51 protein-coding genes, 1 tRNA gene and 2 pseudogenes are annotated in these 50179 nt (G+C 46.3%); 33 read left to right on the top strand and 21 right to left on the bottom strand.

Annotated features, from left to right (window positions below; all coding sequences use genetic code 11):
• Positions 1-252: 252 nt before the first annotated feature.
• From RIC07_RS36090 to RIC07_RS36080, 3 genes are all read right to left on the bottom strand, one after another.
• A complete protein-coding gene (locus RIC07_RS36090; protein ID WP_446398705.1) occupies positions 253-978 on the bottom strand; it encodes a response regulator in 726 nt (241 codons plus the stop codon).
• 251 nt (positions 979-1229) lie between these two features.
• The gene (locus RIC07_RS36085; protein WP_446398704.1) at positions 1230-1574 is read right to left on the bottom strand and encodes a type II toxin-antitoxin system PemK/MazF family toxin; all 345 of its coding nucleotides are present in this window, start codon (positions 1572-1574) and stop codon (positions 1230-1232) included.
• Positions 1568-1810 carry an AbrB/MazE/SpoVT family DNA-binding domain-containing protein gene (locus RIC07_RS36080; RefSeq protein WP_446398703.1) on the bottom strand — a complete coding sequence of 81 codons (243 nt, stop codon included), beginning with the start codon at positions 1808-1810 and terminating at the stop codon, positions 1568-1570. The genes RIC07_RS36085 and RIC07_RS36080 overlap by 7 nt, the downstream gene beginning before the upstream one ends.
• 195 nt (positions 1811-2005) lie before the next feature.
• Here RIC07_RS36080 and RIC07_RS36075 point away from each other — a divergent pair, with 195 nt between their 5' ends.
• Both RIC07_RS36075 and RIC07_RS36070 read left to right on the top strand, forming a co-directional pair.
• A complete protein-coding gene (locus tag RIC07_RS36075; protein WP_446398702.1) occupies positions 2006-2629 on the top strand; it encodes a J domain-containing protein in 624 nt (207 codons plus the stop codon).
• A gap of 8 nt (positions 2630-2637) precedes the next feature.
• The gene (locus RIC07_RS36070) at positions 2638-2910 is read left to right on the top strand and encodes a DUF3143 domain-containing protein (RefSeq protein ID WP_446381359.1); all 273 of its coding nucleotides are present in this window, start codon (positions 2638-2640) and stop codon (positions 2908-2910) included.
• A gap of 95 nt (positions 2911-3005) precedes the next feature.
• Here the strand turns inward: RIC07_RS36070 and RIC07_RS36065 are convergent, their stop codons facing one another.
• From RIC07_RS36065 to lysA, 3 genes are all read right to left on the bottom strand, one after another.
• Positions 3006-3746 carry an isoprenyl transferase gene (locus RIC07_RS36065; protein ID WP_446398701.1) on the bottom strand — a complete coding sequence of 247 codons (741 nt, stop codon included), beginning with the start codon at positions 3744-3746 and terminating at the stop codon, positions 3006-3008.
• A gap of 19 nt (positions 3747-3765) precedes the next feature.
• The gene (gene cdaA / locus RIC07_RS36060; protein ID WP_446398700.1) at positions 3766-4689 is read right to left on the bottom strand and encodes a diadenylate cyclase CdaA; all 924 of its coding nucleotides are present in this window, start codon (positions 4687-4689) and stop codon (positions 3766-3768) included.
• Positions 4690-4869: 180 nt separating this feature from the next.
• Positions 4870-6285 (bottom strand): diaminopimelate decarboxylase, encoded by a 1416-nt coding sequence (lysA, locus tag RIC07_RS36055; protein WP_446398699.1) that lies wholly within the window; start codon positions 6283-6285, stop codon positions 4870-4872.
• Between the two features lie 77 nt (positions 6286-6362).
• Between lysA and rimI the strand changes: the two genes are divergently transcribed.
• From rimI to RIC07_RS36040, 3 genes are all read left to right on the top strand, one after another.
• Positions 6363-6998, top strand: a complete 636-nt coding sequence (gene rimI / locus RIC07_RS36050; RefSeq protein WP_446398698.1) for a ribosomal protein S18-alanine N-acetyltransferase — start codon at positions 6363-6365, stop codon at positions 6996-6998.
• Between the two features lie 287 nt (positions 6999-7285).
• Positions 7286-9760 (top strand): ATP-dependent Clp protease ATP-binding subunit, encoded by a 2475-nt coding sequence (locus RIC07_RS36045; protein ID WP_446381330.1) that lies wholly within the window; start codon positions 7286-7288, stop codon positions 9758-9760.
• Between the two features lie 300 nt (positions 9761-10060).
• A complete protein-coding gene (locus RIC07_RS36040) occupies positions 10061-10459 on the top strand; it encodes an ExbD/TolR family protein (RefSeq protein ID WP_446398697.1) in 399 nt (132 codons plus the stop codon).
• A gap of 411 nt (positions 10460-10870) precedes the next feature.
• Here the strand turns inward: RIC07_RS36040 and RIC07_RS36035 are convergent, their stop codons facing one another.
• A complete protein-coding gene (locus RIC07_RS36035; RefSeq protein WP_446398696.1) occupies positions 10871-11428 on the bottom strand; it encodes a CIS tube protein in 558 nt (185 codons plus the stop codon).
• A gap of 399 nt (positions 11429-11827) precedes the next feature.
• Here RIC07_RS36035 and RIC07_RS36030 point away from each other — a divergent pair, with 399 nt between their 5' ends.
• The 11 genes from RIC07_RS36030 (at position 11828) to RIC07_RS35980 (ending at position 20035) form a co-directional block, all read left to right on the top strand.
• Positions 11828-12214: a hypothetical protein gene (locus RIC07_RS36030; RefSeq protein ID WP_446398695.1), complete on the top strand. Its 387-nt coding sequence runs from the start codon at positions 11828-11830 to the stop codon at positions 12212-12214.
• Between the two features lie 29 nt (positions 12215-12243).
• Complete coding sequence (locus RIC07_RS36025) at positions 12244-13965, top strand: phage tail sheath family protein (protein WP_446398694.1); 1722 nt, start codon at positions 12244-12246, stop codon at positions 13963-13965.
• 441 nt (positions 13966-14406) lie between these two features.
• Complete coding sequence (locus RIC07_RS36020; protein WP_446398693.1) at positions 14407-14901, top strand: phage tail protein; 495 nt, start codon at positions 14407-14409, stop codon at positions 14899-14901.
• Positions 14902-14969: 68 nt separating this feature from the next.
• Positions 14970-15458, top strand: coding sequence for a phage tail protein (locus RIC07_RS36015; RefSeq protein WP_446398692.1), 489 nt, complete (start codon positions 14970-14972; stop codon positions 15456-15458).
• A gap of 127 nt (positions 15459-15585) precedes the next feature.
• The gene (locus RIC07_RS36010) at positions 15586-16080 is read left to right on the top strand and encodes a phage tail protein (protein ID WP_446398691.1); all 495 of its coding nucleotides are present in this window, start codon (positions 15586-15588) and stop codon (positions 16078-16080) included.
• The gene (locus tag RIC07_RS36005; RefSeq protein ID WP_446398690.1) at positions 16077-16430 is read left to right on the top strand and encodes a hypothetical protein; all 354 of its coding nucleotides are present in this window, start codon (positions 16077-16079) and stop codon (positions 16428-16430) included. Before RIC07_RS36010 ends, RIC07_RS36005 begins: the two co-directional genes overlap by 4 nt.
• A 187-nt stretch (positions 16431-16617) precedes the next feature.
• A complete protein-coding gene (locus RIC07_RS36000; protein ID WP_446398689.1) occupies positions 16618-16941 on the top strand; it encodes a hypothetical protein in 324 nt (107 codons plus the stop codon).
• A gap of 8 nt (positions 16942-16949) precedes the next feature.
• On the top strand, positions 16950-17084 hold the full coding sequence (locus RIC07_RS35995) for a DUF6760 family protein (RefSeq protein ID WP_446398688.1): 135 nt from the start codon (positions 16950-16952) through the stop codon (positions 17082-17084).
• Positions 17085-17355: 271 nt separating this feature from the next.
• Complete coding sequence (locus RIC07_RS35990) at positions 17356-18336, top strand: fused MFS/spermidine synthase (RefSeq protein WP_446398687.1); 981 nt, start codon at positions 17356-17358, stop codon at positions 18334-18336.
• A 47-nt stretch (positions 18337-18383) separates the two neighbouring features.
• Positions 18384-19727 (top strand): DUF4255 domain-containing protein, encoded by a 1344-nt coding sequence (locus RIC07_RS35985; RefSeq protein ID WP_446398686.1) that lies wholly within the window; start codon positions 18384-18386, stop codon positions 19725-19727.
• A gap of 86 nt (positions 19728-19813) precedes the next feature.
• Entirely contained in the window at positions 19814-20035 is a 222-nt protein-coding gene (locus RIC07_RS35980; protein ID WP_446398685.1) for a hypothetical protein, read from the top strand.
• A 447-nt stretch (positions 20036-20482) separates the two neighbouring features.
• Here the strand turns inward: RIC07_RS35980 and minE are convergent, their stop codons facing one another.
• From minE to minC, 3 genes are all read right to left on the bottom strand, one after another.
• Positions 20483-20776, bottom strand: coding sequence for a cell division topological specificity factor MinE (gene minE / locus RIC07_RS35975; protein ID WP_446343216.1), 294 nt, complete (start codon positions 20774-20776; stop codon positions 20483-20485).
• A gap of 83 nt (positions 20777-20859) precedes the next feature.
• Complete coding sequence (minD, locus tag RIC07_RS35970; protein WP_044208809.1) at positions 20860-21657, bottom strand: septum site-determining protein MinD; 798 nt, start codon at positions 21655-21657, stop codon at positions 20860-20862.
• The gene (minC, locus tag RIC07_RS35965; RefSeq protein ID WP_446377360.1) at positions 21654-22439 is read right to left on the bottom strand and encodes a septum site-determining protein MinC; all 786 of its coding nucleotides are present in this window, start codon (positions 22437-22439) and stop codon (positions 21654-21656) included. Before minC ends, minD begins: the two co-directional genes overlap by 4 nt.
• Before the next feature lie 1097 nt (positions 22440-23536).
• Here minC and sds point away from each other — a divergent pair.
• The gene (sds, locus tag RIC07_RS35960; protein WP_446398684.1) at positions 23537-24508 is read left to right on the top strand and encodes a solanesyl diphosphate synthase; all 972 of its coding nucleotides are present in this window, start codon (positions 23537-23539) and stop codon (positions 24506-24508) included.
• Between the two features lie 157 nt (positions 24509-24665).
• Here sds and cysE read toward each other — a convergent pair whose 3' ends face one another.
• Together cysE and RIC07_RS35950 are read right to left on the bottom strand one after the other, a co-directional pair.
• Positions 24666-25424 carry a serine O-acetyltransferase gene (gene cysE, locus RIC07_RS35955; protein ID WP_446398683.1) on the bottom strand — a complete coding sequence of 253 codons (759 nt, stop codon included), beginning with the start codon at positions 25422-25424 and terminating at the stop codon, positions 24666-24668.
• A gap of 56 nt (positions 25425-25480) precedes the next feature.
• On the bottom strand, positions 25481-25951 hold the full coding sequence (locus RIC07_RS35950) for a hypothetical protein (RefSeq protein WP_446398682.1): 471 nt from the start codon (positions 25949-25951) through the stop codon (positions 25481-25483).
• 80 nt (positions 25952-26031) lie between these two features.
• Here RIC07_RS35950 and RIC07_RS35945 point away from each other — a divergent pair, with 80 nt between their 5' ends.
• The 3 genes from RIC07_RS35945 to RIC07_RS35935 all read left to right on the top strand — a co-directional run bounded on the left by RIC07_RS35945 (position 26032) and on the right by RIC07_RS35935 (position 27305).
• Complete coding sequence (locus tag RIC07_RS35945; protein WP_446377366.1) at positions 26032-26277, top strand: hypothetical protein; 246 nt, start codon at positions 26032-26034, stop codon at positions 26275-26277.
• A 120-nt stretch (positions 26278-26397) separates the two neighbouring features.
• Entirely contained in the window at positions 26398-26616 is a 219-nt protein-coding gene (locus RIC07_RS35940) for a hypothetical protein (RefSeq protein WP_446373445.1), read from the top strand.
• Between the two features lie 398 nt (positions 26617-27014).
• The gene (locus RIC07_RS35935) at positions 27015-27305 is read left to right on the top strand and encodes an RNA recognition motif domain-containing protein (protein ID WP_446377368.1); all 291 of its coding nucleotides are present in this window, start codon (positions 27015-27017) and stop codon (positions 27303-27305) included.
• A gap of 136 nt (positions 27306-27441) precedes the next feature.
• Here RIC07_RS35935 and RIC07_RS35930 read toward each other — a convergent pair whose 3' ends face one another.
• Both RIC07_RS35930 and moaC read right to left on the bottom strand, forming a co-directional pair.
• Positions 27442-28524, bottom strand: a complete 1083-nt coding sequence (locus RIC07_RS35930; RefSeq protein ID WP_446398681.1) for an ATP-dependent 6-phosphofructokinase — start codon at positions 28522-28524, stop codon at positions 27442-27444.
• 569 nt (positions 28525-29093) lie between these two features.
• Positions 29094-29594 carry a cyclic pyranopterin monophosphate synthase MoaC gene (moaC, locus tag RIC07_RS35925; protein WP_446377372.1) on the bottom strand — a complete coding sequence of 167 codons (501 nt, stop codon included), beginning with the start codon at positions 29592-29594 and terminating at the stop codon, positions 29094-29096.
• A gap of 52 nt (positions 29595-29646) precedes the next feature.
• Here moaC and RIC07_RS35920 point away from each other — a divergent pair.
• Positions 29647-29720, top strand: a tRNA-Arg gene (locus RIC07_RS35920).
• Between the two features lie 161 nt (positions 29721-29881).
• Here the strand turns inward: RIC07_RS35920 and RIC07_RS35915 are convergent.
• The 3 genes from RIC07_RS35915 to dnaA all read right to left on the bottom strand — a co-directional run bounded on the left by RIC07_RS35915 (position 29882) and on the right by dnaA (position 35620).
• Complete coding sequence (locus tag RIC07_RS35915; protein WP_446398680.1) at positions 29882-31717, bottom strand: CHASE2 domain-containing protein; 1836 nt, start codon at positions 31715-31717, stop codon at positions 29882-29884.
• Between the two features lie 898 nt (positions 31718-32615).
• Positions 32616-33827 (bottom strand): DNA polymerase III subunit beta, encoded by a 1212-nt coding sequence (gene dnaN, locus RIC07_RS35910; RefSeq protein WP_446398679.1) that lies wholly within the window; start codon positions 33825-33827, stop codon positions 32616-32618.
• A 413-nt stretch (positions 33828-34240) separates the two neighbouring features.
• Positions 34241-35620 (bottom strand): chromosomal replication initiator protein DnaA, encoded by a 1380-nt coding sequence (dnaA, locus tag RIC07_RS35905; protein WP_446398707.1) that lies wholly within the window; start codon positions 35618-35620, stop codon positions 34241-34243.
• A 157-nt stretch (positions 35621-35777) separates the two neighbouring features.
• Between dnaA and def the strand changes: the two genes are divergently transcribed.
• From def to RIC07_RS35880, 5 genes are all read left to right on the top strand, one after another.
• Positions 35778-36305 (top strand): peptide deformylase, encoded by a 528-nt coding sequence (gene def / locus RIC07_RS35900; RefSeq protein ID WP_446343236.1) that lies wholly within the window; start codon positions 35778-35780, stop codon positions 36303-36305.
• Between the two features lie 145 nt (positions 36306-36450).
• Entirely contained in the window at positions 36451-36843 is a 393-nt protein-coding gene (locus RIC07_RS35895) for a hypothetical protein (RefSeq protein WP_446398678.1), read from the top strand.
• Between the two features lie 54 nt (positions 36844-36897).
• Complete coding sequence (locus RIC07_RS35890; RefSeq protein ID WP_446398677.1) at positions 36898-37263, top strand: HNH endonuclease; 366 nt, start codon at positions 36898-36900, stop codon at positions 37261-37263.
• A gap of 106 nt (positions 37264-37369) precedes the next feature.
• Positions 37370-38764 (top strand): TldD/PmbA family protein, encoded by a 1395-nt coding sequence (locus tag RIC07_RS35885; RefSeq protein ID WP_446398676.1) that lies wholly within the window; start codon positions 37370-37372, stop codon positions 38762-38764.
• 127 nt (positions 38765-38891) lie between these two features.
• On the top strand, positions 38892-39686 hold the full coding sequence (locus RIC07_RS35880) for a helix-turn-helix domain-containing protein (RefSeq protein ID WP_446398675.1): 795 nt from the start codon (positions 38892-38894) through the stop codon (positions 39684-39686).
• A 142-nt stretch (positions 39687-39828) separates the two neighbouring features.
• Here the strand turns inward: RIC07_RS35880 and coaE are convergent, their stop codons facing one another.
• Positions 39829-40419, bottom strand: a complete 591-nt coding sequence (coaE, locus tag RIC07_RS35875) for a dephospho-CoA kinase (protein ID WP_446398706.1) — start codon at positions 40417-40419, stop codon at positions 39829-39831.
• Between the two features lie 66 nt (positions 40420-40485).
• Between coaE and RIC07_RS35870 the strand changes: the two genes are divergently transcribed.
• From RIC07_RS35870 to RIC07_RS35850, 5 genes and pseudogenes are all read left to right on the top strand, one after another.
• Positions 40486-41859, top strand: coding sequence for an aldehyde dehydrogenase (locus tag RIC07_RS35870; protein WP_446398674.1), 1374 nt, complete (start codon positions 40486-40488; stop codon positions 41857-41859).
• 227 nt (positions 41860-42086) lie between these two features.
• On the top strand, positions 42087-43664 hold the full coding sequence (locus tag RIC07_RS35865) for a CSLREA domain-containing protein (protein ID WP_446398673.1): 1578 nt from the start codon (positions 42087-42089) through the stop codon (positions 43662-43664).
• Between the two features lie 92 nt (positions 43665-43756).
• Positions 43757-44446 (top strand): hypothetical protein, encoded by a 690-nt coding sequence (locus RIC07_RS35860; RefSeq protein WP_446398672.1) that lies wholly within the window; start codon positions 43757-43759, stop codon positions 44444-44446.
• Positions 44412-44579: pseudogene (locus tag RIC07_RS35855) on the top strand (RNA-dependent DNA polymerase); the annotation flags it as partial. The gene RIC07_RS35860 and the pseudogene RIC07_RS35855, both read left to right, overlap by 35 nt.
• Before the next feature lie 140 nt (positions 44580-44719).
• Positions 44720-45802 (top strand): class I fructose-bisphosphate aldolase, encoded by a 1083-nt coding sequence (locus tag RIC07_RS35850; RefSeq protein ID WP_446398671.1) that lies wholly within the window; start codon positions 44720-44722, stop codon positions 45800-45802.
• 103 nt (positions 45803-45905) lie between these two features.
• Here RIC07_RS35850 and RIC07_RS35845 read toward each other — a convergent pair.
• Positions 45906-46133 (bottom strand): annotated as a pseudogene (locus RIC07_RS35845) (Uma2 family endonuclease); the annotation flags it as partial.
• Between the two features lie 77 nt (positions 46134-46210).
• Between RIC07_RS35845 and RIC07_RS35840 the strand changes: the two are divergent.
• Positions 46211-47653, top strand: a complete 1443-nt coding sequence (locus RIC07_RS35840) for an ion transporter (protein ID WP_446398670.1) — start codon at positions 46211-46213, stop codon at positions 47651-47653.
• Between the two features lie 34 nt (positions 47654-47687).
• Here RIC07_RS35840 and RIC07_RS35835 read toward each other — a convergent pair whose 3' ends face one another.
• Both RIC07_RS35835 and RIC07_RS35830 read right to left on the bottom strand, forming a co-directional pair.
• Positions 47688-48812, bottom strand: coding sequence for an ABC transporter ATP-binding protein (locus tag RIC07_RS35835; RefSeq protein ID WP_446398669.1), 1125 nt, complete (start codon positions 48810-48812; stop codon positions 47688-47690).
• A gap of 142 nt (positions 48813-48954) precedes the next feature.
• Complete coding sequence (locus tag RIC07_RS35830) at positions 48955-49224, bottom strand: Asr1405/Asl0597 family protein (RefSeq protein WP_446398668.1); 270 nt, start codon at positions 49222-49224, stop codon at positions 48955-48957.
• Between the two features lie 319 nt (positions 49225-49543).
• Here RIC07_RS35830 and RIC07_RS35825 point away from each other — a divergent pair.
• A partial coding sequence (locus RIC07_RS35825; protein ID WP_446398667.1) for an RNA-guided endonuclease InsQ/TnpB family protein occupies positions 49544-50179 on the top strand: 636 nt, incomplete at its 3' end.

Below are 50179 nucleotides of genomic sequence, written 5' to 3'. Positions count from 1 at the left end.
ACAGGGAACAGGGAACAGGGAACAGGGAACAGGGAACAGGGAACAGGGAACAGGGAACAGGGAACAGGGAACAGGGAACAGGGAACAGGGAACAGGGAACAGGGAACAGGGAACAGGGAACAGGGAACAGGGAACAACTTTAATTATCCCCACCTACTTGTTTTTTTTACGTTCCCTGTTCGTAGTAAGCACTTTAGTGCTTATTAATAAAGTAAAGTATTAAGGCACTAAAGTGCCTACTACAAACAACGACTAACTCAACTCCCAATCTAGGCAAAATTCTCCCGGACGCCCCCAGGGATAGACGGCACAGTTAATCCCATCACTGCCATGATAATACTGACAAACCTTACAGGGTTGAGACTGTTCTAATTTTTCCCGTAAACTACTCCACTTTTCCTCAACCATTAAGCGGTAATGATTGGCTCGTAGGTGATAAGGTTCAATTGTTAACGCCTTTTCAAAAGCTGTCAACGCCTTTTCATAGAGTTTAATAATTTGGGAACCATACTCAGTCCAAGGTTGGACACGGCATTCATAAAGTTGAATAATCTTGAAAATAAGAATACCATAATCTGTCCAGGTATCAGCCGAAGCCATTTGCGGTTCTTTTTTTGTATCCAGTAACACTCGTTTCAGGGTATCTAGCAATTCTCTCGGTTGCCAAGGTTTACCGACATAAGCCTCAGCGTGTTTAATACCGTAGGAAAGGGCTAAACGCTGTCCTTTTCCAGTTAAAAGAACCACGGGAATATTTTGGGTGTGGGGATTTGCCTTGATTAGGCGACAAACTCTGTAGCCATCAATCCGGGGAATCAACAGATCCAATAGCACTAAATCGGGAGAATTGCTCTGAATTTTTTGGAGTGCTTCTACACCATCACGGGCTTGAATGACATTCCACCCACTCCACGTTAACTGCTGAGAAACGCATTCCCGCTGGCTGAGAGAATCTTCGACAACTAAAACAGTATTCATTGAGAACAACCTGCTGACTGGAGGGAAGCTTTCGTGCGACTAGCGCAGATTAGATTAAGTGTACCCATTTCTTCCAGGTTTCTTATCACCCCTGATAGAATTGCCGTTTCAGCAGGCGATCGCACGATTTTATGGTATACTTTTCATCACAGACAAAACATCATGATTTGTAGGGGCGGGTTTTACCGTTACCTGTTACCAAAAACCCCTCAATTCAATAAACCCGCCCTGACCACAACCATTAACTTATGTTAGGTTACAAGTGTCTCTAATCTCGCTAGAATCTCATCCATTAACTCAGAGGGCGCTTTTTCCAGAAAAACCGCTTTTCTCGCGCTACAGTCAACGGCTCTAATCTGATCGACTAATACAACGCCATAAGTCTGCATCTGAGCGGGCAGTTCCACTTCAAAGGGCCATCCCTTTTTCCGGCTCGTAATCGGACAAGCCAGCACAATCTTAGACATTCGGTTATAGGTTAATGGTGAAATGATAATGGCTGGACGATAGCCTGCCTGCTCACTCCCAGTACGGGGATTCAGTTCCAATTGGATGATATCACCACGTTTTGGGACGCGCCCATCGATCTTTACCAACGTTCTTCTCCCATCGGCTCCCCCCAATCCACCGAATCATGCTGCATATCCGGGGTTACATCTTTCATCAGTTTATCAAGGGTATACCTGGGTTTTGCCGGAGACAGAATGATCTTATTTCCCTCAGTTGAAATGGTAACTAAGTCTCCTTGTTTTAATCCCATCTGCTGAATCAGGGTTTGCGGGAGCCTGAGTCCAAGAGAGTTACCCCACAGGCTGATTTTTTGGGTGATCATAATTGAGAATTACAATCCGATGTTTATACATTGAGTATACTACTGCTCTTTGGTCTACCGGAGGGCATTACCAATCCCAATCTGTTCCATCTTCCAGACGTTCCACCGGAGGAGTCTATACATCGCTACCCTCTCTGCTCACCAACCGAGAGCGATCGCGTAAAATGTTAAAGACCGTTTGTTATACCAGCTAGGATGGCTCAAGACTGGGTAAAACAGAAGACTAGGACAAGTAAAGAGCTACAATCCATAACCTATTATGGGATTCTGGGGGTACACCCTAGCGCATCTGCTCTAGATATCCGTCGTGCCTATCGGGAACTGAGTAAACGTTACCATCCCGATACTACCGACTTACCAAAGGAAACGGCAAAGACGAAGTTCCAACAGCTTAATGAAGCCTACGCGACTCTGAGTAGTCCAGAACGGCGAATCCTGTATGATCAAACTATTCGCTATTCTCGTGTCAACGTCATTCAACCTCCACCCGGATTGAACCGTCCCGTTGTGCGATCGCGCGTTGATCATTCATCCTCGGCTTACCTTGACCCCACAGACCGTCCTCTCTCCGCTGGCGAGTTATTTGCCCTATTTATTTTGGGGATAACTTTCGTGGGATGCTTAGTACTGGCAATTGTGATTGGCTTAACCCGAGGAGACAATGCCTTTCAAGTGTCTGGGATATCTCTATCGAGTCGAGTCACCACGCCACCCCTAACTCAACTACAGCGAATCCCTCGATATCCCCCTTCTAACCAACTTTTCTCCCCATCTAATCCACCGTCAATCCCTGTTGTTGTTCCATCCCTCAATCTATGAAAACTTCTATGGTACTTCCTTCATCTGACACTCCCCTCTATAACCATCCCCTTCCTGAAATCGAAAATTGGCTCCGTTCTCAAGGATGTCAACAAGATAGCAACGAACTCAATTGCTGGCGCGTGGAACGACCAAATTGGCAAGCCGAACTCTGTCTGGAAGTTGAGGAATTAGCCGTGCGTTACATTAATGCGGCGGAAGGGCAACGGGACATTATGCGTTCTTTCAAGTATTCCCTCAGTCGCGAAGACGTAGAAGCAGCGGTTTTCTCTGGTCCTTAAAATTCTCAATTCTCAGAGTTAATTTTTGAATGATTAACTGACAATTCAGACGCGCCATTGCACGCCCGTAACAGTCAAAACTCAAAACTTAAATCTCAAACCTTACCAAATCGCCGATCTCGTTTCTGATAAGCAATTAAAGCTTGATGAAACGCTTCGCGGTCAAAATCGGGCCAAAAAGCGTCGGTAATATAAAATTCAGCATAAGCCATTTGCCAGAGGAGAAAATTGGACAAACGCATCTCTCCACTGGTGCGGATTAGCAAATCAGGATCACCGATATTGGCAGTATAAAGATGGCGAGAAAACAGTGCTTCGTCAATATCCTCCGGTTGAAGCTGACCGTGTTGAACCTGAGTCGCAATTGTCCGACAAGCGTGTAAAATCTCTTCCCGTCCACCGTAATTAGTCGCCACGGTAAATTGAATCCCGGTATTATTTTGCGTTTGGATCATCGACCGTTCGATTTGATTTTGCAGGGATTGGGGTAGCGCGGTTAAATTACCCACAAACTGAATGCGTACATTCTCCTCCATCATCTCTTTGAGTTCTCGAATTAACACCCGCTCAAACAGCGTCATCAAAAACTCAACTTCTTCGATAGGACGTCCCCAATTTTCGGTAGAAAAGGCATAAGCAGTCAGGGCTTGAATACCCCAATCATCACAACAGCGCAACAACTGTTTTAATGTGTCTACGCCTCGGCGATGACCCATAATCCGAGGAATACCTCGGCGTTTTGCCCAACGACCATTGCCATCCATAATCACCGCTACATGTTTGGGTAGGCGTTCCTGGTCGAGATCGCTTGGTAATTCTTTTAGTATCGTTTGCATAATAGTTGTATAATAATAGTCATTTCTTTTTTCGAGAAGTCGATGACGGCAGACGCAGCAAACGCGAAATGAGTAGCCGTCCCTGAGACTTAACTTGGCGACCTAAACTGCGTAAACCGGGGGCAACTGCCTCACGGTCAACAGCCGTTGAAAATCGAGCCTCTAACAGTTCTTTGAGTTTACTACTGGTTAAGGGTCGGTTTAGTCCGCCGCGTTCTGCCAATGAGATAGAACCCGTTTCTTCGGATACAACAATACAAAGGCAATTTTCGACTCGCTCAGTAATTCCCATAGCGGCTCGATGGCGTGTGCCAAGTTGTCGTGAAGCCGTTCGCTCTGACAGGGGTAAAATCACACCCGCTGCGGCGACGCGAGATCCCCGAATTAATACTGCCCCATCATGGAGTAACGTCGTCGTCTGGAAGATGGTTTGCAGCAGTTCTTTAGACAGTTCAGCATTTAACTGTACCCCTGGTACAGAAAAATCTCGCTCGTCAATGGTGCCATTGGTCTCCATAATTATCAATGCGCCAATCCGATTTTGGGATAATTCTTTAACCGCATCGACAATTTCATCTGTAACGCTATCTGCTTTAGGGATAGGGCGGCGTTGGGATTGAAACAACTGCCGAATTTCTCCCCGCCCGACTTGTTCGAGAAAACGGCGAAATTCTGACTGAAAGATTACAGCCATCGCCACAGCCGAACCAACCACCAATTTTTCTAACACAAAACTCAACAGGGTCAATCCTAGTCGATTACTGACCGCTGCCGCTAGCATCAAGACGATTAGCCCCCGAACCATCCACAAGGTACGACGCTCCCCGATAATGAGGAGAACCATATAGGTGAGGGCTAGAACCAATCCGACATCAACGCTGTCCAGCAATAAGGATTGAACCCAGCCAGAGTCAGGAAAAGAACCCGACGACGACGCAGGCATTGAACTTAATTAAACGTTTAGCAACTGAGAGCTTGACTCTGGCTTGATTGTAACGAGATTAGGCGGGGAGTTGTCATTTGTCATTCGTCCTTTGTCATTCGTCCTTGGTTATTTGCTCCCCCAGCTTCCCCCGCTCCCCCCGCTCCCAGACGCGCCATGGCGCGTCTCTACATTGCTCCTTCATCCCAAATTCTGGGATACAAGTCGTTTCGGTAAATGATCAAACTGGATCAAGTCTTGATAGGTTTCTCGCTGCACAATTAATTCAGCTTTTCCATCCTTAACTAACACCGCTGCAGGTCGAGGTACACGATTATAGTTAGACGCCATGCTGTAATTGTATGCCCCAGTTCCCATAATCACGAGCAGATCCCCAGGTTGGGTTTCGGGTAATTGGGCATCTTTGAGTAAAATATCCCCGGATTCGCAATGTTTACCCGCAATCGTGACGGTTTCAGTTATCGGTGCTGACATACGATTGGCAACGACTGGACGATAGACTGATTGATAAGTAATCGGACGTGGATTATCAGACATTCCCCCATCAACCGCCAGATAGGTTCGCGTTTGCGGGATCTCCTTACGGCTGCCGATGGTATACGCCGTCACACAAGCGGGTCCAATAATCGATCGCCCGGGTTCGGATAATAACCTCGGTAAGGGTAACTGCTGCTGGTTACAAGCATTAACCACGGCTTCACAAACCCCCTTAACCCAGGCATCAATCGTGGGGGGATCATCGTCTTCGGTATAGCGAATTCCCAAACCGCCGCCGACATTCAGTTCTTGAATGGATAGATTGAACTGAGCGGCTTTCTGGAGATAATCGACCAAAACCGCTCCCAAGTCTTTGTGGGGTTGACGCTCAAAAATCTGTGACCCAATGTGAGCGTGTAACCCAATACAGTCGAGAATAGGGTTTTGACTAATGAAGGCAAAAACGTTATCTAGAGTGTGGGGATCAAAACCAAACTTGCTATCCAGGTGTCCTGTGCGGATGTAGTCATGGGTGTGACACTCGATCCCTGGAGTGATCCGAATCATGATCCGCACCTGGGTATCCGGAGAGGTTTTTTGTGCCAAATCTGCCAGAGTTTCTAACTCCAACTGATTATCCACAACAATCGTGCAATGGCTTTCAATCGCAAGCTGGAGTTCAGCGATAGACTTGTTATTGCCGTGGAAATACAGCTTATCGGCTTGTACCCCAGCTTCTAATGCCGTGTAGAGTTCGCCTCCGGATACGACATCAACACCCAAACCTTCCGATGCCGCGATCGCACAAATCGCTAAACAATTCCAGGCTTTTGAAGCATACAGCACTAGGGTATCACCGGGATAATAACGGGCAAAGGCATCCCGATACTGGCGGCAAGCCGTTCTTACCGTGACCTCATCTAGAATATAAAGGGGAGAGCCAAATTCCTCGATTAAACCCTTGACATCACAACCGCCAATTTCTAGACAGTCTTGGCTGTTAACGGTGGCGGTAAGCGGCAACAGTTCCTGATTGGGAGAACGACTATCGGGATGAGAGTTCGCTGAAAGATATCGCTGTCCAGAGTTTTGCACCTGAGTCGAATCAGTCAATAGCATAATGTCGTTATCATCCTTGAGATGGATATGGGCAGGTACACCAAAAGCGTCCGTTATTTAGTGTACAATTGACTGCTGTGAGTGTCTTAGAGATAAAGCCGCTAACCACAGCACAACTCAATGCGGCTGTGGATCTGGATCAAATATGTTTTGGTGGGCTGTGGACGCGATCGGGCTACGAACGCGAGTTAAATAGCCCGAATAGTCAATTACTGGTTTTAGAAGCACACAACAGCTTGGAGCAGCGCCCATGGGGTTGCCATTCAGCCGTTGTTATGCCAAACAATTCCCTGGGGGAAGATTTACCCACGCATCCCCCTTTACCGAATGGCTTAGTGGGTTTAGGTTGTTACTGGTCAATTCTGGAGGAAGCGCATATTACGATTTTGGCGGTGCATCCAAACTACCAACATCAGGGACTGGGGCAATTTTTACTGTATGCCTTACTCAATGACGCTAAACAACGTCAGTTGGAGTGGGCAACCTTAGAGGTTAAACCCTCAAATCACGCCGCCTTGTCTCTCTACCAAAAGTTTGATTTTATTCCAGCCGGACGACGCCGAGGATATTACCAAGATACGGGTGAAGATGCCCTAATTCTGTGGCGAAAGGGGTTACAACAGCCGGAATTTGAGCAAATCCTGCAAGAGCGCTATAAGCAAATCGTCTCCCGCTTAACCCGTCAGGGTTGGCAACTATTTAGTTATCTGTGATTTGTGATTTGTGATTTGTCATTCGTCATTTGTCATTGGTACAGTCGGGGCGGGTTTATTTACATCTGGGTGCAACCAAAAAGATAGTAGTGAAACCCGCCCCTACATAATCTTCGCCAGTTTCCCCAGCTTCCCCAGCTCCCCCAGCTCCCCCAGCTTCCCCAGCTCCCCCAGCTCCCCCATCTCCCCCAAAAAAATAGACGGGTTGTTGTATAGGAGACAGCCTGAGAAGTCTCCTATGCTAGAATCAGCGTACACGGGCACGCAACAGGTGATGGAAATACGCCATGTTTGAACGCTTTACAGAAAAAGCCATTAAGGTGATCATGCTAGCCCAGGAAGAGGCACGTCGCCTGGGGCATAACTTTGTCGGCACGGAGCAAATCCTTCTGGGTTTGATCGGGGAGGGAACTGGCGTCGCCGCCAAAGTTCTCAAGTCGATGGGTGTCAATCTTAAAGATGCCCGGATTGAAGTTGAGAAAATCATTGGTAGAGGTTCCGGCTTTGTCGCTGTGGAAATTCCCTTTACCCCTAGGGCAAAACGAGTCTTAGAATTATCACTCGAAGAAGCCCGCCAACTGGGTCATAACTATATCGGAACTGAGCATTTACTGCTGGGTTTGATCCGGGAAGGCGAAGGGGTGGCGGCACGAGTTTTGGAAAATTTGGGTGTAGACCTGACCAAGGTGAGAACTCAAGTCATCCGGATGCTGGGCGAGACGGCAGAAGTCACCAGTGGCGCATCTTCGGGTCGCACGAAAACACCAACCTTAGATGAATTTGGTAGCAATCTTACCCAAATGGCGGGTGAAGGTAAACTTGATCCGGTAGTGGGACGCGCTAAGGAAATTGAGCGCGTTATCCAAATTTTGGGACGCCGCACCAAAAATAACCCTGTATTGATTGGGGAACCTGGGGTGGGAAAAACCGCGATCGCAGAAGGATTGGCGCAGCGAATTGCTAATAACGATATCCCAGATATCTTAGAAGAAAAGCGCGTCGTTACCTTGGACATCGGGCTACTGGTGGCGGGGACGAAGTATCGGGGTGAGTTTGAAGAACGCCTCAAGAAAATCATGGATGAGATCCGTCAAGCTGCCAATGTAATTTTGGTGATTGATGAGGTTCATACCCTGATTGGTGCAGGTGCAGCTGAAGGGGCGATTGATGCCGCAAATATCCTGAAACCCGCTTTAGCTAGGGGCGAACTCCAATGTATCGGGGCGACAACCCTGGATGAGTATCGTAAACATATTGAACGGGATGCGGCATTAGAACGGCGCTTCCAACCCGTAATGGTAGGTGAACCGTCCGTTGAAGAGACGATTGAGATTTTATACGGGTTGCGCGAACGCTATGAACAGCATCACAAGCTGAAAATTTTAGATGAAGCTCTGGATGCAGCGGCAAAACTGTCCGATCGCTATATTTCGGATCGCTATTTACCCGATAAAGCGATTGACTTGATTGATGAAGCTGGTAGCCGGGTGCGTTTAATAAACTCCCAACTTCCGCCAGCGGCGAAGGAATTAGATAAGGAACTGCGACAAGTCCTTAAGGAAAAAGACGACGCCGTGCGATCGCAAGACTTTGACCGGGCGGGTGAACTGCGCGATCGGGAAATGGAAATTAAAGGCGAAATTCGTGCGATCGCTCAAAATAAAAAGGCGGAAACGGGAACCGATGATTCGCCGGTCGTCGATGAGGAAGATATCGCCCATATTGTCGCATCCTGGACGGGGGTACCGGTTAGTAAACTGACTGAATCCGAGTCCGAGAAGCTGCTGCACATGGAAGACACACTGCATCAGCGCCTTATCGGTCAGGAAGATGCAGTGAAAGCGGTATCACGGGCGATTCGACGGGCAAGGGTTGGTTTGAAGAACCCCAACCGTCCCATCGCCAGTTTTGTCTTCTCTGGTCCTACCGGGGTTGGTAAAACTGAGTTAGCTAAATCCTTGGCGGCTTATTTCTTCGGGTCAGAAGAAGCGATGATTCGCTTGGATATGTCCGAGTACATGGAACGCCATACCGTCAGCAAATTGATTGGTTCGCCTCCAGGCTACGTCGGTTATAACGAAGGCGGTCAGCTAACCGAAGCGGTACGTCGTCGTCCTTACACGGTGGTGCTATTCGATGAAATCGAAAAAGCCCATCCCGATGTCTTTAACATGCTGCTGCAAATCTTGGAAGACGGACGTCTCACGGATGCTAAAGGGCGGACAGTAGACTTTAAGAATACCCTATTAATCATGACCTCTAATATTGGGTCTAAGGTGATTGAAAAAGGTGGCGGCGGTTTAGGTTTCGAGTTAAGCGACAATGAAGCTGAATCCCAATACAACCGCATCCGTTCTTTGGTCAACGAGGAACTCAAGCAGTACTTCCGTCCCGAATTCCTCAACCGTTTGGATGAGATTATCGTCTTCCGTCAGCTAACCAAAGACGAGATCAAGGAAATCTGCGACATCCTACTGCGGGAAGTCTTCAAGCGTCTCACGGAAAAGGGAATTGCCTTGGAAGTCACCGATCGCTTCAAAGAACGTTTGGTGGAAGAAGGGTACAGTCCATCTTACGGCGCAAGACCCCTACGTCGGGCAATCATGCGCTTGTTAGAAGACGTATTAGCAGAAGAAATCCTTTCGACTCGCCTGCAAGAAGGAGACAGTGCGATCGTTGATGTGGATGAAGAGGGCAAAGTGAAAGTGATTCCTGGAGAACCCGGGGAACAACGGGAACTTTTACCTCAAGGTGCTGAATAATCCACTTGATTCATAATTTCCATTTGGCGGTAGAGAAGGTTAGCCTTTTCTACCGTTTTTTTGTCATTGGTCATTTGTTGATGGTCATTGGTCATTGGTCATTGGTCATTGGTCATTGGTCATTTGTGATAATTGAACGGTGAGGTCGGGGCGGGTTTAGTTATATCAGGGTGCAAAGCTTCCCGTTAGTGGTGAAACCCGCCCCTACAATTCCTTCATATCCCTCATATCCCTCATCTCCCCCTGCTTCCCCAGCTCCCTAACCCCACCACAACACTTATTCAGCAGACCCTACTAAATATGCGTCTACCTGATGATTCAGAAACACCATTCCAGATTAATATTGTGCCGATGATTGATGCAATATTCGTAATCTTGGCATTTTTTATCATTTCAACCCTTTATTTAACCCGATCTGAAGGATTACCAGTTAATTTACCCACAGCGATAACCGCCGAGAGTCAGGTACAAGACCGAATAATTACAGTCACGATTCAGGCAAATGGAGCGATTTTTCTTAACCAGGAACCGATTGAATTATCACGACTTGAAGCCGGGATAGAGTCATTAGTGACGGCAGATTCTCCATTCTTGGTGATTGTTAATGCTGATGAAAATGTCCCTCATGGTCGAGTTGTTAGGGTTATGGATCGCTTACGGTTAGTCGAAGGAATTCGTTTAGCGATCGCGACGCAGTAGAGGCAATGAGATAAGCAGTTCAGCATTTAAACCTTAATGTCTATAATAACGAAATCCTTGTAGTGCGAGCATCTTGCTCGCTACTAATACCCAATTTAACCATCAATCTATTCCACAATTTTAGCTGTGTCAGTCCAGTAAGTGGATGGACACAATTAAAGCTAGTAGGGTGGGCATTGCCCACCAGCATACCAGTCAGTAACATTCCTCTTATAGCACTTTCTAACACGGTGTAGTACAGTAACGATGAGACAGTGCTTTTCTACTCTTGGAAATGGTGTATCACATCGAGTCTGAAAACGCTGTAAACGGATGACAGCATATTGTTTATTCTTCAAGTTGAGACGTCGCGTCAGAAACTTGGGAAGCTGCATCCGACTGAAGTACGGGGGATGAAGTTCTCCCGCTCTTTCACTGTGAACTCGCGCCAGAGCCTGATTTAAGCCGAGCCTTACGACTTGCCAAGCTATCTTGTTGGCGTTGACTGGCATTTGATGTAGGTGCAGACATACCCGGTTGAGATGTAGACTCATCAATCTCTTCTAACGTCAAGTTAATCTTGGCGCGTACTGGTGTTCCATCCGGCAGAAACATCGTCAGATTGTAATCCAGCTTGGTAACAAAGCAGCGAATATACTTTTGAGACCCCCAGGTAAACACATAGGTTGGTGGGCGTTTCTCTCGACCTGCTCCTGATTCGGCAAAATCAACCGCTTTTTGAAATGATTTGATGTGTTTTAGGACATTTTTCCCTTGCTCGTAGGTATCAAAAATCAGGTCATTGATGGTGAGAATTACGGGTTCAGGATAGGCAAAATTGACTTTTGGTAATCCCCTCCCTGTCCTAGCTCCACTACTTTTAGTTAGATTAATTTGCTGATTGAACGCCAACTGATTGGGATTAAACATAAATTCAATGGTTCCGCCGCCATCAGTTGAAATCAGTTGCGCTTTGACCAGTTGTGACATGACCAGAGTCCTCTAACGGCGTTTTATGCAATCCTCAATTAATTTTTAAATCCTCAACCTTCAGAACTCTCCACCAAGGTGAATAGTAGCCGTTATACACCGAATAAATACCTGTGTGGGTGTATCTTTCCTATCCATATCTCACCCAGCCTCCAGAATTCAATCGTTTTACTTTTCTTTACAGTTTAAGCTAGATTGAGCTAAAAAATGCTAAATAACAATCATAGCCCACAACTGGGTAAACTTCTCAAATCAACAGCGGTACAACTAAACATTTTTTAATATTTAATTTATAATTCGTAAAGATATTTACGGCAAATTTTCGACCCTAATCTAATAAAATAGCTAAGGTTAGCCTCTCTCATTACGCTTATCCGTACAGCCCAATCACGGACTTCTATGATCGTTGCTGTTGCCCTAACCCTGGCATATATCTTATCTGAGGGAAATTCCCAGATTGGCAGAACGCTATTTCTTTTAGCCCGATGGGTCTATACTGCTTTAGATAAGCAACGGTTGCTCTATAAGAACTTAACTGAGCTACGGCGTCATCGCGGGTTGCGACAAAAGGGAATGACTCCTGTACGAACAGGCTCTGACATGCTATCACTGAAAGATATTATTCAGAAGTTGGCTAGATCCAGCAGCATTCCGGAATGGATTAGGGATTTTGGCACATCCAGCGTTGTCTGCTTGTGTACTTGGTTCCTTTCAATTGGCACAGAAAACCTCCTCTGTCAACCCCTTATAGAATTTGACAGTCTCAGGTTTTTTTCTGTTCGCTGATTTAAGTCTTAAATGGAGGAATATAACTCATGCCATTAGATTATTTTGCACCAGGAGTCTACGTTGAAGAGGTAGACCGAGGCAGTCGCCCGATTGAGGGCATTAGTATGAGTGTCGCCGGGTTCATTGGTTTTACCGAGGATATACGCGGTGACGCCGAATTATTCAAACCCATGCTGATTACCACTTGGGATCAGTATTTGCAGTCCTTTGCCAAAGAAGGGTCTGATGGGTTCACGGACTTCGACGCCTATTTACCCTTTGCGGTTCAAGGGTGGTTCCTCAATGGTGGGGGTCGCTGTTGGGTGACCAGTATTGGTACAAAACTACCTGGTGCTGAACCGCCGCCAATCGAGCAGACGGGGACTAAGATTTTAACCGCCGGAAATCGCCCCTCTTTACAATTCACGCTTAAACCAGCGGAATCTGAATCAGAAGAAGGGGGAGCTTTAGCGCTACCTGGTGGCGATGAACCCCGACTGCGGGTGGTGATTAAAGAAAGTACACCGAAACCCTTACCGGAAGACGCACCAGATGATGCCGAACCCCCCTACAACACAGGTGAATTTTTTGACCTGATTGTGGCACGGGGCGAAGAGGAATTGGAACGGTATGACCACCTGACAATGAATCCGGAAGCGGAAACCCAGGTGGCTGATTATGTAGTTACCGCCGTTGAAGATTCGGAATTTATCCAGGCTGTTGACATTTCCCAAAGCGGACAACCCTTGTCACGGCGACCCATGCAGGGAGCGTATGAGATTACGCCGCCACCCTACATTTCTCCCCCAGAAAACTTTGCCCGGGATTTACAAGGACAACGGGATGACCGCACCGGGACGCAGGGGATTTTTGAAATTGATGAAGTCGCCATGATTGCTTGTCCTGACTTGATGAAGGTGTATCAAGAAGGATTGATGAACTTAGAACAAGTTCACGGTGTCATGGAAATGATGCTGAGTATGTGCGAGAATTCCTTCCCTGGTCCCGCCTACCGGATGGCGGTTCTCGACCCACCTCCGGTTAAGCCGACGAAAGGAGATACCCCGGTTTCGGCTGACCAGCAGAAGCCGCAAGATATCGCCGCTTGGTTAAAACTGTTTAACCGCCGTTCCATGTTTGGCGCTCTCTACTATCCTTGGATTAAAGTGGCGAATCCTCGCAATGGTGGACGCCCGATGTATGTCCCCCCCTGTGGTCACATGATGGGGATTTGGTGTCGCACGGATGAAACACGCGGCGTGTTCAAAGCACCAGCGAACGAAACACCGCGCGGTGTAACAGGTTTAGCCTATGACACCAATATGCGGGAACAGGAACTGTTGAACCCGATGGGGATTAACTGTATCCGCAATTTCGCCAATTACAACCGAGGCTATAAAGTTTGGGGGGCTCGCACGTTGGTAGAACCGGATAACGTGCAATGGCGTTATATCAGTGTCCGCCGCTTACTCAGCTACATTGAGAAATCCATTGAAATTGGGACACAGTGGGTGGTATTCGAGCCAAATGACCAAATTCTATGGGCGCGGGTACGCCGCACGGTTAGCAATTTCCTAGAACGGCTGTGGCGTGAAGGAGCATTGTTTGGGTCTTCGCCGGGGGAATCGTTCTACGTTAAGTGTGATGCGGAAATCAATACCCATGAGACGATTATGTTGGGTCGTCTTTATGTAGAAGTCGGCGTTTGTCCAGTTCGTCCGGCTGAATTTGTGATCTTCCGGATTAGTCAGTGGGCACCGAATCAATAGGTGACAACCTGAACTCCCTACCCAAGCAATCGTCTTAGGTAGGGATTAAAACGCCATTTAGGGGCGACCCGTTTGGATTAATGGACAACTCTAGAAACAGGGCGGGTTTAGTCACATCGAGGTGCAACCGAAAAGATAGTAGTAAAACCCGCCCCTACATCGGGTCGCCCTGAATTCAGGTAAAGTAAACAACTGTAACGGAAACGGGTGGAGAAACCTACAATCAAAAGGGAAGGGAACTCGGATTTCATCGAACGCTTAACAGCAACTCACAGACCTTGACATTTTGTAATCGCTCTGAGCGAAGATTCATGCTATAACAGAAGTCTCTAACTGTTAAAATGTCTGATTATGGCTTGATAGTTTTGTCAATTTGTTAAGTTCTGTATCGGAAACGCATCAAAACAAAACGTTGACAAGTGACTGTAAGGAGATAAAAATATGGCTGACCTACAAACACCCCTTGCCCCGAGTAGTTTTTCCATAGATCTTGATGGCACGGGTGTCCTCTCGCTTCAAAGTGTGAAAGTGCCTGAGTACAAACCGAAACTAGCAGGTGAAGCTGCCGTAGTTGGTTCCGGAAAAGACGGAAAATCAGAGCGGCAGATTAACTCGGCTGGCTTCGAGGAAGTCGTCACTTTTGATTTAGTATGCCTCTCTAGCCCAAGTCCCACCAGCGCTAGTGTAGCCATGTGGAAATGGTTCAAAGCTTGTTTGCCTCCCACCGACGGTGGTGAGGGCAAATGGGCGGATAGCAAAAAAACAGGAAGCATCTTTGCTTACAATAATGCCAATGATATTGTAGCCCAATGGGACTTCAAAGAAGCGTGGCCCTCGAAAATGAGCATTGCTGAATTAGATGTCAACGGCAAAGAGTATCTGAAAGAAACCTGGACGATAGTGTGCGAAAATTGCACCCGCGTCGGGGACGAGTGATGTAAAACATCTGGGATATTTGACTATCAGCAGCAATCTAATTAACTGAATGATCTGGGAGTTGAACCATGGCGGATATTGAATATAACACTAACGCAGCTTTCTACTTTGATTGTGATGGCATGGAGTTGGTCATCGAAAAATGTACAATTCCTCCAATTGAAATGAAAGTGGCGGCAGGAAGCGGAGCAATTGGTTGTGGAAGAGGGGGAAAAACCCAAACTCAAGCAACTCCGGGCGCGGTCGAGTATGGCTCAGGTCTGAAACTTGAATACGTAGCCGGTAATGAAGCGGATCAAAAGAAAGTAACCGATTGGTATAAGAAATGCCACCCCACTTCGTTCTCCGGCGGTGCTACTGAGTCGAGGAAAAATCGTAAAACGGCTTCACTCTTCATTTATGATATGAATGACAATATTGGGGCGCAGTATGATTTCATTGATTGCTTCCCCAGCACTCTTAACCAAACCAGCCAATTAGATGTTGGTAAGCCGGGAGAACTAGCGAAAGATACGATGGAGATTCGGTTCACAAAAATGGTACGGGCAGACGTGTAATGTGAGTATTGTCTCCATTCGTAATCTAGTTTTTTGATCAACTGCCTTGGTGTTTCTTAAGAAAACACCGGGCAGTGTTTTGTCCATTTCCAGATAACAGGAGAGGCACAGGCAAAGGAGGTGAACAGTGGCAGAAGTTGAAATTCTGACGCGATCGCGCTTTTATTTAGAGTTAATCTTAGATGGGAGTAACGACGCTGTTGATGGTCTGTTTGAGGAATGTAAAGGCTTTAAAGCCACCCAGGATGTCGTTGAAGTCTGCGAGGTAACGCCGCAGAAGTGGGGCAAAAGTGGGAACGCTAGAGGGCGAGTGGTTCGCACGAAGGTTCCGGGTAATATGACCTACACCAATCTCACCTTGAAACGAGGTTTAAATATTTCCATGACCTTGTGGAATTGGCTGAATTCCGTGCAGGAAGGAGCGGATTGGCAAGATCAACGGCGTAATGGTGCATTAGTCATCTATGATACCTCATCCACAGAGCAGTTTCGATTTGAATTCAAAGGCGCGTGGCCCGTTAGCTACCAAATTTCTGATTTAAATGTCAGAGGAGATGAGTATCAAGTCGAAGAAGTCGAGGTTGCAGTCGAACAGTTAAGACGAATTAAACCAGGAACATGATTCAAACCGAGTTTGAATTTGATCTTCCCAAAGGATATCTGGATGGGGAGGGAAACTTACACCGCAAAGGGGTAATGCGATTAGCGCGGGCGATTGACGAAATCGTTCCCATGCGTGATCCGCGTGTGAAGTCTAATCCCGCTTATGCCACGGTGATTATTTTATCGCGAGTTATTTTGCGTTTAGGGGCTTTAGATGAAGTCACTCCCACGATAATTGAAAATTTATTTGCCTGTGATCTCAATTATTTGCAACAATTTTATCGTCAAATTAACGAATTAGAATCTGATAATCAAGGTGAGCAAAGTTCTAGTTTGTCGGCACAATCTCAATCAATATCATCTGACTAGAAGTGAGATGATATTTATTTTTTTTCAAAGATAAATTTCAAACAGCAGGTTTTGATACAGGTGGTTAAGTAAAGGGCGACCCGATCCAATTAAATGGATAAAGTTGTTGATTGATGCAGCGGGTCGCCCCTACAGGAAAACTAAAAAGACGAAGAACGAAGGGCAAATGACAAATGACAAATGACAAATGACCAATAACTATACCTATTTTGAATTTACTCTCCCTAAAGGTTTGGTTGATACCAACGGTGGTATTCATCGGCATGGGATAATGCGTCTAGTCACCGGGAAAGATGAGATTGTAGTTCACAAAGATAGCCGCGTGCAGAAAGAATATTACTACCGCATTTTGGTTATTTTGTCTAGAGCTATCACCCGTCTCGGCAACCTTTCTCCGGTTACACCAAAGCTACTAGAACAAATTTTCTTAGTAGACTTGATTTACTTACAGAACTTTTTCAATCATATCAATCAGCATCAGGGAGGATTAGCGCGATCGGGGGAATATTAGGCTACCCCTTGGATCGTTTATATCAAGAGGTAGCCTTAATTGCTTTTCACTTTCACTGGTCATTAGACGATATCTTAAACTTAGAACATGAAGAACGGCTGCGCTGGGTTACAGAAATCCACAGATTCACCAAAAAAGGATAGCAGATTTGTTCACGGTTCATCGTTGATTGTTCATGGGAAAGCCTTTAAGCTGTCATGCATTTAAATTGGGTATTAGTAGCGAGCAAGATGCTCGCACTGCAAGGATTTCGCCATTATTGATATTAAGCTTATTACCTCCTTTTGCCACGGCGATTGAAATCGCTGCTACACAAACCAAGTCCGCCTGCGCGGACTGGGTTATAAAGGGGGTAGCTAACCCGGATTTGGTATGACGAACGACGAATGACTAATGACTAATGACTAATGACTAATGACTAATGACAAACGACTAGATTGGCTACAGGCGCAACCCGACGGATGTTTACTTTTCAAGCCATCCGGAGTTCACTTTGTCATGGTGGAAAAAAGCCAATCTATAATCCGAGTTGCCTTGATTGACCGGGATTATTTAACCTCAGATTTTGTCCAATCTCAGCTTGATTTCAATGAGCCGCTGAACTTAATCTCCCCTTACAGCCAAGCTATGCTACTCAGCTTAGTTTGGCAACCTCAACCCAAACGAGTCTATGGCGCTGGATTTGCTGGGGGTCGAATTCCGGTAGTTTTGCATCACTACTTTCCCCAGGTTCAGATTGAATGTACCGAAATTGAACCCCTTTTAATTGAGATTGCCAAAGACTTTTTTGGTGTCCCTTTTGATCAACGCCTCAAAGTTATCCTCCAAGATGGACGAGACTATCTCGCCAACCAGGACCCAGATGTCCGTTACGATATTATTTTCACCGATACCATTATCGGCAACGGTTACACGCCTTATCAGTTAGCCACTCAAGAATTTTATCAACTTTGCCAAGAACACTTGTCTGAAGATGGAGTTTTGGCGGTTAATCTGTTTCAACGAGAACGGTTTTATGCTGACAAAGTAAAAACCATTCAAGCCGTATTTGCCCAGGTTTATCTTTGTCCCTTAGAGGTGGGGAATATCGTTGTACTGGCGACAAATAGTCCACCGCTTCAGTTACCGGAAATCCTGGAACGAATCCAAGTGTTACAAAATGACCATCAATTTGTCTTCCCCTTGTCAGAAACCGCTGTTCAGGTAAAAATAGGGTCACAGTTGATCGAGTGTATCCCTGAGTTAGACCAAGCTAAAGTGCTTGTGGATAATCAGCCACCAGTCGGTTATTTTGATGATCTGCCTTCATTTAATCCTTTATTTGCTCAAGGTGTTAGCACTCGCCCCTGTCCCTGTGGGTCAGGTCAATTGTTTCAAGCGTGTCATGGCAGCTGAACTATCAACTGTCAATCGTCAACCGTGGAAACCTCTGAGTCATCATCATGAGTAATTCTCTAGCCATTGCTACCGTAACCGCCACTCTACAACGAATCGTACAGACGTCGATTCAGGACGATATTAGTGGGGCAACGGTGACCACACTACGACCTAATGAAGTGGGAACAGCGACTCCCCAAGTGGGTGTGAATGTGTTTCTCTACCAGGTTCAGATTAACCATGCGTGGCGTCAACAGGCTGAAGTACAAGCCCGCAGTCGGAGGAATCCAGGTGCCAAGCGATCGCAAACTGCCCTAGACTTACATTACATGATTAGTTTCTACGGCAATGACAACGACTTACAACCGCAACGGTTGATGGGTAGTGTGATGGGTGGTCTTAACGACTGGCGTACTCTGAAAAAAGAGAGGATTGAGCGGACTCTCCATGATTCTACTTATTCTTATTTATTAGAGTCTGACTTACCCGATCAGATCCAAGAAATCTCCCTGTGGCCCCTCGATTTGTCCCTAGAAGACTTATCCAAAGCTTGGTCAGCTTTTTTTCAAACCACTTACTTGTTATCGGTGGCGTATCGGGCTAGGGTAATTATGCTCGAAGGGCAAGATACAGGCAGTAGACCTTTGCCAGTACGCGCTCGTTCCTTAGATGGAATCGTTCCCTTTACCAATCAGCCAAAAATTGATCGGATCATTTCTCAAGCTGGACGATTGGAACCCATATTAGCTGACAGTACTGTCTTAATTCAAGGCAACCATTTAAAAAGTGATATCACCCAAGTTTGGATTGGGGAAATGGAAGTCACCCCCAGTGAAATTACCGATACCCAAATTGTATTACCCCTGTCCTCTATCCCCACTGATTCGTTACAGGCGGGGATGCATAGTCTCCAGGTGGTGCATCGTCTTGCCAAAGTGATGCCACCCACCTCGAGTAATGGTAATGGGGCGAGTCAGCCCAGTGGGAATGGGGGTCAGATGCAAACAGTTAATCAGCCTCAAACCTTTGTTTCTAGTATTCAGTCGAATGTATCTCCGTTGGTGATTCGTCCCACGATTACCAAAACCACGGTATCCAAAAAAGCAGTTGATGATGAAGATTTGCGGTCTGCGGAAATACGGGTACGATCCAATTTAACTGTAGGCAAAAAGCAGCGCGTTTTGTTAGCCCTGAATGAAATTGACACGAATCAACCTGCGGCTTATTTGTTTGAAGCGTCTCCTCGCCAGACAGATGTTATTTGGGTGTCTTTCCCGGTGGAACGGATGAAAGGAGGACGCTATTTAGTTCGCTTGTTGGTTGATGGTGCAGAAAGTCCGCTGATTGTGGATACTGAACCCGATAGTCCGACGTTTAATCAGTATGTAGGTCCGAGAATATCGATTTAAAGGGTTGATTGTTCATGGTTCATTGTTCATTGGTTTTGACATCCTAAATTTGTCCCTGTTGGTTATCCTTTATCCCTGAGAAGACGATGGACGAAGATATTATCAGACAAAAACTTAATCAAGAATTAGATGCAATTAGTATTAACAAGCTGACCCAACTTGGGAATCAAGCGGTTCAGTTGGGGCTAATTGCAGGTCATGGTTATCATAAGGGTAAATATGAAATTCTGCGTCAGGGTGAGGCGTTACTGATGTCGCCTGATGAAGCTCAAACCTATTTGGAAAAGCTAATTCAGGAGGTGACATGAAGGTTTGTAGTAGGCACTAAAGTGCCTTAAGCGAGGCAAATTTTGACTACAAACGTTCATATAAGCAGGTGGACTTTCATTAAAGTAAACGGTTGAGATGAGGGAACAGGGAACAGGGAACAATTGAGTTAAATAGGGCTTGTAGTAAGGGCTTTAGCCTTAGATTTTGGGGTCTTCCGGACTTAGTGGGCTAAACTATCAGTTTCAATAAATCGGGAAGCTTACCACACAAGGATTGTAGCTTTTAACCGCCTCAAAACGAATTGAAATTCGGGTAAAAATGGTTAAAGTGTCTCGTCATTCTCAATAAAACTGTCAATAAGCTCTCATCTTTTTAAAGCTTGAGAGGGGAAATGCTTTGTCTGCCAAGCTTTTGATCGGCTTGTCACCCCTTCAGCTTGGCACAACCCCCTCAAAATTGCTGAATTGAGATTGACTAATGATAGCTTAATCAACCGACGGTAAGGGAGGGTCTTCTTCCTTAACTCTGCGGATAGGAAGATTGGCAATTAACGCTGTTGCCCGTTGGTTACTTTCTAGGGTAAATTCTAAACCCTCTTGATCAATCTCCACATAACGAGACACTACTTCTAGGATTTCGGAACGCATTGACTCAATCATCTGGGGACTGAGATCGGCGCGATCGTGGGCAATAACCAGTTGTAGGCGGCGTTTTACTTCCGCTCGACTGTTACTGGCACTTGTCCAGGGAAAAAGTCGTTCTAGAAGTTCGCTAATCATGGGGTTTTGCATCCGTGGTGAGTGAGGAGTGGGGAGTGATGAGTTGGGTTAATTGAAAACTCAACACTCAAAATTTCAATACTTCAACTGCGGAACATGCGACGGATACGATTAATCAAGGTGTCATGTTCTGCCATCAAATCCAGGAAGGGAACTTTATCGCCTTCCAAACGCCGAGCAATATTGTGAATAGCAATACCGGGAAGCGTGAGATTTTCCGCCAGGGCTAAGGGTTCGCCCCGGTTACTGGAAACAATCACGCGCTCATCATCAGGAATCACGCCAATTAAGGGAATTGCCAGAATCTCTTGGACATCTTGAACCGACATCATTTGGTCAGCTTGCACCATGGCGGGTTTGAGACGATTGACAATCAGGAAGATGCGCTTTATGCCTTGAGCTTCCAGTAAACCCACGACGCGATCAGCATCTCGCACGGCGGCAATTTCTGGGGTTGTCACGATTAACGCCTCCGACGCCGCAATGATCGCGTTACGGAATCCCATTTCGATTCCGGCTGGAGAGTCAACCAAGATGTACTCATACTTCTGAGATAGCACAGCGATGAGTTTTTTCATTTGCTCAGGGCTAACTGCTTCCTTGTTCCGGCTTTGGGCAGCTGGAAGCAGTACCAATCCCTCTTGGCGCTTGTCTTTAACCAACGCCTGTTCTAAGCGACATTGCCCTGCAAATACTTCAATGGCGGTATAAACCACCCGATTTTCTAGCCCCAGGAGCAAATCTAAGTTTCTCAATCCAAAATCGGCGTCAACAAGTGCCACCTGACGACCTAATTTCGCGATCGCCGCGCCTAAATTCGCCGTAACCGTTGTTTTACCCACCCCTCCTTTGCCAGAGGTGATCACTATAATACGACTCATGAATTTAACAATAACTGGGTCTTAGCAAAATCAGCAGCTCTAGCAATACGAATACCTTGGGGTGTGACATACGCCACTTCTGGATAAAACTCAATCGGTGGCGTCTCCGGTGCCCTAGCCACAGCATCCGCAATTCGGAGTTGGGTGGGTTCCATTTTCAGAGCCATAATCCGACAGGAACGATTGCCATCAGCTCCCGCATGAGCTACCCCGCGTAGACGCCCCCAAATGAAGATGTCTCCGGCTGCAATCACTGTACCCCCTGGATTTAGGTCTCCCAGTATAACAATAGTACCAGGATGCCGAATTTCTACACCCGATCGCACGGTCATTTGTAAGTATAGGGGTTCGGTTAACTCCTGAGAGAGTTCAGGGGTTTGATGGAGAGAATACGTTGCCGATTGTTGCTCGACACAATACCCGGCTGTCGCCGCAGCAACGGCTGTTTGGCGTCGGCTGGTGTACACCCGTGAGATTCGCAGCCCAACGTCGTTCAATACATCCGCGATCGCTTGTAACTTCAGTCCATCCAATAATTGGTCACCTGCCATCAGATGTACTGTACCCGGCACTTGCCAAAAGCGATCGCTTCCGTGACAGCGATGCTTAAACTGCTGCCACAAATTAGCCCAACTGGCATCGGACATAGTTTCTACCGAGGGTAATATAAGCTGTAGCCCTTCCTCGGTCTGTTTCAGGCGGACTTGAGACTGGCAATCCATTGCCATGTCGCTCTCGGCAACCGTTGACATCGATAATAGTTGGTCAGAATCTGAAGTCATGCAACCACAGGCGTTCTTATCGGCAAACAATCTAAATTAAACGACATCGTACCTTAAGCGCAAGTCTTGGTCGAGAATTTCTTCAAGGGTGTTCCTTCAACCTAGAACGTCCGACAAGTTCCCTGAGATGCGAATAAATAGTAATAATAAGAATTATTTGAATGGGGGGTTAGAGAGACTGGGCTAAACGCTAACGTCCAGAGTCAAGCGTTTTCACCAGTTCTCTGGTGGATATCAACATCTCCCCCCTTATCAGGTCTGACCCCTGTAGAGTAGAGTGGTATGTTTAAGTAAGTGGTGGACTACTCACCTCTTGAACCGTTGAAGCTGGCGATTGTTCTACTTCATCCCTTGAAGATGTAGTGTTTTGTGTCAGACCCGCTGAAGTAGCATAAATGTCGGTCAAAGAGTTAGCTAAGTATTGCGAACTCTTTTTTGTGCGTTGAGCTACCATTAACAGCAAGTAAATCGCGACCAAATAAACAGTTGCCAGAACAGGAATAATCAAAGGCATATCAGTGTAAATCATAAGTATGAACGAACAGCAAAGTTATGTAAGATTCCATAGAAGCTGAGGCAACGGTACTAGCTGACCAGGGAGCAATAAACCCTAGCACCATGAACCCCGGGGAAGACTTCCCCAGTTTTTCGGTTGCTTCACTACTACTGAAGGTGATGTGTACAAGCCTTTCCCCAACTCAGTTGGATGAAGCTTGACAGGTTTCCTACCGGAAAGCTCCTGTTTATGTAAAATAGAGGACGACACTTAGTTAAACTACCAAGCCGTCATCCAAAACCTTGAGGCTATCTCTGCCTACCTAACGGCACCTTAACCTAAAGGTAAGGAAGCTAGTTGTCCCTACCATCTCGGAGTCAATCGGTCGATTAATCTTTTGAAATCCTTAATATTTAGCTTAACATAAGAGTTCCAGCAATTTCTAGGAATTTTCTTATCAACTTAATAAGTCGATACAATTCCAGGGAGTCCCCTCAGTCAGGTTATTGGTCAAACAGATTTCCCTACTTGGGACGCTTCGCTTAAAATTAAGGAAAGAATATGTAAACTTTCGTAACCTAATTTCTGAGTCGCCCAATCCATGACCTCAGTGACCTCCCTTTTTGCCCCTGTTGAAGCAGACCTCTATCTGCTGACCGAGAACTTAAAGAACCTAGTGGGTGCCCGTCACCCCATCCTCTATGCCGCAGCAGAACACCTATTTGGGGCTGGGGGCAAGCGGGTAAGACCAGCCATTGTCCTATTAATTGCGCGATCGACGGTGCTGGATTCGGATATTACCCCCCGTCATCGACGTCTAGCGGAAATTACCGAAATGATTCATACCGCTTCTCTGGTTCACGATGATGTCGTGGATGAATCATCAGTCCGTCGCAATGTCCCCACGGTTAATAATATGTTCAATAACCGCGTTGCCGTACTAGCTGGAGATTTTTTGTTTGGTCAATCGGCTTGGTATCTGGCTAATCTCAACAACTTAGAGGTGGTCAAGTTACTCTCCCAAGTGATTAAGGATATGGCGGAGGGAGAAATTCAGCAGGGACTGACGCGATTTGAAGCGAGTACCACCATTGATACCTATCTAGAAAAGACCTACAAGAAAACAGCATCCCTGATTGCCAACAGTTCCAAATCAGCCGGACTGTTGAGTGGCGTCTCAGCCGAGGTAGCTGAAAATCTGTATCGCTATGGAAATCATCTGGGTTTAGCCTTCCAGATTGTTGATGATATCCTCGATTTCACCGCATCCACAGAGGTGTTGGGCAAGCCGGCGGGTTCTGATTTGATTAGCGGAAATCTAACTGCCCCTGTCTTATATGCTATGGAAGAAAAACCCTACCTAGAGGTCTTGATTGAGCGAGAGTTTGCCCAACCAGATGACATTAATCAAGCCTTAGCATTAGTGATGGAGAGTGGGGGTATTGAGCGATCGCGTGAACTGGCGGCTTACCATGCTCGTCTCGCCTTAGACAATCTGACGCCCTTGAAACCCTCACCCGCTACGACAGCTTTAGTCGAGCTAACTGATTACGTCCTGAGTCGCATGTACTAGTCAAAGGGAACAGGGAATGGAATATTCAATTGAAAAGCACATCAGCTTAGTGCAGTATGAAGGATGAAGCATTAGAAGAATATCCTGGTTCCCGCCTCCATCCTCCATCCTTTGTCCTCGGCTAAGAGGTGAATTCCGGTGAATTCCGGTAAAACTCTTAAATTCCAGCTCCATCCAAAAATTGCTGAATCGCTTTATCTCGAAGTTGGCAGCTATCTGCCGTAACCATCGGAACCCGCTCAGAATTCAACTCGCGCCAATTTTGCACAGGTGTCGATGACGGCTTTTCGCTTAACTCTGCCAACTTTTGTTCCAGGATTTCAATCCGATCCACTAATGATCGAATCACAGTGGCTTCGGAATCTGGCAAACTACCATGTTCTAGGGGATTAACGCGCACTCCAGAACGATAAACAATTCGACCTGGAATACCGACCACCGTACAATCAGACGGAACATCTCGCAAAACGACTGAACCGGCACCAATGCGGACATTGTTGCCGATTTGAATGTTACCGAGAACCTTGGCACCCGCACCAACGACAACATTTTCTCCTAAGGTGGGATGGCGTTTGCCACATTCTTTCCCTGTACCCCCTAGGGTGACGCCTTGATAAATCAAACAGTAATCGCCAACAATTGCCGTCTCACCAATGACCACACCCATACCATGATCAATAAAGACACCTTGACCAATTTGGGCGCCGGGATGGATTTCAATACCCGTCAAGCTGCGAGAAAACTGAGAAATAAACCGAGGGATGAATGGAATCCCAATAGTATGTAACCAATGGCAGAGGCGGTGAAACAGGAGTGCCTGTAGACCGGGGTAGCATAATAAAACCTCGAGCCAGTTGCGAGCAGCGGGATCGCGCTCAAAGATGATGCGGAAGTCAGCTAAAAACGTAGATAGCACAAGCGAGTTAAGACAAACAAACGTAAACAACTCCTTGACTATCTTATCGTTCTTGGCTACTGACGCACAGTCAGGGTATAGTTCAAGGCTTGATTAGGATTGATGGTTCCTACCCAAATTTTATACTCTCCTGCCTTAAAGTTTGAGCTGGTTACGCTAGCGTCTTGGCTTGCGCCCGTATCATCACCGCACAAGGCAAAGCCATTGGGTCCAGTAATCAATAATGTGGTGTCTTGACCGCCACTATCAACGGCTATCTGGAGCTGATTAAAATCTGCTTCTAAGTCTATGATGTGATCGGGAGTTTCTTCTGCATAACCTAGACAAGGATTATTTTCGCGATCGCGGTTCACTAGCGACGGCAATGAAAATGAACCCCCTGTCGTACCTATCGCCGCTCCCTCCTCCGAGGAAAATCCGGGTGATAAGGTTAACGTGCCAAAATTGGCTAACTGGGATAAAACGGGTGTAGCCGTTAGCGCTATCACCATGGCTATTAATACTTGAGAACCCCTTTGCCGTAACATAGCTTAACTCTCCTGGAAACACTGATTGTGAACTTCTTTCCCTATCCCCCTTGAGTACCAGTTGATCAGACTGTCTACTCTTGTTCTATCTGATTTCCCGCTTATATATAGTGGAAGAGGTGACACCTTGGCATCTGCCACACTCGTTTGGCTCTGGAGGGACTGTGCCTTTAATTATCTTGATTTCGCTGCTGCTGATTATGAGTTGGCTATTTTCAGAGGTTCTCGTCTTGTTTCCGGTGGATATCTTAAATTCATTGAAACCGTTCACCTCATTAACCCTGATTGTTGCCTTACTCGTTTTTTTGTGGTGCTTTGGCGAGTAAGATAATGGTAATGCCACTCTGCCTATAAATTAGGAACGTCAGTCTTGGCAAATAGAGGGTTGGGTTTTGTCCATTCCACCCATAAGCAAACTTTTGATTGACCGGAGGAGAATTTCACCAATGTTTCTTGATGAACTCACCCCTATCGTTAAAGAATTATTCCAACAGCCTGTAGCATTCTTAGGCGGATTTTGTTCGGGAGTGTTTCGACTCAATCTTTCAGATGACCCCGTTAAAAGTTGGCTCGATCAGCAAACGGGTTCCACCAGCTATACGACCACTCCGACAGGAAGTGACAATGGCAGGACGAACGGACCTCAATCTATCTCGATTGAATAAGTAGGTGGGGACAATTAAAGTTAACGGTGGCGATCGTCATTCGTCATTCGTAAGGGTTTGAGGCTTTTTAACATAACTTCATAAGGTTGAGTTTATTTCCACAACCTACTTAGAACTCCGATGCACAATCGTACCACTTAGCGGTTAAGCCGCGATCGCGTTCTGTCCAAGATGTAAGCTAGATAACCGACCAGAAAACCATTTCTAGGTTATCATTAACGATATCTGTAAGTTCAGTTCTACCTTTGGTGAGATTTTTGGTTGGGCAGCTACATTCCTAGTTGATCACCCTGGAAACTAACCACGGATTACCAGACAAGACTTTAAGCTATTTGCATTTTCGAGTTTTCGTCTGTGGCTCTGAACTTTAGCCTTTCGTTCAGCCTTATCGATTTCAAATGACCATTTACATCGGAAACCTGTCTTACCAAGCCACCGAAGACGACTTAAAAACAGTATTTGCTGACTATGGCACTGTCAAGCGAGTCGTATTACCCACAGATCGGGAAACAGGTCGAGTTCGAGGCTTTGCTTTTGTCGAGATGACAGACGAAGCTCACGAAGAATCTGCTATTTCCCAATTGGATGGCGCAGAGTGGATGGGACGCCAGCTCAAAGTTAATAAAGCCAGACCCCGGGAGAATAATCGTGGTGGATCTCGCCGCAATACCGCAAATAATGCGTGGTAGCGTTAAAGCGAACCCGATTTAACCCTCTTTGAACCAGAAAAAATTATACGCAGCAAGGGACATAAAGCCTGATTTTGCCTTGTGTCCCTTTTCTAGTGCCGTATTTGCCGCTACAACGTCAGGACTCTAACGTTCATTAATCTCCTAGACAAATTCCTAAACCTCTGGCGGTTTTCACCAGAGTCCCTTGGGAATCCACCGCTTTATACTGACCGATCGCGTCTAAAATCGGGACGCTGACAACCTGTCGATTTTGCCAGGTCACCATCTTATCGTAGTCTTTGTCCGCAATTAAATCCACTGCCGCGACACCAAACGCCGAGGCGGTAAGGCGATCTAAGGGTGAGGGAGTTCCACCACGCTGGGTATGTCCCAACACCGTCACTCGTGTTTCTGCACCACTGCATGCGCTAATTCGTTCTGCCAAATAATGACCAACCCCGCCATAGCGACATTCGCCAAAACTGAGCATATTCTGCACCACTTCCCCAGATTCGGTGCGAACGGCTTCGGAGACAATCGCAACACTGTAGTTTTTACCCTGCTGTTTGCGCTGTTGGATTTGCTGGCAGATTCGTTCTAGAGTATAAGGGATTTCCGGAATTAGAATAATATCAGCACCGCCTGCAATTCCCGCACTAATCGCAATATGACCCGCATCGCGCCCCATAACTTCCAGGATCATCACCCGATCATGGCTAGCGGCGGTAAACTGTAAACGGTCTAGGGCTTCGGTGGCAATATTCACCGCCGTATCAAATCCGATGGAACGCTCGGTAATCCCCACATCATTATCAATGGTTTTGGGAATCCCCACCAAATTTATCCCCCCAACTTCCGCCAGTTTACGCAAAATCGCCAAACTGCCATCACCACCAATCCCAATCAGGGCATCAAGTCCCAACTGATGATACCCTTCAGCAATTTCCGCTGAGCGATCGCGCACGGTACCATCAGACATGGGAAATGCAAACGGGTTGCCCTTATTCGTCGTTCCCAGAATTGTTCCCGCCAAGGTTAGCGCCGCATCAACTTGCTTGGGTTCTAGGCGAGTCGCTTGGGGGGGACGCTGCATCAACCCTTGGGTGGCGCGATAAATGCCCCAAACCTCCCAATTGTAGGTTCCCACCGCTCGGTGAACCACGGCTCGAATCACCGCATTTAAGCCCGCACAATCCCCACCACTGGTGAGAATACCAATCCGTTTGTGTTCTGCCATACTGTTTATAGTTTGGTTACCTCAGCCTGTTCATCCTCAATATTACAAGCTGAAACAACAGAGGAAGTCTATAGAGAATGATATTCTCCTACACTGACCCTATAGGTACAGTGTAGGCTGCCTTAGTCTTAACCTTACGCTAAAATCGGCTTACCCTGAAGGCGTGCAAGATGGAAGTTTAAGTAAGTCTTTTAGACGTTTGAGATTTAAGTAGTTTTGTGTAAGCAATAGGGATCACAAGGGGCCAAAATATAGCCGCAATAACCAATGTAATCCAGGAGAGGACTTTTTCTTGCTCAGATAAATTCCTCATGTCATCAGCCAACTCAAACCAAGTCATAAACAAATGAGTTGCGATTGTTACGTAAATAATGCCTATACAGTAAATCATTTAGTATTGAGTGATTGCTTTAACTAAACTACCCGTCTCTGTTGATTAATTAAGGCAGGTTAATTGATCAAATTTAAATTTAAATACTCGGAAGATGATTAGACATCCGTAAATACACGTAAATACACGTAAATCCCCTGCGCCAATTAGCGTACAGGGGATACGACAGTGCGATCGCTCAACTGGGGGATTGATACTCGCCGGATTTGCCACCCGTCTTACTCAACAGGCGGATGGATTCAATTTGAATGGATTTCTCCAAGGCTTTTGCCATATCGTACAGCGTCAGGGCGGCAACGGAAACGGCTGTCAAGGCTTCCATTTCCACCCCGGTTTCGGCTTTTGTTGTTACCGATGCCTGAATCTGATACCCCGGTAATTGAGCATCTGGTTGGATTTGTATCTCGACTTGGTGTAAGGGTAAGGGATGACACAACGGGATCAGGTTTGCCGTCTGCTTGGCTGCCATAATTCCAGCCAGTCGGGCGGTGGCTAAAACATCTCCTTTTGGTGCATTGCCTGTCTCAATCGCTTGGAATGTCGCCCTTTGCATCCGCACTTGAGCCGCTGCGACGGCTTGGCGGCGGGTAGCGGGTTTGCTGGAAACATCGACCATTTGGGCTTGACCCTGAGAATTTAGATGGCTGAGGGATGATTTTTGGGCAGAGTCTTGCGTCATTGGATAAAGATGTGATATTGTAAGTAATCGGTGAGTCAATCACTCACAGCTAGGGCTTGTAGCTCAGTGGACTAGAGCACGTGGCTACGGACCACGGTGTCGGGGGTTCGAATCCCTCCTAGCCCGTTTGATTGTTTCCATTTAACTTGGTCAGGGGAATTCACTATTTCCCCTGGCTTTTGATTGACACTACATTTTGTTTATCAGGGAAAATGTGGCGTCAAGGCATCCCGCACACACGCCACACCCCACACCCTGCCTACACCTTAAGTCGCTTCTCGGCGTCCTCAGACCCAGTACTTTAAACTAGGATGGGCAAAATACACGCTAACCATGCCGCTGGTGACGATGATAGCTATGCTTGATGGTATCATAGGCGTCCAAATTCCTTGGATAAAGATCACATAAGAGCAGCCATAGAGAACACTTAGCATTCCGGCTACTGCCAAGCCTAGTAAGAGAGGGGAACGGAAACGCCAACTGACTAGACCCGCCACCAGAGACCACGCCCCAATCCAAAGATATTCAGCCCACTCAGACCACCACACCAAAAGAGGTCGCTCATCCTTAACCGCACTGATAATTTGACTCGTCATCTGGGCTTGCAGAAATACCCCAGCCGTCTCAGGTCGGTTGCTTTGATTGTAAGGCGTGGCATGAATATCGTGAAAGGTTTTATCAACGGTACCAATGAAAACGATACGGTCTCTGACCAACTCAGGTGTTAATTTATTTTCCTCAAGTACCTCTTTTAACGTATAGGTACGCGCAATCGTTTCAACTGAACTCGTAGCCCGATAATTCAGTAACATTTGATAGCCCCCGGCATCAATATTCTGATACCCTCCACTATTGTTTTTTAGGGTCGGGAAAACAACCTGACCAATCTGCAAATCATTATTGGGAGTCAACTCAGCCGTAATGCCCTCCTCTTCTAAGTAGCGCAAAGCCATAACTAGACTCAAAGAGTTACTGATTTGACATTCGGATTGCTCAGGAGGTGCTAAACCCAAAAGATGACGACGCACAACGCCATCTGGATCTAACATTACATCACTAAATCCAACTCGTTCGGGTAAGGTGTCTGGAGGGATATCCGGAGGAGGTGGAATTCCGGGATTATCGGTGGTATCTCCCACTTTACAGACGGTTATTAAACGCTTGTCTTGGCGTAAACGATTCGCTAAATCACCATATTGAGGTTCTACCGGAAAATCGCGATAGAGGTCTAAACCAATGACTCGCGGTTGGTATTGGGCTAATTTTTCCAGAAGTTGAGCCAATTTAGCATTCGACAAGGATAACCCTTGCCGTTGTGCAGAGGATTGAGCTTGAACATCACCCCCTGTAATGGTAATCATCAGCAGGCGTGGGTCAGGACTTTCCTGTTGAGGACGGATTTGCATAAAGTGGTCAAACGCCTTCAGTTCCAAAGGCTGTAGCATACCTGTCAAACCAACACCCATTGCCACGCCGACACCGGTTAGACTTGCCAACAGTTGAAGACCCCGAGATTTCCAAGATCTGGGTTTTTTACGCTGTCGTTGCCGTTTGTTGAGGTATAGCAGTTCAAAAATCGGCGCTTTGCCAATGCCCTTTAAGTAGTGATTGCCACGGGGGATAATGGTTAAGTCTGTAATTCCCGCATCGTAAATCAAGTCTGTTGTCACTTCTGACAGCAGAATTTGTCCCCCATGGGCGAGTGAGGACACCCGAGCCGCGTAGTCAACTTCCTCGCCAATAAAATCATCACCGTCGGGTAAGGGACTCCCGGTGTGCATGCCAATTTTGACTTGTAACGGACCAAGGGGGGTGTCAATGGGTTCACAGGTGTGACTAATTTGCAGTGCTACTGCCCACTGAGCTGCTTGAGAGGCATTGGCGAAAACCACAAAGTAAGCGTCACCTTCGGTCTTGACTACACGCCCTCCGTAAGCCACTAAATTCGCTTCAACACGCTGGCGATGGGGTTTGAGAATCGTGTCAAAGTAGAGGCGATTGCGGGTAGTGATGTCATTTCCCTTTAAATATTTTTTGACCGCTGTGGAACTAACTAGGTCTGTGAACACCATGGTTACCACATGGTCAGATACGACAACTTGTTTATCGATTACGGGTTGCATCACAGATCAATCATTCGCTGTTGGGAAGGTAAGCACTAGACGAACCCTGACTGGCTTAACTTACTGTTTACATTACAGTTATCAAGAATTTGAAAATGAGACAGGAGTATTAAGTTAAGTAATGATGAAGACTTTGTAAATAGACAATGAAGACTTTGTAAAGTTTATATACAAGTCCGGCAAATGTTTAAATTGAACCCTGATTGCCGCTTGTCTGGCTTATAATGGTCTGTCTATTGCACCACAAAGACAGATTCAAGTTGGTCAAAAATTATTGATGGCAAGATATAGCGTGTCTAAATCAGTTTTGAAATAATAATCTTTGCTGGGCATATTTGTCAGCCTTGTTTTTTTACTCATCCTTTACTTTAGGTTGGCTAGATAACTGTATAATGGACTACACTAAAAGAAGCGTGTCGGTTTTTACCATTTGCTGACTCCACTATTCCATAGCACCTTTTAAAAGGCAAAATCCGCTTATAGATAATAGCAGATATCAAGAAGAGTTTCAAAAAGATAAATAAAAGTAATGAAAATTGGGTGGAGAGAATTAATCGATAATTTTTAGGTAACGTTGTGTTTGAGGTTATCTGAGGAGACGACAATGATTTTTCCTGTCAGAAAAATATAAATTAACAATGTAGAGTTTTATAACTAAAATGAGAAATAGTTTGCCATAAGTAGGTCGGTGGAAATAAACTGGACTATGTTAAGTTATGTGAATGTTCCTCAAACTTTTACAAAGGACGTAGCTTGCTTATCAAGGGCAGCAAGTTCTCCACCGTTAGCTTTTATTGTGTCCACCTACTTACTTACTTACCAGGTTCATCGTTCATCGTCCAAGGCAACTACAGGTAAGAACCAATGAACTATGAACCATGAACCCTAGACAAAAACCTCAATCCCGGATTTGCACAGGCATAATCAGGTAGGTCATTTTTAAGCCACCCAGAGGTGTGAGAATCACGGGAGTATTTGCCGCATTCATTTGGAGCTGAATATCTGACGTAGACAGCGCCTTTAAGCCGTCGATTAAGTACTTCACATTAAAGGCAATCTCGATACTTTCACCCGTAACTTGTGCTGATAGGGACTCTCTGGCACTGCCAACATCTTGAGTTTCCACGGTCAGATCAATGGTTTGCGCCTGGGCATCAATATCAAACTTGACGATATTATTCTTCTGATCAGCCAAGACTGCAATTCGTTCAACCGCACTCAGTAATTGACGCCGAGGAATAGCCACCTGACGCTGAAACTGACCGGGGATGAGTTGGCGGTAAGCGGGATATTGTCCCTCTAACGTCCGACTGGTCAAGCGATGATTACCCCCTTGGAAGATAATTTGACCCACCTCAAACTGCAAGGCGACGGTATCGCTTGATTCAGAGAGTCCTAACATCCGTTCAAGTTCCCTTAAGGTTCTAGCGGGTACGGTTAGCTCAAAGGAAGATATGGTATCTTCAGAGGCGGGTTTCTCTTCATCCTCCTCATCCTCTTGGCTTTCCTCACTGGTCGGTTTAGCGTTAAGAGTTTCCACAACCGCTAGTCGGTGACCATCAGTCGCGGCAAATTCCAGACTATCTTCTTGAACCATCAGATGCACCCCGGTCAGCACCTGTTTCGTTTCATCGGCACTGGTGGCAAATAATGATCCGCGCAATCCTTCAATTAAGGCTTCAACTGGGAGTTTAACCACCATTCCATCTTCGATTTGGGGGAGTTCGGGAAAGTCCTCTGAGTTCATTCCTCGCATTTTGTATTGTCCTGATGTCGAGGTTAAGGTGATCGATAGGCTTTCGGTGTCTGCATCACTCTCCGCTTCGGAGAGGGAGTCTTCGAGAGTAATGTCTCCCTCTGGCAAACGGGAAACAATGTCATTGAACAGTTTAGCCGGAATCGCGATCGCACCATCCGCTTCGACGTTGGCGTTGAAACTGGTTTGCAGACCTAGACTCAAGTCGAAGGCGGTTAAACTTACTCGCTGATTCTCAGTATCGGCTTCGAGTAACACATTACCCAGTACCGGATGGGTGGGACGTGAGGGAACCGCCCGATTTACGAGAGAAAGATTGGTATTGAGTTCACTTTGGATACAAGTTAGTTTCATAGAAGGAATCGTCAATGTTTGGCACAGCTAGAATTCTCGTCAAGGAGAGTCAGGGAGATTTGAGTTGGACTCTACATGAGGCACAATCGTGGTTCTCTCATCTATCCAGAGGCAACTCTAGCATGGAATTCAGACCTTGGGGAAACTGTGGAAAAACTCGACTCAGATGATTGCCAATTCCTGAATTCTTCGTGTTTTAGGAACGGAGTCCTTGTGGAAAAGGTTGTGGAAAATTGCGGAAATTTTTCCACCCTGTATTTATACTCATCCCATACCCAATACTTCTCAGATAAGCTCTAATTTAATTTTTTCTCTCCCAAGGGCGGATCAAAATGTTATCTGTCGAACCCGCCCCTACACCCTACACTCTACCTGCACAGTTTCCTGTTCCCCGTTCCCTGTTCCCTTTAAGCTTAGCTTTGAGTTTGACTTGCCAAATTAATGCGATCGCTCAATTGACTCAGTTTCTGTGCCACGCTAGGATCGCGTTCTCGTAATTGAGTAATCTTGTCGCAGCTATACATAACCGTGGTATGATCCTTGCCGCCAAATTCTTCGCCAATTCGGGGCAAGCTCAAATCCGTATGCTGCCGCATCAGATACATGGCAATTTGCCTAGACCAACTAATTTCTCGGCGGCGTGAGTTCCCTTTTAAGTCTTCTACCGAGACATTAAAGGCATCAGCGACGGTTGTCACAATGATCTCCGGTGCAGCTTGTACGGTTGGGGTTCGCGGATTCAAAATTGGTGCAATGTTCTCGACACTCATCGGTACTCCCGAAATCGAGATGTAAGCGACGACGCGAATTAATGCCCCCTCGAGTTCGCGGATATTCGATTTATATTGAGTCGCAATATACTCGACCACCGATCGCGGCAACCGGATGTTTTCATACTCTGCCTTTTTTTGTAAAATTGCCATCCGGGTTTCCAAGTCAGGCGGCTGAATATCGGCGATTAACCCCATCGAAAAGCGAGAACATAGCCGTTCTTGCAAGCGGCTAATCTGATGCGGCGGGCGATCGGATGCCAAGACGATTTGTTTTCCGGCTTCGTGTAAGGTATTGAACGTATGAAAAAATTCTTCCTGAGTATATTCTTTTCCTTCGATAAACTGAATATCATCAATCAACAGCACCTCAGCCGCTCGATAGTGTTCCCGGAAACTTTGCATACTATCTTTGCGGATGGCGGCAATCAGATCATTGGTAAAATGTTCAGTAGACACATAAAATATTTTAGAGTTAGGAGAGTTTTCCCACCGGAAATGCGCGATCGCTTGCATTAAGTGAGTTTTCCCCAAACCAACGCCCCCACACAAAAACAGGGGATTAAACTCCCGTCCTGGTGATTCGGCTACAGCCAACGCCGCCGCATGAGCCATACGATTATTTGAACCAACCACGAAGCGAGAAAACACGTACTTCTGATTTAACTCTGTGGGTTTAGGGAGTTGATGGGATGGACGTTCGGTATCGGGGTTAGCCGCAACCGGAGGCGACCAGGAAATACCTGTATCGCTGATTGTAGTGTTGTCGTTGTCAGTGATCACGGTAAGGTAAATGTCCACCGATTGTCCCAGGATCTCCTGCACCACATCAGTGATTGTTTTGATGTAATACTTTTGCAACCAATTTCTGGCAAAGGGATTGGGGGTACAAACCACTAAGCAATTCTGGTCGAGCTGCTGAGCGGTTGTTCCCTTGAGCCAGGTTTCAAAGGTGGGTCGGCTGAGTTGGAGTTGTAAACGCTCCAATACCTTTATCCAGAGCTGTTCGGGGGACATTTCCACGGGCATTCCTCTATTGTCGGTAATTGTTGCTTGTTCTCCTAATTCGAGCGATTGGCGAGATATTCCGGCACAGGTCTATCTTCTATATATATAGCGATTTAGCAGTGAGTGAAGTAAAACAATAAATAGCAACGGTTAGCGTCAATTTCAAACTATTATGACCCAATCCCTAGAAATCGCTCAGTTAGGCAATCCTATCTTACGCCAGCTCGCTCAACCCATTGATAATGTTCAGGATGAATCCATACAAAAGCTGATTGAGGCTCTCAAGGCAAAGGCGTTAGCTGCCAACGGTGTAGGAATTGCTGCTCCCCAAGTGTCTCAATCCTGCCGTCTATTCATCGTAGCGTCTCGTCCCAATCCCCGGTATCCGAATGCCCCGACGATGGAACCAACAGCGATGATCAATCCGCAGATTGTGGCTCACTCAGATGAGATGGTCAAAGGTTGGGAAGGCTGCTTAAGTATTCCCGGTATTCGCGGGTTAGTGCCGAGGTATCAGGCGATTGAGGTAGAGTACACCAATCAACAGGGTAAGCCGCAGCAACAACAGTTAACCGATTTTGTCGCCAGAATCGTTCAGCACGAATATGATCATCTGAATGGTCTTGTGTTTGTAGACCGGGTGGAGAGTACCCAAGACTTAATCACAGAGCAGGAATATCAACGGCGGATTAGTTCTTGAACGGCTGACAGCACTTTTCACGTTTATGGAATACAAAATTGTATCCACTTGCTTTTCGCCCGATAAACAATCCATCAGATACAATGTTTTCGGTTCAAGCTACTGCTCTATAATGAGAATAGAGGCAACCCCTAATTACTTGATCATGACTGTGAGAATAACTATTAACGTACCTGAAGGTTTAGTTGAATCGGCTCAATATCTGGGAGCCGCTACAGCGCGAAATCTATCTGAGGTTTTAGTCGATACCCTCGAAATTATTTTACCAACATTTAATAATTTATCGGAAATCACGGATTCGGAAATTTCTCAGCTTGCCAATGAAGATGTCATTGAATTAGCTAATTTAAAAATGGAGGCAGGACAAAATCAACGTCTCGGTGAACTCCAAGCTCAAGGGAAAACTATGGGTTTGACCGAATCAGAACGTTATGAACTATTAATCTTACTATCAATTTATCAAATTGGGCAATTCCGCAAATCAGCCGGATTGGCTGAAGCCGTTCGTCGAGGCTTAAGACCCCCTTTATCTCCATGAGTTTTATCTCTGAAACTCTCCGCCAAAAGATTCGCACAAGAGCCGGTAATCGCTGTGAATATTGCCTCAGTCATCAAGATTAATTATATGATGGGGAGATTACAAATTGATCATATACAGCCTCTAGCCAAAGGAGGAAGTAACACAGAAGATAATCTCTGTTTAGCCTGTGAATTATGTAATCAATATAAGTGGATACAAACAGTCGGTGTCGATCCTCAATCAGGGGAAACTGTTTCCTTATTTAAACATAGTAAACAGGAGTGGATAAATCATTTTACTTGGAGTACAGAGGGGACAGAAATTATCGGTCTCACCCCTTGTGGTCGGGCGACCATCTCTGCCCTAAAATTAAATAATAATTTAGCTGTTACTGTCCGGAAAAATTGGGTGACAGCCGGTTGGCATCCACCCAATTAACAAATTCAAGCAGGACTGAAATCTTCAACAAGGGTAGCCCCCATAGCAGACAAGGCTTGAGTCGTTGCAAAATAGAAGCAGTTCTATCATGCTTGTTCCCTAGATCATGCCTACTGTACTCGCGGATACTCAAAATTTAATTGCAGACCTGATCGCTCGCTATCGCTCTCGCGTGGATTACTTAGCGATTCGCTTAGAAGAATCTGAAGGAACCAGCATTATCGTGCGGGGTAATAAGGTAGAAACCTTGAGTGAGGGGCTTGCTATTGGTGGACAGGTGCGAGCCTGTTATAAGGGCGGTTGGGGCTTTGCCAGTTTCAATCAACTCTCTAGCCTGAAGGATCGACTGGAAGAAGCAATCAGCGCCGCCCGAATTGTCGGGGATGGAGAAACCCTACTTGCCCCGATTTCGATCGTGCAAGATACTTGCCAACTCCCCCTAACTGGGACTGATCCCCGGATGATTCCTCTAACCGAGAAGAAAGCGCTGTGCGATCGCTACAACCAATTGCTCAAACGTTTTGATCCCCGGATTACAACTACCTCTGTGCGCTACGGGGACAGCCATCAACGGATCATTATCGCTACCTCCGAAGGCACGCTGATTGAGCAATCTTGGGCAGATCTAGAAATGCGTTTCTCGGCTACCGCCCGTAAGGATGAGATTGTGCAGACGGGACGAGAAACCACCGGATCTCGCAATGGCTACGAAGATCTCACTGATCTGGATATGCAAGTACAGGGTGCGGCGCAACGGGCGGTTAATGCTTTGTCTTTGTCACCCGTTCGGGGAGGAGTTTACACGGTGGTTATTGATCCTATCCTCTCCGGTTTATTTGTTCATGAAGCCTTCGGACATCTTTCAGAAGCGGATATGGCGTATGAAAACCCCGATCTGTTGGAAGTGATGAGCAAAGGGCGTCGCTTTGGTCCACCGGATTTGCAAATCTTCGACGGTGCTGCCCCAGAGGGACATCGCGGTAGCTATTGCTACGATGATGAAGGAACACCAGCAACCACGACTCAACTGATTAAAGATGGCATTTTAGTGGGGCGTCTGCATTCTCGTGAAACCGCAGGTAAGTTAGGCGAAGCTCCCAGCGGCAACGCCCGTTGTCTAAACTACCACTATCCGCCCATTGTCCGCATGACCAATACCTGGATTGAACCGGGCAAAACCCCAGTTAAGGATTTAGTCCGAGGGATTCGCGAAGGGGTTTATGCCCGCAACTGGTTAGGGGGGATGACGAATGGGGAGATGTTCACCTTTAGCGCGGGTGAAGCCTGGATGATTCGCGAGGGACAGATTGCTGAACCGGTGCGGGATGTTACTCTATCTGGCAATGTGTTTAAAACTTTAGGCGATATCGAAGCGATCGGTAATGACTTCTACTGGGATGAATCAGGCGGTTGTGGAAAAGGCGGACAAAGTGGCTTACCTGTAGGGTGTGGCGGTCCTTCTTTACGAATTCGCAATGTTGTCGTGGGAGGTAGTCAGTAGCGTTGTTTCAGTCACTTGCCTGTTGTCTGTTGTTCTTTGTCCTTAGGAATAGACAACGGACAACGGACAGGTGATATACTGGGGGCGCTATTCGCGATAAATGTGTAATCCTTGATAGGCGGATCAGGTGAACCATTTAACTACGGCTCAAGAAGAGCAACTTAAAAATATAGGAACCTATTTACGACACTGTAGAGAAGAGCAGGAGAAATCGATTGAGGAAATTGCTCTCAAAACTTTTATCTCCTTGCGCTCTTTGAAAGCGCTAGAGGCTGGACGGTGTGAGGATTTACCTGAACCTGTCTTTGTTCAAGGGTTTATTCGGCGGTATGCTGAAACACTGAATTTAGACAGCACAACGTTACTCCAAAGCTTTGCCACCGAGGTGGTACCAGAACCCTCTGAGTCTCCTGACTCTCAAGCTAAACATTCTGAACCCACCCCGATTTCGCGATCGCGTCAATCTGATCGGCTCTACCGTCAACCTTTTCTCCTCTACATTGGTATTGGTGGAATCGTCGCGATCGGTGGACTGGTGTATCTGCTTACTCAAGTCCTCAAACCCCAACCCTCTATACCCGTTCAAGATTCTGGGACAATTGAGCAACAGCTTAATCCAAACGAACCCACTGTCACCTCAACACCTGCGCTGACTGTTTCTGATCCCAATTTCCCGGTTCAAATTACTGTAGAAATGAAAGGGGAATCCTGGGTGCGGGTTAGCGTTGATGGTAAAACGGAGTTTGAGGGAATTTTAACTGAGGACGATTCCCCAACAACGTGGAAAGCTAAAAATGAATTAACAATCCGTTCCGGAAATGCGGGGGCGGTATGGGTATCGTTGAATCAAAAAACCGCGAAACCCTTGGGAGAGATGGGTGAAGTCCAAGATGTAACCTTTACTCCAACACAGGATTGGTAATCAGTTGGTCATTGCTCATAAGCTGTCATGCATTTAAATTGGGTATTAGCAGCGAGCAAGATGCTCGCACTACAAGGATGAGAGCCATTATTGACATTAAGGTTTAAATGCCGAACAGCTTACCCCTCACCACAATACTTATTCAGCAAGCCCGACTTAAAGCATGATCGACTTGTTGAAGCAGAGATTCGCGAGTGTAAGAGTTATCTAAAACCACATCAGCACGCGCCACTTTTTCGGCGAGGGGAAGCTGACTGTTGAGACGGGATTGAGCTTGTTCAAGAGAAAGGCGATCGCGTTCTCGGATGCGCTGGATTTGTTGTTCCACAGAACAGCAGACAACCCAGATTTCAGTCACTAAGTCTGTCATATTCGCTTCAAACAATAAGGGTATCACTAAAACCACCGTGGGAGACTCTAGGATAGAGAGTTGAGACTCAATGCGATCGCGCACATACGGATGGATCTGTTGTTCTAACCACTGGCGTTCCCCTGGGTTCGGGAAAACAATCTCCCCTAAGCGTTTGCGGTTCAGTGTGCGATCGGCTAATTGTACCTCAGAACCGTAGCGGGTAATAATTCGGTTCAAAACCGGGGAACCAGGTTGCACGGCGTCTCTGGCGTAAATATCCGCATCTAAAATTGGAAGCTGATAGGTATCGGCAAGATAATTAGAAACCGTGGTTTTACCTGTGCCAATCCCTCCGGTTAAGCCAATGATCCGTTTCAACAGTGATTCACTCAAGGTTAAAGTACGCTATCACAATAAGTATAAGTTGCAGCCGGAAAGGACTCCAGAATGCTGACCCAAGTACCAGTTACTGATATTATCCGCAAACAACGGGATTTTTTCGCCACAGGGAAAACCAAGGATGTCAAGTGGCGCATGGAACAGCTAAAATGCCTCAAACAAGCTGTTGTTGATGATCAAGAGGCGATTATCAAGGCGGTTCAAGCTGACTTAGGGCGCCCAGAGTTTGAAGCCTATTTTGAAATCGCGGCGATTGCGGAAATTAATTACGCTATCAAGCACCTCAAATCCTGGGTTAAACCCAAAAAAGTAGGAGTTGGATTAGAACAATTCCCCGCCTCGGGGAAGATTTATCCTGAACCCTTGGGTGTGGTGCTGATTATCTCTCCTTGGAATTATCCCTTCCAGTTATTGATTTCTCCCTTAGTTGGTGCGATCGCCGCCGGAAACTGTGCGGTACTCAAACCCTCGGAAATTGCCGCCCATACCTCAAGTGCGATCGCCAACCTGATCCAGAAAACCTTTGATCCGGCTTATATCGCGGTTGTCGAAGGAGACGCTGATACCAGTAAAGCACTTCTGGCTGAAAAATTTGACCATATCTTTTTTACCGGGGGAACCGCGATCGGCAAAATCGTCATGGAAGCCGCCGCGAAACATCTAACGCCTGTGACGTTAGAGTTGGGCGGTAAAAGTCCCTGTATTGTCGATGCGGATACGGATCTCAAAGATACAGCTAAACGGATTACTTGGGGTAAATACCTGAATGCGGGACAAACCTGTATCGCCCCAGATTACCTGTTAGTTGATCGGCGAATTAAGTCAGATCTATTGACAGAAGTGCAAAAATGTGTTGCAGACTTTTATGGTCAGGAACCGGAGAAAAGTCCGGACTATGCCCGAATTATAAGTCACCGACATTTTGATCGACTGGTTCCTTTGTTGAAGAACGGAGAAATAGTTATTGGCGGACAAACTCGACCAGAAGATAAGTATATCGCGCCCACTGTGATTGATGGAGTTTCTTGGGATTCACCTGTCATGGAAGAGGAAATCTTTGGTCCGATTCTGCCTGTGTTAGAGTATCAAGACTTGAATGATGCGATCGCGCAGATTAATGCTCGACCTAAACCCTTAGCCCTCTACCTATTTTCCAAAGATAAACAGAAACAGCAACAAGTCTTGCAGCAAACCTCATCTGGTGGTGTCTGTCTCAATGACACGGTGATGCAAGTTGGTGTGACAACTTTACCCTTTGGCGGTGTTGGGGATAGTGGAATGGGCAACTATCATGGCAAAGCCAGTTTTGATACCTTTTCTCACTTTAAGAGTGTATTGAAAAAGGGATTCTGGTTCGATTTAAATTGGCGGTATCCACCTTATAACGGCAAGTTGTCATTGTTTAAGCGAATTATTAAGTAGGTGGAATAGGTGTGCAAAACCTCTTTCCGTGTCAACTTAAGCTGAAAAATACCCAATACCTTGAGAAAAACCCCTCCCTAACCCTCCCCTTAGTAAGGGGAGGGAATTAGGGAACAGAGAACAGGAAAAAATGTATTAAATTGGCGTAAGTTCGTATTATAATTGACGAACCGTATCAACGGCATGAACAATCATTTTTGGGGTAGCGCTACGCTGAAAAACTTATTATGTTCACGCGCACAAAAGCTATAGCATCTATCGGTTTATGGGTTAGCGGGTTCTCGCTATTCATGGATAGTGCTTCGGCACAAACTGCTGCTATTGTGGTTAATACCACCGCCGATGATATCAATGCTGGTGATAGCAATTGCACCCTGCGCGAAGCGATTAATAACGCCAATACGAATAGGGATACCACAAATGGCGATTGCCGGACAGGTTCATCCTATCCTATTATTGATGCGATCGCGTTTAATATTCAATCCACTCAACCCAGCATTATCCCTAATTCGCCATTACCAACTTTAACAGAGACGGTGGTGATTGACGGCACATCCCAACCCAGTTTCCAAACGATTGCAACCCATTCCCTAACTTGTCCCAACCCAATGGGCGTTCCGCTTCCAGCCCAAACCATAACAATTAGCCGTCCAGTTATTGAGTTAAATGGTGCGGCGGCGGGTAAAGTAAGTGGTATTACGATTGATGCGGATCAGGTTGTCATACAAGGACTGGTAATTAATCAGTTTCAACGCGCTGGTATCGAAATATTAAATAACTCCAGCCAAATTATTATTGACAGCAATTATATTGGTACAGATATCACGGGTACAGTCGCCCTTGGTAATAACCGAGGTGTTGTGATTAAAGCCGGAAACACAACGAATCCCAATAATACTATTATTAAAAATAATGTCATTTCCGGGAATACCTTCGTGGGTGTTCTTGTCAACGGCGATGCCAATGCCGATCAGCAAGGCAATACTATTGTTAATAATTTTATTGGCACAGATTACACAGGTAAAAATGTATTGGGTAATACTACTGAAAAACGCGGTCATGGTGTAGTGATTGGACATGGCAATTTTGCCGCTTTAGATTCCCGCTATCCTGCCCAAAACCATACCATTAGAGGCAACGTCATCGCCGGAAGCCACACGACAAATCTCTGGGTTTCCAATTATGCCAGCAATAATTTAGTGGAGTGTAATTATATTGGTACTGATCAGACAGGAACTGTCGCCTTAGGTAATTGTATTGATGGTTTGCTGATTGGCGGAACTCGCTCTGATGCACCGTCACGCCTGAACAAAATACGCCATAATTTAATTTCCGGAAATGCTCGATGCCAAGGCAATACAGAAGCTAACCTGACGCTGCAATGGGGAGCAATTGAAAATACGATTGAAAATAATTTAATTGGTACAGATATTACAGGTACAGTGGCATTAAGTCCCATCTTAAGTACGGATGGTATTGGTATCAAAAAGCCTGCGAACCAAATTCGCAATAATGTTATCGGTGGGCATCGTCGCCACGGAATTCATATCTACCGAGGATTTGGGACACAGCCCGGGGATAACCGGATTGAAAACAATTATATTGGTATCAATCCCAGTGGTAGCAATATTGCAAATGGCGGTGATGGAATTGCTATATTTTCTAATATTTATACCCCTGATACTGTATTGCCGCTGATGGATGTTTTGATTCGGGGAACGCGGATCACCGGGAATGCGATCGCGAATAATGGTCATAATGGGATTCGGTTAGAAGCGAGAGGTGATGAAGCAGGGTTTAAGTAGGTGGGGACAATTAAAGTTAACGGTGGGGATCGTCATTCGTCATTCGTCATTCGTCATTTGTAAGGGTTTGAGGCTTGTTAACATAACTTAACATGGTTGAGTTTATTTCCATCAACCTACTTAATGCCTCTATTACTAACACCCAAATTTTAAATAACACCATTCACGATAATGGAGCCAATGGTATTCAAATCACTACGGTGGAAACTGTTTCTGGGGGAATAGCTGAAGCAATTGATAATTTAATCCAGACAAATCGTCTGTTTAATAATCAAGGTTTGGGCATTACTTTAAGCCAAAGTCGCTCAACATCCCAGGATACTTTTTTGAATGGGGAGACAGGGCGACCCTTATCTTCTTCTGTACCCATTGAGAACGATGCATTAGATTTAGACGCTGGCTCAAATCAGTTGCAAAATTACCCCACTCTTTTAAGCGCAGAGGTAAAAAATAATCACACTGAAATTCAAGGGATACTGGTTAGCACTCCTAATACCCAATTCACTCTGGAATTTTTCGCCAATAGAAGTGCTGATCCATCCAACTATGGTGAAGGCGAAGTTCCTTTAGGTTCAGTATCGGTAACGACAGATAACCGTGGAGAAGCTGAATTCACTGCCGTTTTACCTGCTACTGTTTCGGGACAATCGATAACCGCAACTGCCACTGACTCCAGCGGGAACACATCCGAATTTTCTCGCCGTATTCAACTAAAGTTTTCTCTTGATAAGAGTATCAGAAACTTTGGTAATAGAACTCGACATCGAAAAATGTTTCGATAGGATAAGCCACAAATCAATAATGGAACAGCTCATCGCCCCATCAGGCATTAAACTTAGAATCTTTCGATGCCTCAAGGCTGGAGTTAACCCAGAATTCCCCGAACAGGGTACACCTCAAGGGGGAGTGTCAAGCATTACTTCGATGCTTGCGGTGTCAGCGTGGGAAATTTTGAAATTTGCCAAGTAGGCAAACTCTATCGTTATGGGGACAGAGATCGCCCCCAAAGACTGTCAAAATTGAAAAACAAGTGACAACACTTTGAGGAAAACAATATGACGGCTACTTTAACAGCACCTCAATCGATAGAATCCTGGTTGGGTGAAGAGGCAGACAATCTGTTGACGTACAACGCTAAAGTGGATAAAGGTCTGTTACATCTACCGAGTCCAGACTGGGTGGAACGGATTTTTGCCAATAGCGATCGCCCTGCCCCAGTGTTGCGTAGTCTTCAGCAGATCTACTCAAGCGGACGCCTTGCCAATACGGGTTATCTGTCTATCCTACCCGTAGACCAAGGGATTGAGCATTCCGCCGCCGCCTCTTTTGCGCCGAACCCGGTCTACTTTGATCCAGAAAACATTATCAAACTTGCTCTGGAAGGCGGTTGTAATGCGGTTGCTACGACGTTAGGGGTTTTGGGCATGGTGTCTCGCAAGTATGCCCACCGCATCCCCTTCATTGCTAAACTGAACCACAATGAAACGCTGACGTATCCGAATCGATATGATCAGCTTATGTTCGCCAATGTCGAGCAAGCCTGGAATTTAGGCGCTGTGGCTGTCGGTGCGACGATTTACTTTGGGTCTGAGGAATCGAGTCGCCAAATTGAGGAAGTGAGTAAAGCATTTGCCCGCGCCCACGAGTTGGGGATGGCAACAATCCTGTGGTGCTATTTACGCCATAGCGTGTTTAAGCAAGATAAAGATTATCATCTTTCGGCTGACCTCACGGGTCAAGCCAATCATCTTGGCGTTACCATTGAAGCCGATATTATTAAGCAGAAGCAGCCTGAATGCAATAATGGCTATGGTGCGGTGGCTAAAGCCACGGGTGAGAAATATGGCAGAACGGATGATCGCGTTTACACTGAACTTACCAGTGATCACCCCATCGATTTAACTCGTTATCAAGTTCTTAATTGCTATGCGGGTCGTGCAGGTTTAATTAATTCTGGCGGTTCATCAGGGAAAAATGATTTTGCCCAAGCTGTTCGCACTGCTGTGATTAATAAACGGGCTGGCGGTTGTGGATTGATTTCTGGACGCAAGACATTTCAGCGACCTTTCGAGGAAGGTGTTAAGCTGTTCCACACGATTCAGGATGTTTACTTGTCCGGCGACGTGACCATTGCGTGACACTGAGTTGCATTTAAACCTCGGTCGGGGCGGGTTTAGTTACATCTAGTGTGAGATAAGTCACGATAATCGTGAAACCCGCCCCTACACAAAATCCTTCTCACAACCACGTAACCACAAGGGCACTATCTTCAGCATGAGGCTCAAAGCGTAACGGTGACGCCACGTAAACCACTCCTTCAATTAGTTTCGCTTTCTTGATCGTTGTCGTTGCTTGATAGCGTCGCTCCAATTCTTTTCGAGTTAAGCGATCGCCATTTTCTAGGGGCGGTAGGTTGGACATCGCCTGGGACTGTTTAAATGTATGGGTTTGGGAATTTTTGACCGCCATAGAACAAGACCTTTTAAGCGTTATTGTTCAGTATAGATAAATGTCTCTGAATTCAAGAGAGATTCTCATACCTCGACATGCCCAACAAAACCCGACAAGCTCGCTTGGATCGTTTTATCCATGCCCCCCAAACTGAACTGGCGCTGATCGTTCTCATTCTGCTTTCTGTGATCCTGGTGATTGCAGAAGTCACGCTTGATAATAACACTCAAGCCTATAAACTTGTCTATTTGACTCAAGAACTACTCACTGGCATCTTTATTATCGAGTTGACAATTCGCTATTTTGCTGCTAAAAATAAACGCCGTTTCTTCCGCCACTATTGGTTAGATATTATTGCCGTATTGCCCCTATTGCGAGCCTTTCGCCTGTTGCGGGTGTTGCGCCTCTTACGGCTATTGCGGGTGGGAATCCTACTCAATCAGAATTTAAATCGTCTTGGCTCTACCTTAGCCACGAGTATTGGTGTACAGATTGGCGTATTGCTGGTTGTCGGTTTAATTATTTTAGTCGGCGCGATCGCGATTCACTTGCTAGAGGGCTTTAACAATCCAGATTTCGCCTCTGTGAAGGATTCCCTTTGGTGGAGCTTTTTTACCCTGGTATCCGGAGAACCCATCGGCGGTGAACCTCAAACCGATGCGGGGCGATTGGTTACACTCATAGTAATCCTGGGTGGCTTGACGATGTTTGCCATGTTTACGGGTGTCGTTTCCGCCGTCATGGTACAACGATTGAGAACAGTGATGGAAATTAAATACTGGGAATTGGACGAACTCCGCGATCATATTGTTATCTGTGGCTGGAATCGCAGTGGACATCTGCTGATTGAGCAACTGCAAGCCGATCCCAGTTTAAAACATCATCCGATTGTGGTGGTTGCTGAATTTATCCAAACCCCGGAGCGAGAACTGAAACATGTTAATCGTTCCCAAATTTACTTCTATACCGGGGATTACACCACAATTGATGTCCTGGAAGCGGTGGGAATTTATTACACCTCACGGGCTATTTTGTTGGCAGATGCCACACATCCGCGCAGTGATCAGGATCGGGATGCCCGAACTGTTTTAGCGGCATTAACGATTGAAAAACTGCATCCGGGTATCTATACCTGCGCTCAACTTCTTGATGGCAAAAATAATGTGCAACTGCGAGTAGCGGGCGTGGAAGATGTGATTGTCGCAGATGAACTGGCGAGCCATTTAATGGCGACTTCAGTCCGAAACTGGGGTTCTGTGGATGTGTTAGCGGAATTGCTCACTGTGCAAACGGGGAACCAAATCTATAAAATTTCCCTACCCCAGCAATGGAATGGTATTTCATTCTGGAATGCGGCTCAATGGCTAAAAGAGGAGCTAGATAGTATTTTAGTTGCTGTGGAACGGCAAACTCAGGGACATCGAGAGACATTGGTTAACCCACCCAAAAATGAACAACTCATGTTGGGCGATCGCTTGGTTGTGATTGCTCGCCACCAGCCCCAAATTGAGAAAATTCTCCAGTCTAAAAAGTTGTAGATCAAAGAAGAAGGGCTAAAGCCCTTACTACGAACTACGAATAGGCTGGAGTTATGGGTGTACCTGGGGCGATTGTGGGAAAAATTGGGATCGATGGATCAGCCACAGATAATTGAACTCTGATTCCCACAGGTAAGGGTGTATTCAGGGCGGTGCGAGCATGGAGTTCTTTACCAGACGGGGTTTGGAGACAATACCGATACTCGCGACCTAAAAAATGGCGATCGCGAATCAAGATGGGTGCATCGTTATCGGGTTTGAGAATTACATTTTCTTCCCGCAGCATTAACTCCCCACAATCAGGGATGGCGTCATTCTGGAATTGGATGTTACCGGAACATTCTCCATTGCTGATTTCAAACGAACCCACCTCAGTTTCCCATAACTGTCCCCGACGACGGGCGGGTAAGAAATTGGCTTGGGTGACGAATTCAGCGACAAAGCGAGAGGCTGGGTTGGTATAAATTTCTTCGGGGGTTCCCAACTGTTCTAAACATCCCGCCCGCATCACTCCCACTTGATCGGAGATGGATAGGGCTTCTTCTCTGTCGTGGGTGACAAAAATTGCGGATGTGCCGATTTCTTTAAGGATGGATCGCACTTCTTGGCGCAACCGCAGACGCACTTGCACATCCAGATTACTCAGGGGTTCATCTAACAGGATTAAACTGGGACGCGGTGCTAACGCCCGGGCGAGGGCGACTCGCTGCTGCTGTCCCCCAGATAGTTCATGAGGATAGCGTTTCTCTAATCCTGATAATCCTACCAGTGCGATCGCGTCAGCCGTATTTTTCTTGATGGATGTTCGACTCATCCCACTGCGGCGGTTTTTCAAGCCAAAAGCCACATTCTCCGCCACATTCAGATGAGGGAACAAGGCATAATCTTGAAACACCATACCCGTGTTCCGTTGTTCTGGGGGTATCCAATAGCCTGAACCCGCCACGGGGCGTCCAGCTAAAACAACCAGTCCCGACTGAGGACGCTCAAACCCCGCCACTATCCGCAATAGAGTGGTTTTGCCACAGCCAGAGGGACCTAATAACCCCAGTAAATCACCTTGATTCAAAGTCAGCGTCACCCGATCTACGGCTGGAGTCGTATGTTGATCATAGTGCTTGGTAATGTCCTCTAAATGTAGAATCGCTGCTTGTTCCATAGAATGTTTTTGACTCTTCACGACTTTCGAGGGAACCTAGTTTTGAGATGGGTGTAGGAGTAGATGGCACTACTATCGCTTCTTACCTCCCCCTGCTTCCCCTGCTCCCAGACGTAGCATGCTACGTCTCTACATTGCTCCCTCATCTCCCCCTCTTCCGACTGCGGCTAGGAAGCCGCCAGCAGTCCTCCAGCCAAGAGGCTAAATCTCGGCGTGGTACAGTTAACTGTCTGACTACACTCCACAGTTGAATCGCCGTCACCGGATCATGAATCTCAGCCGTGAGTGGCTGGTTCATCCCGCAGTGACTCGCGATCGATAGTTCCTGTAAACGGCGGTACACTTGCCACCGATCGGCTTGATTAATGTCAATCACTTGACCAGTTTTGGGTTGAGAACTCCAGGGATTCATTTTTCTCTCAAAATGCAATATATTATCATTAATGTCTGTCGCCAGACATTAATTTTTCCATAAGAACTGCTATGACAGGGAGTTTAAGCCGGATTTCACTCCCGTTCCCTAGTGTAAGCTAGGTGGGAGTCAAATGCTAATCTTTCTCAATTAATCGACTAAAAGACAATGACGCAGGAATGATACGGCTTCTCCTCAAGTTAGCTCCATGGTTCATCTATCTTCGCGGCTTTCCGACCCTCGCTTTCAGCGATGCTTCGAAAGCCGCGTTTTCAAGTCAAGCTAGCACTTTTACAGGAGATGCGGTAGGATGTGAGCTATGACTCAACGCGCCTACCGATACCGTTTTTACCCAACGTCGGAACAAGAACAACTCTTGCGCCGCACGTTGGGTTGCGTTCGTCTGGTTTACAACTTGGCGTTGCATACTCGAACTGAAGGTTGGTACGAAAGGCAGGAGCGGATTGGCTACAAACAGACATCCGCCATGCTGACAGATTGGAAAAAGCAAGAAGACTTGCAATTTCTTAATGACGTGAGTTGTGTACCATTGCAGCAGGGATTGAGGAACTTGCAAAAAGCGTTTACCAATTTCTGGGCAGGTCGTGCTAAATACCCCAACTTCAAAAAGAAGCGGAATGGCGGTAGTGCTGAGTTTACCCGTTCGGCTTTTAAGTGGAAAGATGGGCAATTATGGTTAGCAAAATGTCGCGAACCCTTACCAATTCGCTGGAGTCGTACCCTTCCAGAAAACTGTGAACCCTCTACGGTTACAGTAAGGTTGGATGCTTCTGGGCGATGGTTTGTCTCTGTGTTGGTTGAGGATCATACGGTTAAGACATTCCCTCAACTTGATAAAGCTATTGGGATTGATGCAGGTGTTACTTCTTTGGTGGCGACCAGCGATGGGGAAAAGATTGCTAATCCAAAGCACTTTAAGCGATTGAAACGCAAG

Origin of the sequence: Coleofasciculus sp. E1-EBD-02 (assembly GCF_040218245.1) — a bacterium.
Lineage (GTDB): Bacteria > Cyanobacteriota > Cyanobacteriia > Cyanobacteriales > Coleofasciculaceae > Coleofasciculus.
Note: the sequence above shows the minus strand (reverse complement) of the source record. Positions and strands in the feature narration are given on the sequence as shown.

Coding starts and splice junctions, on each gene's coding strand:
- RIC07_RS36090 (WP_446398705.1), bottom strand. CDS start 978: ATGAATACTGTTTTAGTTGTCGAAGATTCTCTCAGCCAGCGGGAATGC.
- RIC07_RS36080 (WP_446398703.1), bottom strand. CDS start 1,810: ATGATCACCCAAAAAATCAGCCTGTGGGGTAACTCTCTTGGACTCAGG.
- RIC07_RS36075 (WP_446398702.1), top strand. CDS start 2,006: ATGGCTCAAGACTGGGTAAAACAGAAGACTAGGACAAGTAAAGAGCTA.
- RIC07_RS36070 (WP_446381359.1), top strand. CDS start 2,638: ATGGTACTTCCTTCATCTGACACTCCCCTCTATAACCATCCCCTTCCT.
- RIC07_RS36065 (WP_446398701.1), bottom strand. CDS start 3,746: ATGCAAACGATACTAAAAGAATTACCAAGCGATCTCGACCAGGAACGC.
- cdaA (WP_446398700.1), bottom strand. CDS start 4,689: ATGCCTGCGTCGTCGTCGGGTTCTTTTCCTGACTCTGGCTGGGTTCAA.
- lysA (WP_446398699.1), bottom strand. CDS start 6,285: ATGCTATTGACTGATTCGACTCAGGTGCAAAACTCTGGACAGCGATAT.
- RIC07_RS36045 (WP_446381330.1), top strand. CDS start 7,286: ATGTTTGAACGCTTTACAGAAAAAGCCATTAAGGTGATCATGCTAGCC.
- RIC07_RS36040 (WP_446398697.1), top strand. CDS start 10,061: ATGCGTCTACCTGATGATTCAGAAACACCATTCCAGATTAATATTGTG.
- RIC07_RS36035 (WP_446398696.1), bottom strand. CDS start 11,428: ATGTCACAACTGGTCAAAGCGCAACTGATTTCAACTGATGGCGGCGGA.
- RIC07_RS36030 (WP_446398695.1), top strand. CDS start 11,828: ATGATCGTTGCTGTTGCCCTAACCCTGGCATATATCTTATCTGAGGGA.
- RIC07_RS36025 (WP_446398694.1), top strand. CDS start 12,244: ATGCCATTAGATTATTTTGCACCAGGAGTCTACGTTGAAGAGGTAGAC.
- RIC07_RS36020 (WP_446398693.1), top strand. CDS start 14,407: ATGGCTGACCTACAAACACCCCTTGCCCCGAGTAGTTTTTCCATAGAT.
- RIC07_RS36015 (WP_446398692.1), top strand. CDS start 14,970: ATGGCGGATATTGAATATAACACTAACGCAGCTTTCTACTTTGATTGT.
- RIC07_RS36005 (WP_446398690.1), top strand. CDS start 16,077: ATGATTCAAACCGAGTTTGAATTTGATCTTCCCAAAGGATATCTGGAT.
- RIC07_RS36000 (WP_446398689.1), top strand. CDS start 16,618: ATGACCAATAACTATACCTATTTTGAATTTACTCTCCCTAAAGGTTTG.
- RIC07_RS35990 (WP_446398687.1), top strand. CDS start 17,356: ATGACTAATGACAAACGACTAGATTGGCTACAGGCGCAACCCGACGGA.
- RIC07_RS35985 (WP_446398686.1), top strand. CDS start 18,384: ATGAGTAATTCTCTAGCCATTGCTACCGTAACCGCCACTCTACAACGA.
- RIC07_RS35980 (WP_446398685.1), top strand. CDS start 19,814: ATGGACGAAGATATTATCAGACAAAAACTTAATCAAGAATTAGATGCA.
- minE (WP_446343216.1), bottom strand. CDS start 20,776: ATGATTAGCGAACTTCTAGAACGACTTTTTCCCTGGACAAGTGCCAGT.
- minD (WP_044208809.1), bottom strand. CDS start 21,657: ATGAGTCGTATTATAGTGATCACCTCTGGCAAAGGAGGGGTGGGTAAA.
- minC (WP_446377360.1), bottom strand. CDS start 22,439: ATGACTTCAGATTCTGACCAACTATTATCGATGTCAACGGTTGCCGAG.
- sds (WP_446398684.1), top strand. CDS start 23,537: ATGACCTCAGTGACCTCCCTTTTTGCCCCTGTTGAAGCAGACCTCTAT.
- RIC07_RS35950 (WP_446398682.1), bottom strand. CDS start 25,951: ATGTTACGGCAAAGGGGTTCTCAAGTATTAATAGCCATGGTGATAGCG.
- RIC07_RS35940 (WP_446373445.1), top strand. CDS start 26,398: ATGTTTCTTGATGAACTCACCCCTATCGTTAAAGAATTATTCCAACAG.
- RIC07_RS35935 (WP_446377368.1), top strand. CDS start 27,015: ATGACCATTTACATCGGAAACCTGTCTTACCAAGCCACCGAAGACGAC.
- RIC07_RS35930 (WP_446398681.1), bottom strand. CDS start 28,524: ATGGCAGAACACAAACGGATTGGTATTCTCACCAGTGGTGGGGATTGT.
- moaC (WP_446377372.1), bottom strand. CDS start 29,594: ATGACGCAAGACTCTGCCCAAAAATCATCCCTCAGCCATCTAAATTCT.
- RIC07_RS35915 (WP_446398680.1), bottom strand. CDS start 31,717: ATGCAACCCGTAATCGATAAACAAGTTGTCGTATCTGACCATGTGGTA.
- dnaN (WP_446398679.1), bottom strand. CDS start 33,827: ATGAAACTAACTTGTATCCAAAGTGAACTCAATACCAATCTTTCTCTC.
- def (WP_446343236.1), top strand. CDS start 35,778: ATGACCCAATCCCTAGAAATCGCTCAGTTAGGCAATCCTATCTTACGC.
- RIC07_RS35895 (WP_446398678.1), top strand. CDS start 36,451: ATGACTGTGAGAATAACTATTAACGTACCTGAAGGTTTAGTTGAATCG.
- RIC07_RS35885 (WP_446398676.1), top strand. CDS start 37,370: ATGCCTACTGTACTCGCGGATACTCAAAATTTAATTGCAGACCTGATC.
- RIC07_RS35870 (WP_446398674.1), top strand. CDS start 40,486: ATGCTGACCCAAGTACCAGTTACTGATATTATCCGCAAACAACGGGAT.
- RIC07_RS35865 (WP_446398673.1), top strand. CDS start 42,087: ATGTTCACGCGCACAAAAGCTATAGCATCTATCGGTTTATGGGTTAGC.
- RIC07_RS35860 (WP_446398672.1), top strand. CDS start 43,757: ATGGTTGAGTTTATTTCCATCAACCTACTTAATGCCTCTATTACTAAC.
- RIC07_RS35850 (WP_446398671.1), top strand. CDS start 44,720: ATGACGGCTACTTTAACAGCACCTCAATCGATAGAATCCTGGTTGGGT.
- RIC07_RS35840 (WP_446398670.1), top strand. CDS start 46,211: ATGCCCAACAAAACCCGACAAGCTCGCTTGGATCGTTTTATCCATGCC.
- RIC07_RS35835 (WP_446398669.1), bottom strand. CDS start 48,812: ATGGAACAAGCAGCGATTCTACATTTAGAGGACATTACCAAGCACTAT.
- RIC07_RS35830 (WP_446398668.1), bottom strand. CDS start 49,224: ATGAATCCCTGGAGTTCTCAACCCAAAACTGGTCAAGTGATTGACATT.